Origin of the sequence: Nocardioides sp. Leaf374 (assembly GCF_916862475.1) — a bacterium.
Taxonomy (GTDB): Bacteria; Actinomycetota; Actinomycetes; order Propionibacteriales; family Nocardioidaceae; genus Nocardioides; species Nocardioides kribbensis.
In genome coordinates this window covers 1-57,044 of the sequence record NZ_CAKASO010000026.1, presented here as the reverse complement: position 1 = coordinate 57,044, position 57,044 = coordinate 1, and the positions used below count along the sequence as shown (strand labels likewise).

At 74.5% G+C, this 57,044-nt stretch carries 50 protein-coding genes (1 of these 50 running past the window's edge); 23 read left to right on the top strand and 27 right to left on the bottom strand.

Going from position 1 to position 57,044, the window contains the following annotated elements:
• Positions 1-346, bottom strand: part of the annotated coding region (locus tag LPA27_RS12620; RefSeq protein ID WP_228942658.1) for a serine/threonine-protein kinase (this coding region is incomplete at its 3' end). Its footprint begins 824 nt before the window's first position; 346 of its 1,170 annotated nt are in view.
• A gap of 69 nt (positions 347-415) precedes the next feature.
• Between LPA27_RS12620 and LPA27_RS12615 the strand changes: the two genes are divergently transcribed.
• Both LPA27_RS12615 and LPA27_RS12610 read left to right on the top strand, forming a co-directional pair.
• A complete protein-coding gene (locus LPA27_RS12615; protein WP_228942656.1) occupies positions 416-1,006 on the top strand; it encodes an RNA polymerase sigma factor in 591 nt (196 codons plus the stop codon).
• Positions 1,007-1,223: 217 nt separating this feature from the next.
• A complete protein-coding gene (locus LPA27_RS12610) occupies positions 1,224-2,207 on the top strand; it encodes an NAD-dependent epimerase/dehydratase family protein (RefSeq protein ID WP_228942655.1) in 984 nt (327 codons plus the stop codon).
• Between the two features lie 102 nt (positions 2,208-2,309).
• On the opposite strand, the gene LPA27_RS12605 is transcribed toward LPA27_RS12610, so the two are convergent.
• The 3 genes from LPA27_RS12605 to pdhA are packed head-to-tail and all read right to left on the bottom strand — an operon-like array spanning position 2,310 to position 5,997.
• Positions 2,310-3,860: a dihydrolipoamide acetyltransferase family protein gene (locus LPA27_RS12605; RefSeq protein ID WP_228942654.1), complete on the bottom strand. Its 1,551-nt coding sequence runs from the start codon at positions 3,858-3,860 to the stop codon at positions 2,310-2,312.
• Entirely contained in the window at positions 3,860-4,843 is a 984-nt protein-coding gene (locus tag LPA27_RS12600) for an alpha-ketoacid dehydrogenase subunit beta (protein WP_193661842.1), read from the bottom strand. Before LPA27_RS12600 ends, LPA27_RS12605 begins: the two co-directional genes overlap by 1 nt.
• Positions 4,840-5,997: a pyruvate dehydrogenase (acetyl-transferring) E1 component subunit alpha gene (pdhA, locus tag LPA27_RS12595; RefSeq protein WP_082500409.1), complete on the bottom strand. Its 1,158-nt coding sequence runs from the start codon at positions 5,995-5,997 to the stop codon at positions 4,840-4,842. The genes LPA27_RS12600 and pdhA overlap by 4 nt, the downstream gene beginning before the upstream one ends.
• 173 nt (positions 5,998-6,170) lie before the next feature.
• On the opposite strand from pdhA, the gene LPA27_RS12590 reads away from it, so the two are divergent.
• Both LPA27_RS12590 and LPA27_RS12585 read left to right on the top strand, forming a co-directional pair.
• Positions 6,171-6,659 (top strand): SRPBCC family protein, encoded by a 489-nt coding sequence (locus LPA27_RS12590; RefSeq protein ID WP_193661841.1) that lies wholly within the window; start codon positions 6,171-6,173, stop codon positions 6,657-6,659.
• Positions 6,656-6,868 (top strand): DUF2945 domain-containing protein, encoded by a 213-nt coding sequence (locus LPA27_RS12585; RefSeq protein ID WP_228942653.1) that lies wholly within the window; start codon positions 6,656-6,658, stop codon positions 6,866-6,868. Before LPA27_RS12590 ends, LPA27_RS12585 begins: the two co-directional genes overlap by 4 nt.
• Positions 6,869-6,979: 111 nt before the next feature.
• Here the strand turns inward: LPA27_RS12585 and LPA27_RS12580 are convergent, their stop codons facing one another.
• Positions 6,980-7,954: a cation diffusion facilitator family transporter gene (locus LPA27_RS12580; protein ID WP_228942652.1), complete on the bottom strand. Its 975-nt coding sequence runs from the start codon at positions 7,952-7,954 to the stop codon at positions 6,980-6,982.
• A gap of 61 nt (positions 7,955-8,015) precedes the next feature.
• Between LPA27_RS12580 and LPA27_RS12575 the strand changes: the two genes are divergently transcribed.
• Positions 8,016-8,456, top strand: a complete 441-nt coding sequence (locus LPA27_RS12575) for a DivIVA domain-containing protein (RefSeq protein ID WP_228942651.1) — start codon at positions 8,016-8,018, stop codon at positions 8,454-8,456.
• A 49-nt stretch (positions 8,457-8,505) separates the two neighbouring features.
• On the opposite strand, the gene LPA27_RS12570 is transcribed toward LPA27_RS12575, so the two are convergent.
• Complete coding sequence (locus tag LPA27_RS12570; protein ID WP_228942650.1) at positions 8,506-9,477, bottom strand: glutathione S-transferase C-terminal domain-containing protein; 972 nt, start codon at positions 9,475-9,477, stop codon at positions 8,506-8,508.
• 162 nt (positions 9,478-9,639) lie between these two features.
• On the opposite strand from LPA27_RS12570, the gene LPA27_RS12565 reads away from it, so the two are divergent.
• The gene (locus LPA27_RS12565; protein ID WP_228942649.1) at positions 9,640-11,451 is read left to right on the top strand and encodes an ATP-binding protein; all 1,812 of its coding nucleotides are present in this window, start codon (positions 9,640-9,642) and stop codon (positions 11,449-11,451) included.
• Positions 11,452-11,639: 188 nt separating this feature from the next.
• Here the strand turns inward: LPA27_RS12565 and LPA27_RS12560 are convergent, their stop codons facing one another.
• From LPA27_RS12560 to LPA27_RS12545, 4 genes are all read right to left on the bottom strand, one after another.
• Positions 11,640-12,110: an acyl-CoA thioesterase gene (locus LPA27_RS12560; RefSeq protein WP_228942648.1), complete on the bottom strand. Its 471-nt coding sequence runs from the start codon at positions 12,108-12,110 to the stop codon at positions 11,640-11,642.
• A gap of 38 nt (positions 12,111-12,148) precedes the next feature.
• The gene (hisC, locus tag LPA27_RS12555; RefSeq protein WP_228942647.1) at positions 12,149-13,222 is read right to left on the bottom strand and encodes a histidinol-phosphate transaminase; all 1,074 of its coding nucleotides are present in this window, start codon (positions 13,220-13,222) and stop codon (positions 12,149-12,151) included.
• Between the two features lie 9 nt (positions 13,223-13,231).
• Positions 13,232-13,804, bottom strand: coding sequence for a VanZ family protein (locus LPA27_RS12550; protein ID WP_156697951.1), 573 nt, complete (start codon positions 13,802-13,804; stop codon positions 13,232-13,234).
• A gap of 100 nt (positions 13,805-13,904) precedes the next feature.
• The gene (locus LPA27_RS12545) at positions 13,905-14,813 is read right to left on the bottom strand and encodes a dimethylarginine dimethylaminohydrolase family protein (protein ID WP_228942646.1); all 909 of its coding nucleotides are present in this window, start codon (positions 14,811-14,813) and stop codon (positions 13,905-13,907) included.
• A 103-nt stretch (positions 14,814-14,916) separates the two neighbouring features.
• Here LPA27_RS12545 and LPA27_RS12540 point away from each other — a divergent pair, with 103 nt between their 5' ends.
• The 4 genes from LPA27_RS12540 to LPA27_RS12525 all read left to right on the top strand — a co-directional run bounded on the left by LPA27_RS12540 (position 14,917) and on the right by LPA27_RS12525 (position 17,629).
• Positions 14,917-15,723, top strand: a complete 807-nt coding sequence (locus LPA27_RS12540; RefSeq protein ID WP_228942645.1) for a GntR family transcriptional regulator — start codon at positions 14,917-14,919, stop codon at positions 15,721-15,723.
• A 99-nt stretch (positions 15,724-15,822) separates the two neighbouring features.
• Entirely contained in the window at positions 15,823-16,218 is a 396-nt protein-coding gene (locus LPA27_RS12535) for a phage holin family protein (RefSeq protein WP_056864985.1), read from the top strand.
• Positions 16,215-16,754, top strand: a complete 540-nt coding sequence (locus LPA27_RS12530) for a low molecular weight protein-tyrosine-phosphatase (RefSeq protein WP_228942644.1) — start codon at positions 16,215-16,217, stop codon at positions 16,752-16,754. Before LPA27_RS12535 ends, LPA27_RS12530 begins: the two co-directional genes overlap by 4 nt.
• Complete coding sequence (locus LPA27_RS12525; protein WP_228942643.1) at positions 16,751-17,629, top strand: fructosamine kinase family protein; 879 nt, start codon at positions 16,751-16,753, stop codon at positions 17,627-17,629. Before LPA27_RS12530 ends, LPA27_RS12525 begins: the two co-directional genes overlap by 4 nt.
• A 71-nt stretch (positions 17,630-17,700) precedes the next feature.
• Here LPA27_RS12525 and LPA27_RS12520 read toward each other — a convergent pair whose 3' ends face one another.
• A complete protein-coding gene (locus LPA27_RS12520) occupies positions 17,701-20,199 on the bottom strand; it encodes a PQQ-dependent sugar dehydrogenase (RefSeq protein WP_228942642.1) in 2,499 nt (832 codons plus the stop codon).
• Positions 20,200-20,325: 126 nt separating this feature from the next.
• Between LPA27_RS12520 and LPA27_RS12515 the strand changes: the two genes are divergently transcribed.
• Positions 20,326-21,039, top strand: coding sequence for a response regulator transcription factor (locus LPA27_RS12515; protein WP_056864988.1), 714 nt, complete (start codon positions 20,326-20,328; stop codon positions 21,037-21,039).
• On the top strand, positions 21,036-22,424 hold the full coding sequence (locus tag LPA27_RS12510) for a sensor histidine kinase (protein ID WP_056864989.1): 1,389 nt from the start codon (positions 21,036-21,038) through the stop codon (positions 22,422-22,424). Before LPA27_RS12515 ends, LPA27_RS12510 begins: the two co-directional genes overlap by 4 nt.
• 69 nt (positions 22,425-22,493) lie before the next feature.
• Here LPA27_RS12510 and zwf read toward each other — a convergent pair whose 3' ends face one another.
• The 7 genes from zwf to LPA27_RS12475 all read right to left on the bottom strand — a co-directional run bounded on the left by zwf (position 22,494) and on the right by LPA27_RS12475 (position 32,136).
• The gene (gene zwf / locus LPA27_RS12505) at positions 22,494-23,951 is read right to left on the bottom strand and encodes a glucose-6-phosphate dehydrogenase (protein WP_056864990.1); all 1,458 of its coding nucleotides are present in this window, start codon (positions 23,949-23,951) and stop codon (positions 22,494-22,496) included.
• 32 nt (positions 23,952-23,983) lie between these two features.
• Entirely contained in the window at positions 23,984-25,399 is a 1,416-nt protein-coding gene (locus LPA27_RS19270) for an anthranilate synthase component I family protein (protein ID WP_267477212.1), read from the bottom strand.
• Positions 25,396-25,968, bottom strand: coding sequence for an anthranilate synthase component II (locus tag LPA27_RS12495; RefSeq protein ID WP_056865277.1), 573 nt, complete (start codon positions 25,966-25,968; stop codon positions 25,396-25,398). The genes LPA27_RS19270 and LPA27_RS12495 overlap by 4 nt, the downstream gene beginning before the upstream one ends.
• Positions 25,969-26,187: 219 nt before the next feature.
• Complete coding sequence (locus LPA27_RS12490) at positions 26,188-26,925, bottom strand: peroxiredoxin-like family protein (RefSeq protein ID WP_228942640.1); 738 nt, start codon at positions 26,923-26,925, stop codon at positions 26,188-26,190.
• Between the two features lie 105 nt (positions 26,926-27,030).
• Positions 27,031-28,938: an anthranilate synthase family protein gene (locus LPA27_RS12485; RefSeq protein ID WP_228942639.1), complete on the bottom strand. Its 1,908-nt coding sequence runs from the start codon at positions 28,936-28,938 to the stop codon at positions 27,031-27,033.
• Positions 28,939-29,015: 77 nt separating this feature from the next.
• Positions 29,016-31,217: a HelD family protein gene (locus LPA27_RS12480; protein ID WP_228942638.1), complete on the bottom strand. Its 2,202-nt coding sequence runs from the start codon at positions 31,215-31,217 to the stop codon at positions 29,016-29,018.
• A 139-nt stretch (positions 31,218-31,356) separates the two neighbouring features.
• A complete protein-coding gene (locus LPA27_RS12475; protein ID WP_228942637.1) occupies positions 31,357-32,136 on the bottom strand; it encodes an enoyl-CoA hydratase-related protein in 780 nt (259 codons plus the stop codon).
• A 217-nt stretch (positions 32,137-32,353) separates the two neighbouring features.
• On the opposite strand from LPA27_RS12475, the gene LPA27_RS12470 reads away from it, so the two are divergent.
• The 11 genes from LPA27_RS12470 to LPA27_RS12420 all read left to right on the top strand — a co-directional run bounded on the left by LPA27_RS12470 (position 32,354) and on the right by LPA27_RS12420 (position 45,365).
• On the top strand, positions 32,354-33,958 hold the full coding sequence (locus tag LPA27_RS12470) for a sulfatase (RefSeq protein WP_228942636.1): 1,605 nt from the start codon (positions 32,354-32,356) through the stop codon (positions 33,956-33,958).
• A 65-nt stretch (positions 33,959-34,023) separates the two neighbouring features.
• Positions 34,024-35,610: a molybdopterin-dependent oxidoreductase gene (locus LPA27_RS12465; protein ID WP_228942635.1), complete on the top strand. Its 1,587-nt coding sequence runs from the start codon at positions 34,024-34,026 to the stop codon at positions 35,608-35,610.
• A 244-nt stretch (positions 35,611-35,854) separates the two neighbouring features.
• Entirely contained in the window at positions 35,855-36,535 is a 681-nt protein-coding gene (locus tag LPA27_RS12460; protein ID WP_228942634.1) for a fasciclin domain-containing protein, read from the top strand.
• A gap of 119 nt (positions 36,536-36,654) precedes the next feature.
• Positions 36,655-37,269, top strand: coding sequence for an ECF RNA polymerase sigma factor SigK (gene sigK, locus LPA27_RS12455; RefSeq protein WP_228942633.1), 615 nt, complete (start codon positions 36,655-36,657; stop codon positions 37,267-37,269).
• Positions 37,266-38,003, top strand: coding sequence for an anti-sigma factor (locus LPA27_RS12450; RefSeq protein WP_056905199.1), 738 nt, complete (start codon positions 37,266-37,268; stop codon positions 38,001-38,003). The genes sigK and LPA27_RS12450 overlap by 4 nt, the downstream gene beginning before the upstream one ends.
• Entirely contained in the window at positions 38,000-40,063 is a 2,064-nt protein-coding gene (locus LPA27_RS12445) for an FAD-dependent oxidoreductase (protein ID WP_228942632.1), read from the top strand. The genes LPA27_RS12450 and LPA27_RS12445 overlap by 4 nt, the downstream gene beginning before the upstream one ends.
• A complete protein-coding gene (locus tag LPA27_RS12440; protein WP_228942631.1) occupies positions 40,060-41,406 on the top strand; it encodes an SAM-dependent methyltransferase in 1,347 nt (448 codons plus the stop codon). Before LPA27_RS12445 ends, LPA27_RS12440 begins: the two co-directional genes overlap by 4 nt.
• Positions 41,403-42,713: an SAM-dependent methyltransferase gene (locus LPA27_RS12435; RefSeq protein WP_228942630.1), complete on the top strand. Its 1,311-nt coding sequence runs from the start codon at positions 41,403-41,405 to the stop codon at positions 42,711-42,713. The genes LPA27_RS12440 and LPA27_RS12435 overlap by 4 nt, the downstream gene beginning before the upstream one ends.
• Before the next feature lie 73 nt (positions 42,714-42,786).
• Positions 42,787-43,599: a DUF1295 domain-containing protein gene (locus LPA27_RS12430; protein WP_056865002.1), complete on the top strand. Its 813-nt coding sequence runs from the start codon at positions 42,787-42,789 to the stop codon at positions 43,597-43,599.
• A gap of 241 nt (positions 43,600-43,840) precedes the next feature.
• Positions 43,841-44,113, top strand: coding sequence for a hypothetical protein (locus tag LPA27_RS12425; protein ID WP_228942629.1), 273 nt, complete (start codon positions 43,841-43,843; stop codon positions 44,111-44,113).
• A gap of 94 nt (positions 44,114-44,207) precedes the next feature.
• A complete protein-coding gene (locus tag LPA27_RS12420; RefSeq protein WP_228942628.1) occupies positions 44,208-45,365 on the top strand; it encodes an AI-2E family transporter in 1,158 nt (385 codons plus the stop codon).
• A gap of 254 nt (positions 45,366-45,619) precedes the next feature.
• Here the strand turns inward: LPA27_RS12420 and LPA27_RS12415 are convergent, their stop codons facing one another.
• From LPA27_RS12415 to LPA27_RS12375, 9 genes are all read right to left on the bottom strand, one after another.
• Positions 45,620-46,081 carry a PLD nuclease N-terminal domain-containing protein gene (locus LPA27_RS12415; RefSeq protein WP_228942627.1) on the bottom strand — a complete coding sequence of 154 codons (462 nt, stop codon included), beginning with the start codon at positions 46,079-46,081 and terminating at the stop codon, positions 45,620-45,622.
• Positions 46,082-46,101: 20 nt separating this feature from the next.
• Complete coding sequence (locus LPA27_RS12410) at positions 46,102-47,217, bottom strand: YihY/virulence factor BrkB family protein (protein WP_200919164.1); 1,116 nt, start codon at positions 47,215-47,217, stop codon at positions 46,102-46,104.
• Positions 47,218-47,247: 30 nt separating this feature from the next.
• On the bottom strand, positions 47,248-48,171 hold the full coding sequence (locus tag LPA27_RS12405) for an AEC family transporter (RefSeq protein WP_056905190.1): 924 nt from the start codon (positions 48,169-48,171) through the stop codon (positions 47,248-47,250).
• Between the two features lie 175 nt (positions 48,172-48,346).
• The gene (locus tag LPA27_RS12400; RefSeq protein WP_228942626.1) at positions 48,347-49,531 is read right to left on the bottom strand and encodes an acyl-CoA dehydrogenase family protein; all 1,185 of its coding nucleotides are present in this window, start codon (positions 49,529-49,531) and stop codon (positions 48,347-48,349) included.
• Positions 49,528-51,474 carry an acetyl/propionyl/methylcrotonyl-CoA carboxylase subunit alpha gene (locus tag LPA27_RS12395; protein WP_228942625.1) on the bottom strand — a complete coding sequence of 649 codons (1,947 nt, stop codon included), beginning with the start codon at positions 51,472-51,474 and terminating at the stop codon, positions 49,528-49,530. The genes LPA27_RS12400 and LPA27_RS12395 overlap by 4 nt, the downstream gene beginning before the upstream one ends.
• Positions 51,475-51,537: 63 nt before the next feature.
• On the bottom strand, positions 51,538-53,100 hold the full coding sequence (locus LPA27_RS12390; RefSeq protein ID WP_228942657.1) for an acyl-CoA carboxylase subunit beta: 1,563 nt from the start codon (positions 53,098-53,100) through the stop codon (positions 51,538-51,540).
• Between the two features lie 71 nt (positions 53,101-53,171).
• Complete coding sequence (locus LPA27_RS12385) at positions 53,172-54,359, bottom strand: acyl-CoA dehydrogenase family protein (RefSeq protein ID WP_324251259.1); 1,188 nt, start codon at positions 54,357-54,359, stop codon at positions 53,172-53,174.
• Positions 54,356-56,158, bottom strand: a complete 1,803-nt coding sequence (locus LPA27_RS12380; protein WP_228942624.1) for an acyclic terpene utilization AtuA family protein — start codon at positions 56,156-56,158, stop codon at positions 54,356-54,358. The genes LPA27_RS12385 and LPA27_RS12380 overlap by 4 nt, the downstream gene beginning before the upstream one ends.
• Positions 56,155-57,024, bottom strand: a complete 870-nt coding sequence (locus LPA27_RS12375) for a TIGR03084 family metal-binding protein (protein WP_228942623.1) — start codon at positions 57,022-57,024, stop codon at positions 56,155-56,157. Before LPA27_RS12375 ends, LPA27_RS12380 begins: the two co-directional genes overlap by 4 nt.
• Positions 57,025-57,044 lie beyond the last annotated feature (20 nt).

The window sequence follows — 57,044 nt, the reverse complement described above, 5'->3', positions numbered from 1 at the left end:
CGACCTGGCGGACGACCTCCAGCGCCTGGCGGGCGGTGAGGCCCTCCACCTCGAGGCGGTCGGCGAGGGTGCCCTGGTCGGCGTACGACATGACGAGGTAGGGGCGGCCGTCGTCGAGCTCGCCGGCGTCGTAGACGCGCACGACGTGCGGGGAGTCGACGCGGCGCAGGTAGCGGCCCTCCTCGAGGAACCGGCGGCGCACCTGGAGGTCCTCGGTCCAGTTGTCGGCCAGCACCTTGACCGCCACCGGGGAGTCGAGCTGCTCGTCGTAGGCCAGCCAGACCGTCGCGAAGCCGCCCGAGCCGACGCGTCGACGCACCGCGTAACGACCGAGACGCGAGGGCATGGACACGCGAGCATGATAGGAGCGGTCAGCCCCGGTTGGGGCGCCACCACGAGGGGAAGGAGGTCGGACATGCCCGGCACGCACAGCACCGACACCCCGGGGGCGCTGACCCCCGACGACATCGACGACCTCGCCCGGCGGGCCCAGGGCGGCGACCGCGACGCCCTGGAGGACCTGCTGACAGCGGTGCGGCCCCGCGCGCTCAACGTCTGCCGCGGGGTCCTGCCCTACTCCTCCGACGCCGAGGACGCCTGCCAGGAGGCGCTGATCAACATCGCCGCCAAGATCGGCTCCTGGGGCGGGCGCGGCCGTTTCACCACCTGGATGCACGTGGTGGCCGTCAACAGCGCCCGCAGCACCTACCGCCGGATGAAGAACCAGGCCGTCGCCGCCGACCCGCAGGCCGGCGGTCCGCTCGCCGACCGTCCCGACCCGCGCACCACCAGCGTCATCGCCGGCACCCGCCTCGACCTGCTCGAGGCGATGGAGACCCTCGAGCGCGAGCACCCGCAGTACGTCGAGCCGCTCCTGCTCCGCGACGTCTACGGCCTGCCCTACGACGAGATCGCCCGCCTGCTCTCCCTGCCGCTCGGCACCGTCAAGGCCCAGATCCACCACGGCCGCAAGCTGGCGCGGCCGATGCTCAGCGGCGAGGGCTGAGGGCGCGGCTGCGGGTTTCACCAGCCGGCTGGCGAAACCCGCACTTGTCGGCCCACGCGTGGGCCGACAAGTGCGGGTCCGGGCCGACAGGTGTGACGGGTGGGGCGGACGGTGCGGGGGCCGGGCGGGGACGGCGGCGCTCGGCCCGGGCGACCTGGAGGTCGACCGGGGCAGCGCGGCCCTCGTGCTCGTTGGCCGCGCCTGACAGGCTCACCCCATGCGCATCCTCGTGCTCGGCGGCTCGGTCTTCCTCTCGCGCGCGGTCGCCCAGGAGGCGCTCGAGCGGGGCCACGAGGTCACCTGCGCCTCGCGCGGTCGCAGCGGCACCGTGCCGGAGGGCGCCGAGCACGTCGAGTGGGACCGCTCGACGCGCGTCGTGCCGCCCGCGCTGGCCTCGCAGCGGTGGGACGTCGTGGTCGACGTGGCCCGCACGCCCTCCTGGGTACGCCGCTCGGTGACGACCTGGCCCGAGGCCCACCACGTCTTCGTCTCCACCGTCAACGTCTACTCCGACGACGCCTCCCCCGGCCAGACCCCCTCCCGCGGGGCGCTGCGCCCGGCCCAGCACGCCGACGTCGACCCCACCACCGACCCCGACGCCTACGGCGCCATGAAGGTGGCCTGCGAGGAGATCGTGCTCGCCGGCGCCGCGCGCAGCCTCGTGCTGCGACCCGGGCTGCTGATCGGGCCTGGCGACCCCTCGGGCCGCTTCACCTACTGGCCGGCGCGGCTCGCGGAGGCCGGCGACGGCGAGCCCGTGCTGGCCGGCGGCTCGCCCCGCGACGTCGTGCAGGTGCTCGACGCCCGCGACCTCGCCACGTGGGTCGTCACCGCGGCCGAGCGCCGCCTCACCGGCGCCTACGACGCGGTCGGCCCCACCACCACCGCCGGCGAGCTGCTGGCCGAGGTGGCCGCCGGCGTCGGCGTCACCCCGCGGCTGCGGTGGGTCGCCTCCGACCGGCTCGAGGCGGCCGGCGTGCAGGCGTGGTCGGGCCCCGACTCGCTGCCGCTGTGGCTGCCGCGCCCGGCGTACGACGGGATGCTGGCCCACGACGCCACCCCCAGCCTGGCCGCGGGGCTCGTCGTGCGGCCGGTGGCCGACTCGGCGCGCGACACGCTGGCCTGGCTGCGCGCGACCCCCGGCGCCCCCACCACCGGCCTGACGCGCGAGGCCGAGGCCGTGGTGCTCGCCGCGGGGTGAGGCTCCGCCCGCGGATCGGCCGCGGGGCGCAGGGTGGACGTCATACGAGGCGTGGATGCGCCTCCACCCCACGCATGACGTCCCACCCAGGAGCGGGCGACCTCAGAACAGCAGCGCCGAGGCGGGGTCCTCGAGGATCGAGGCGACGTCGGCGAGGAACTGCGAGCCGGCCTGGCCGTCGACGTGGCGGTGGTCGAAGGACAGCGCCAGCGTCGTCACCTGACGCACGACGATCTCGTCGACCCCGTCGCGGGTGACCACCCACGGCTTCTTGGTGACCGCACCGAAGCAGAGGATGGCCGACTCGCCGGGGTTGATGATCGGGGTGCCGGCGTCGACGCCGAAGACGCCGACGTTGGTGATGGTGAACGTGCCGCCCGCCATCTCCGCCGGCTGGGTGCGGCCCTCGCGCGCGGTGGCGGTGAGCTCGCCCAGCGCCGCGGCGAGCTCGGGCAGCGCCAGGTCGTGGGCGTCCTTCACGTTGGGCACCACCAGGCCGCGGGGGGTGGCGGCGGCGATGCCGAGGTTGACGTAGTGCTTGAGCACGACCTCCTGGGCGGCCTCGTCCCACGTGGAGTTGATGACCGGGGTGCGACGCATCGCGAGCACGCAGGCGCGCGCGAGCACCAGCAGCGGCGAGACCTTGAGCCCGCGCAGGTCGCGGTGGTCCTTGAGCCGCTCGACCAGCTCCATGGTGCGGGTGACGTCGACGGTGACCCACTCGGTGACGTGGGGCGCGGAGAACGCCGAGCCGACCATCGCTCCGGCCATCATCTTGCGCACGCCCTTGACCGGCTCGCGGGTCTCGCGGGCGCCACCGGCCGCGACCGGCCGGGGCGTCGAGGCGGGCGTCGAGGCAGGCGTCGAGGCGGGCGTCGAGGCGGGCATCGTGGCCGGCGTCGGCTCGGGAGCGGCCCCCCGGCCGGCGGCGGCGTGGACGTCGTCGCGAGTGACGGTGCCGCCGGGCCCGGAGGCACGGCAGGCGGCGAGGTCGACCCCGAGGTCCTTGGCCAGCTTGCGCACCGGCGGCTTGGCCAGGGCGCGTACGGCGGCGGGGTCGGTGGCCCGGGTCGGCACGAGCGCGTCGACCGGCTCGGGCGCCGGCGGGGCCGGGGTGGCGGGCACGGCCGGCTCGTCGGAGGCCACGACCTCGTCGGACTCCGCACCGCCCGGCGCGAAGGCGCCCTGGAGCTGCATCTGGGTGTTGGCGCCGGCCTCGGTCGAGGGCGAGGCCGACCCCTTGCGGGCGCGGCGCACGGGGCCGCGCTCGGCCTTGTTGCGCCCGACGAGGCTCTCTCCCTCCCCGCCCCCGGAGGCGGCGGGGTTGGACAGGTCGATGGCCATCTCGGGCTGGGGCGCGGCGGCGGCCGGCCCCGGCGCGGGCTCGCCGGTCGACGCGGGGTCGCCCACGCGGATGATCGGGGTGCCGACGTCGACGGTGACGCCCGCGTCGACCATCAGCGCGAGCACGGTGCCGGCGTAGGGCGAGGGCAGCTCGACGAGCGACTTGGCCGTCTCGATCTCCACGATGATGTCGTTGATCGCGATGACGTCGCCGACCGCGACCTTCCACTCGACGATCTCGGCCTCGGTGAGACCCTCGCCGACGTCGGGGAGGAGGAACTCCTGGGTGGGGGCCTGGGTGGTGGTCATCAGAACTCCATGCTGCGGTCGACGGCGTCGAGGACCCGGTCGAGGTCGGGGAGGAAGTCCTCCTCGATCCGCGAGGCGGGGTAGGGGGTGTCGAAGCCGCCCACCCGCAGCACCGGGGCCTCCAGGGAGTAGAAGCACTGCTCGGTGATGCGGGCCGACAGCTCCGCGCCCAAGCCGAGGTTGACGTGGGCCTCGTGGGCCACGACGGCCCGGCCCGTACGCCGCACCGACTCCAGCACCGGGGCCATGTCGAGGGGCGAGAGCGTGCGCAGGTCGATGACCTCGAGCGAGCGGCCCTCGGTGGCGGCGGCCTCGGCGGCCTTCATCGCCGTCTTGACCATCGGCCCGTAGGCCAGCAGCGTCACGTCGGTGCCGCGCCGCACCACCCGCGAGGTGAACAGCGGCGCGGGGGTGGCGGTGGTGTCGAGGTCGGCCTTGTCGGCGTGGTACTGCCGCTTGGGCTCCAGGAAGATCACCGGGTCGTCGCAGGCGATGGCCTGCTGGATCATCCAGTAGCCGTCGACGGGGTTGGAGCAGGTGACGACCTTGAGCCCGGGGGTGTGGGCGAACTGCGCCTCGGGCGACTCGCTGTGGTGCTCCACGGCGCCGATGCCGCCGCCGTAGGGGATCCGGATGACCATCGGCATCCTGGAGCGGCCCTTGGAGCGGTAGCTCATCTTGGCCACCTGGCACACGATCTGGTCGTAGGCGGGGTAGACGAACCCGTCGAACTGGATCTCCACCACCGGGCGGTAGCCTCGCAGCGCCATGCCGACCGCGGTGCCGACGATGCCCGACTCCGCGAGCGGGGAGTCGATGACGCGGTCCTCGCCGAAGTCCTTCTGCAGGCCGTCGGTGATGCGGAAGACGCCGCCGAGCTTGCCGACGTCCTCGCCCATGAGCAGGACCTTGGGGTCGTCCTCCATCGCGCGACGCAGCCCCATGTTGAGCGACTTGGCCAGCGTGACCTTCTGGGTGCTCATCGGTCGGCTCCTTCGAAGGACTCGAGGTAGGCCGCGAAGCCGTCGCGCTGGGCGGCGAGCTCGTCGGTCATCTCGGCGTAGACGTGGTCGAACATGTCGAGCGGCTGCGGGTCGGGCATCGCCTTGCAGCCCTCGCGCAGGCGCGCGCCCAGGTCGTCGGCCTCGTCCTTGACCCCGGCGATGAAGGCGTCGTCGACCAGGCCGTTGCGGCGCAGGTAGACCTCGACGCGGGCGATCGGGTCCTTGAGCTTCCAGCTCTCCACGTCGTCGGAGAGGCGGTAGCGGGTCGGGTCGTCGGTGGTGGTGTGGGCGCCCATCCGGTAGGTGTAGGCCTCCACGAAGGTCGGGCCCTGCCCGTCGCGGGCGCGCTGGAGGGCGGCCTGGGTGACGGCGTAGGTGGCCAGCACGTCGTTGCCGTCGACGCGCACGCCGGGGAAGCCGAAGCCCAGGGCGCGCTGGTAGAGCGGGATGCGGGTCTGGCGCTCGATCGGCTCCGAGATGGCCCACTGGTTGTTCTGGCAGAAGAACACCACGGGGGCGTTGTAGGAGGCGGCGAAGATGAAGGCCTCGTTGACGTCGCCCTGCGAGGAGGCGCCGTCGCCGAAGTGGGCGATCACCGCGGCGTCGCGCTCGGGGTCGCCGGTGCCGACGACGCCGTCGCGCTGCATGCCCATGGCGTAGCCGGTGGCGTGGAGGGTCTGCGCGCCGATGACGATGGTGTAGAGCCCGAAGTGGTTCTCCTCGGGGTCCCACGCGCCGTGGTCGACGCCGCGGAAGAGCCCGAGCAGCTTGAGGGGGTCCACGCCCTTGCACCACGCGACGCCGTGCTCGCGGTAGGTCGGGAAGACGTGGTCCTGGGTGCGCAGCGCGCGGCCGGCGCCGATCTGCGCGGCCTCCTGGCCCAGCAGCTGGGCCCAGATGCCGAGCTCGCCGTGGCGCTGCAGCGCCGTGGCCTCGGTGTCGATGCGCCGGGTGAGCACCATGTCGCGGTAGAACCCGCGCAGCTGCTCGGCGCTGAAGTCCATGTCGAACTCCGGGTGGTGGACGCGCTCGCCCTCCGGGGTCAGCAGCTGGACCAGCTCGGGGCCGCCGTCGCTCTGGGAGGGTCCGAAGACCTCCACCAGGTCGGGGCCGAACGTCGAGTCAGGGGACACGTGCGCACTCCTTCGCTCTCACCGGCCCGACGGGGTCTCCGAGGCCGTACGGCGTGTCCGAGCGGGCCGCCAGGGGCGGGGTGGTGCCCCTGTGACCCCGGACACATCGTGGTCGGGGACAACGTACCTGCGAGGGTGAGATGGCCGCCAATCACCCGCCGTAGCCTCGGCGCATGGCCTCCTCCGCACGCCCCGTCGTGACCGCCTCGGCCGTCGTCGACGCCCCGCCCGCCGTCGTCTTCGACATCCTGGCCGACCCCCGGCAGCACCCGCTCATCGACGGCTCCGGCACCGTGAGGGGCTCGACCAGCGGGCCCCCGCGGCTGGAGCTGGGCTCGACCTTCGGCATGGACATGCGCATCGGCGCGCCGTACAAGATCCGCAACAAGGTCGTCGAGCTCGAGCCCGACCGGCTGATCGCGTGGCGCCACGTCGGGCTGCACCGGTGGCGCTACGAGCTGGAGGAGCTCCCCGCCGACGCCACCGGCGGCACCGCCCGCACCCGGGTCACCGAGACGTGGGACATCAGCCGCTACCCCGGCCTGGTGCAGGCCGCCTACCACCGCGCCGGCGTGGCCGCGAAGATCCAGCGCGGCATCGAGAAGACCCTGGTCAAGCTGAGCGCGGCCGCCGAGCAGGCGGCCCGGAAGGAGACGACATGAGCATCCGCAAGGGCACCGAGGTCAGCTGGTCGTGGGGCAACGGCACCGCGAGCGGCACCGTCACCGAGGTCCACCACGACACCGTCGAGCGCACCACCGAGGGCTCGACGATCACCCGCCACGGCAGCGACGACGACCCGGCCTACGTCATCGAGCAGGACGACGGCACCGTCGTGCTGAAGCTGCGCTCCGAGGTCGACCGGGCCTGAGGCGCGGCGCCACGCGGGCCCGGTCGTCCCGGGACGGGACGCGGCGGCGCGGTCGCCGAGCCGCGGGCGGGCGCCTCGGTGGCGACGTCGGTGGAGGCGTCAGTGGAGGCGTCAGTGGAGCTCGCCGAGGTCCTCGTGGGCGCCGTGGGAGACCGGCTCGACCTGGAAGGTCGCGTGGCGCACGTCGAAGTGCTCCGCGACGCAGTGGCACAGGTCGTCGAGCACGGCCCCGACGCCGCGCTCGGCCAGTGCCGCGTCGGTGACCGTCACGTGGGCCGAGAGGCTCGGCAGGCCGCTGGTGATGGTCCAGGCGTGGAGGTCGTGCACGTCGACGACGCCGGGCACGTCCTCGATGTGGCGGCTGACCTCGCCCAGGTCGAGGCCGGCCGGGGCCACCTCCAGCAGCACCGCGACGGCGTCGCGGGCCAGCACGAGGGCGCGCGGCAGGATCATCACGGCGATCAGCAGCGAGGCCAGCGGGTCGGCCTGCAGCCAGCCCGTGGTGAGCACGACGACGCCGGCGGCGATGGCCAGCACCGAGCCGAGCAGGTCGGCGAAGACCTCGTTGGCGGCGCCGCGCAGGTTGAGCGAGCCCGACTCCGAGCGGCTGAGCACCAGCATCGACACGGCGTTGGCGAGCAGGCCGACCGCGGCGAAGGCGATCATCGGTCCCGCCTCGACCTCCTGGGGGTCGGCGAGCCGGCTCAGGCCGGCCCAGGCGAGGTAGCCGCAGACCACCAGCAGCACCAGCGCGTTCAGCAGCGCGGCGAGGATCTCCGCGCGGTGCAGGCCGAAGGTGGAGCGGGGGCCCGGGCGGAGCCCGGCGACGTACGACGCCCCGAGCGCGAGCACCACGGCGCCGGCGTCGGTGGCCATGTGGCCGGCGTCGGCGAGCAGCGCCAGCGAGCCGGTGACCACGGCGCCCACGACCTCGAGCACCATGACGCTCGCGGTGACCGCCAGCACCACCCGCAGCCGCCGCCGGTCGGCGGCGCGACCCGCGGCGTGACCGCCCGGGTGCCCGCCCGTCCGCCGGCCCGCGTGCCCGTGCCCGTGCCCGTGCCCGTGCCCGTGTCCGACTCCCACGCGCGCCAGCCTAGGCGGGCCGGGCAGGCATGACCCGACGGCGCCCGGGGTAGGGGCGGCCATGTCCTCCCCCGCCGACCCTCCTCCCCGCACCCCCTCGCCCGAGCCCGACGGTCCTGCCGGTCCTGCCGACCCCGCCGAGCTGGCGCGGCTGGTCGAGACCGCCCGCTTCACCCCCGTGCGGCTGCGCAGCGGCTACGACATGGGCCAGGTCGACGACTTCCTCGCCGACCTGGTGCAGACCCTGCGCTCGGGCGGCGACCCGGTCGCCCCGGCCACCGCCGCCCGCTTCGCCACGGTCAGGCTGCGCGAGGGCTACGAGACCGCGGACGTCGACGCGCTCCTCGACGAGGTCGTGGTGCGCAGCGGCGGCACCCCGCGCGTGCGCCGGGACGCCGACGACCCCCGCCCCGCGGGCAGCCCGGGCCACGGCGCACCGGCCGGCACCGGCTCGGTCGTGCAGGAGCAGCGGGGCCTGCTGGCCCGGCTGTTCCACCGGTAGGCCCCGCCGCGAGCCCACCGCGGGACCCACCGCGAGGGCGGGGCCCCGCTCAGCCCAGGGACTCGCGCCCGTGGGGGGTGTGCCAGACGGCCGGGTCGGGGCCGGCGGGCACGATCCCGGAGGGGTTGATGTCGGTGTGCACGACGTAGTAGTGCGCCTTGATCTGGTCGAAGTCGATGGTCTCGCCGAAGCCCGGGGTCTGGAAGAGGTCGCGGGCGTAGCCCCACAGCGCCGGCATCTCGGTGAGCTTGTTGCGGTTGCACTTGAAGTGGCCGTGGTAGACCGCGTCGAAGCGGGCCAGGGTGGTGAAGAGCCGCACGTCGGCCTCGGTGATGGCCGACCCCATGAGGTAGCGGCGGTCGGTGAGCCGCTCCTCGAGCCAGTCCAGGGCGGTCCACAGCCGCTGGTAGGCCTCGTCGTAGGCCTCCTGGGAGCCGGCGAAGCCGCAGCGGTAGACGCCGTTGTTGACCTCGGTGAAGACGCGCTGCATGACCTCCTCCATCTCCTCGCGGACCTCGGCGGGCCACAGGTCGGGGGCGTCGGCGCGGTGGAAGTCGCGCCACTCGTGGAAGAGGTCGTGGGTGATCCACGGGAAGTCGTTGGTGACCAGCTCACCGCTGGACTCCTCCACCATCGCGGGCACGGTGATGCCGCGCTCGTAGTCGGGGAAGCGCGCGAGGTAGGCCTCCTGGAGCCGCTCGATGCCCAGCACGGGGTCCTTGCCGCCGGGGTCGAGGTCGAAGGTCCAGCTGCGGGCGTCGTGGGTGGGGCCGGGCAGACCGAGGGAGACGACGTCCTCGAGGCCCAGCAGGCCCCGCACGATGATGGCGCGGTTGGCCCACGGGCAGGCCTTGGCGGCGACCAGGCGGTAGCGGCCGGCCTCCACCGGCCACATCCGCCCGCCGTTGGGGCCGTGCTCGGGGGTGCGGGCCTCGCGGGTGATCCGGTCGGACACGTAGGTCGTGTCGCGCCGGAACTCCTTGCCCTTCTCGACGTACGTCGGGGTCTGGTCGTCGCTCATGCCCGCGACGCTAGGCGCCCGTCACCCGCCCCGGCTCACCCACCCGCACACATCACCGCCCCGGTCGCCCTCCGCCCGGCGGGCCTCCCGCTGGTCGAGACCAGTAGCCGTGACGGCGGCGGAGGTGTTGAGTGTCCCCCTGCGCTGTCGATCGGGGGGATCATGGCGACTCAGCCCGCGGAGGGCCCGTCGTGCGTCCCCGCGCGCACCCACCACCCGGACCTGGACGACTGGTCCGACGCGTCCTCGCGCGCGGCGCTGCAGCTGCTGGTGGAGTCGGTGGCGCTGATGGTCGGCTTCGACGTGGCGACCCTCTCGGTGGTCGTCGACGACGACCTGGTCACTGTGGCCTACGCCGGGCCCGAGCAGCACCGCGAGGCCGTGCTGGCCACCGACTCCGTGGCGATCCTCGAGCCCGTCGTCGCCGCGGCCGAGTCCTGGGGCCGCTTCCGCTTCCTGCGCGCCGAGCACCACGACGGGCACCTCGACGGCACCTGGGTGCGCATCGAGACCCCCGTGGCGGGCGACGACACCGATCCGCAGGAGAGGTGGGACCCGTGGGACGTGCTCCTCGCGCTGCTCACCGACGCCGCGGGCCAGGTCGTCGGCGTGCTCTCCCTCGACGGTCCCCTCGACGGCCGCCGCCCCGACGGGGTGCGCCGCGACCTGCTGGAGCGCTACGCCGCCCACGTCGAGCAGGCGCTGCTCAGCGCCCGCGACCGCGAGGAGGTCGGCCAGCGCGCCGCACGCGCCCAGGCCACCCACCACCTGGTGCGCTCCACGCTCGCCCCCGAGCACCAGACCCCTGAGGAGCTGCTCGAGGCCGCCCTTCCGCTGCTCGTGGAGGGCTTCGCCGCCGACGCGGCCTGCGTGCAGCTGCTCGACCCGGCCGTGGCCGTGCCGATCCACTCCCGCGACGGGGAGCCGCTGCGCGCCCCCCGCTCGCTGCGGGTGATCGCGCGAGCACTGGGCCCCGAGCTCGTCGGCCCCCCGCGCGCCCTGGTGCTGCGCGCGGGCGAGCCCACCCGCGCCCTCGCCGCGCACCCCGGCCTCGACGCGCACGGCCAGCGACTGCTGCAGGCCACCTCGATGGGCAGCGCCCTCGCCGTGCCCGTGCTGCGCGGCACGACGTACGCCGGGATCTGCGTGCTCTCCCGCGCGCCGGGCGCGGGGTCGTGGTCACCGGTGGACCAGCAGGCCGCCCTCGTGGTCGGCGGCGACCTCGGCACGGCCCTCGCGGTCGCCCAGGTGCGCCAGCGCGAGCGGGCGCTGCTGCGCGAGCTGCAGGAGGTCGACGAGCGGCGCGCGCAGCTCATCGCCACCCTCACCCACGAGCTGCGCGGGCCCCTCACCGTGGTCTCGGGCAACCTCGAGCTGCTCGGCATGCTCGGCCATCCCGAGCCGGCAGCGACCTTCGAGGCCTCGATCGGGCGCGGCGTTGCCAAGATGCGCGGCGTCGTCGACGACCTGCTCCGGCTGGCCCAGGCCGACGACCGTCAGCGCGCGAGCCTGCGCACCCGGGTCGACCTGGGGGCGCTCGTGCGCGACGTGGTCGGGCTCTACCAGGCCACCGCCGGCGTCGCCGGGGTCGCCCTCGAGGTCGGCCCCGGCGACCCGCAGGCCGCGACGACCGGCGACCCCGTGGAGGTGGAGCGGCTGCTCGACAACGTGCTGACCAACGCGCTGAAGTACACCGACGCCGGCGGGCGCGTGGTCGTCTCCGCCGAGCGCCGCGGCGGCGAGGTCGCGCTCGTCGTGGCCGACGACGGCATCGGCATCTCCCCCGAGGACCAGGCCGGCCTCTTCGAGCCCTTCGTGCGCTCCTCCGACCCCGCCGCCCTGCGCCGCCCGGGCACCGGCCTCGGGCTGAGCATCGTCGCCGGCATCGCCCAGCGCCACGGCGGGCGCGTCGAGGTCGACTCCGCCCTCGGCCGCGGCACCACCGTCACCGTCGTCCTCCCGGGCTGCGACTGAGCGGCCGCGGGGCCGCCCTGCCCGTTGCCGGCGCTCGCCGCCCGCCGCCGCCCCCGCCGCCCCCGCCGCCTGCGTCTTACTGACCATTGAGACCTCTACCTGACCGTCACGACTGTCAGGTAGAGGTCTCAACGGTCGGTAGGACGCGCAGCCGGCCGCCGCCGGCCCGGGGCGGGCGCCGTGGTCGGTCAGGGGCCGGGGCGCTCGCGCAGGGCGACCCGGTCGCCGAGGAAGCGGTCGAGGTCGGCGCGCACCTCGGGCGAGATCGGCCACGAGGCCTGGGCGGCGTGGTCCCAGAAGACCAGCGAGCTCTCGGCGACCACGGCCGGCGGGTGGTCGCGCTCGACCCGCACCTCGGAGGAGATCGTGAACGACGAGCGGCCCACGTGGGCCAGCCAGATGCGCACCAGGAACGGCTGGTACGGCGCGAAGCGCATCTCCGCGTGGTAGTCGACGCGCTGGGAGCCCATCAGCTCCGAGACCCCGCCCGGCACCCGGGCCAGCAGACCGACGCCCGCGGGCAGGCCCAGCGGGGCGAAGCGGAAGAACTGCGTGCGCGCCTCGTCGAGCACCCGGATCGCCTCGACGTTGTCGACGTGCCCGCCCGTGTTGACGTCGCGGTAGCGCGCCTGGATCTCGCCGTCGAACACCTCGCCCATGCCGCGATCCTCCCATCCGCGCGCCGGGCCCTCGGGGCTCACCCGCGCCGGAAGGCCGCGGCCACCTCCAGCAGCCGGTCGTTGCCCTCGACCTCGCCGATCGAGACCCGGGCGCCCGCGCCGGCGAAGGGGCGCACGACGATGCCGGCGGCGTCGCAGGCGGCCGCGAAGTCGGCGGTGCGCTCGCCGAGGGGGAACCACACGAAGTTGCCCTGGGAGTCGGGGATCGACCAGCCCGCCTCCCGCAGCGCGGCGCCCACGCGGTCACGCTCGGCTACGAGGTCGGCGACCCGCTCGAGCAGCGCCTCCTCGGCGTCGAGGGAGGCCAGGGCGGCGGCCTGGGCGACCGAGGAGACGCCGAAGGGCAGGGAGACCGCCCGCAGCGCCGCGGCCACCTCGGCCTGCGCCACGGCGTAGCCGACCCGGAAGCCGGCGAGGCCGTAGGCCTTGGAGAAGGTGCGGAAGAGCACGACGTTGGGGTGGGCGCGGTAGGTCGCGAGACCGTCGACGGCGTCGGGCATCCGCACGAACTCCAGGTAGGCCTCGTCGACGACGACCACGACGTGCGGCGGCACCTGGGCGAGGAAGGCGTCGAGCGCGGTCTGGGTCACCGAGGGGCCGGTGGGGTTGTTGGGCGTGCAGACGATGACGACCTTGGTGCGGTCGGTGACGGCGGCGGCCATCGCGTCGAGGTCGTGCTCGGCGTCGGCGGTCAGCGGCACGGGCACCGAGGTCGCGGCGGCGGAGGTGATCGCGATCGGGTAGGCCTCGAAGGAGCGCCAGGCGTGCACCACGTCGTCGCCGGGGTCGCAGAAGGCCTGGAGGAGCTGGTAGATCAGCGCCACCGAGCCGGTGCCGGCGGCCAGGTCGCCGACCGGCACGCCGAGCTTCTCCGACAGCCCGGCGTAGAGGGCGCTGTTGCCCATGTCGGGGTAGCGGTTGGCCAGGTCGACCGCGGCGTGGGCCGCCTCGATCACCCCGGGCAGCGGCGGGAAGGGGTTCTCGTTGGAGGAGAGCTTGTAGGTCACCAGGTCGTCACGGGGCACCGGCGGCTTGCCGGGCACGTACGCCGGGATCTGGGTGACGGTGGCCCGTGGCCGGGGGGTGCTCATGGGTGCAGGCTAGTGAGGCACGGGCCCGCGCTGCGACCCGCGGGCGCGCCAGGGCCGCAGCACGACGGCGAGCAGCAGCCCGGCCCCGACACCGAGCGCCGCGCCGGTGACGTTGTCGAGGATGTCGGTGACGTCGCAGGCCCGGTCGAGGCGCGCCAGCTCGAGCTGGACCTTCTCGATGGCCGCGCTGTAGCCGGCCAGGAGCGCCAGCCCCAGCGGCACCAGCAGCCAGCCCGCGCGCCAGCGCGCCGCCACCAGGACCAGCAGGGCGCCCGAGGGCACGAAGAGCACCGTGTTGAGCAGGCGCTGGCCGCTCTCGAAGATCCAGAAGCCGTCGGGGGCCGGGCCGCCGATGTCGAAGGAGCAGGTGGCCAGCCGGCTCTCCACCGGCACCACCCCGGGCGCGCCGTTGGCGGGGATGAGGGTGACGCAGGCGATGACCGCCAGCGACCAGACCAGCCCGGCGACCGACCAGGCGTGCAGCGCGCCGCGGCGGCGCAGGGCGAGCGCCAGCAGCACGCAGAGCACGCCGGTGACGGCCGCGCCCGCGAGCATGACGTCGACTCCTCCGACCGGGAACACCCGCCCGAGGCTACCGACGCGGGCCGGGTCACACCGGTGCGCACCCCGGCGCTCCCCCGGCGCTCCCCCGGGGCCGCTCCGCGGTGCGCCCCGGGAGCGCTCAGCGCTGCTCGGCGCCCGCGGCCGGCGCCGGCGCGAGGTCGCGCCCCAGCCGCACGTCGACGGGGTTGGTGAGGCAGCGCACCGAGCCGCCGGCCTTGTGGAACTGCGAGACGTCGACCACGACCACCTCGAAGCCCCACGCCTCCAGCCGTGCCCGCACCCGCTCGGGGCAGGCCGGCATCACCACGGTGCGACCCACGACCACGGAGTTGGCGCAGAAGGTCGTCAGCGCCTCCTCCTCGCTCACCACCAGCGGCTCGGGCACCAGGTCGAGCAGGAGCGCGGCCGACTCGGCGTCGAGGGCGGCCGGGCAGACGATCGCGCGGCGGGCGTCGAGGGGGCAGAAGGCCAGGTCGAGGTGGTACATCCCCGGGTGGGTCGTGCGCAGCCCCCGCACCGTCACGCCGAGGTCGGTGGCCAGGTGCTTGAGGGCCAGCTCGTCGGTGCGGGGGCCGTGGCCCACGACCAGCTCGCCACCGAAGGCGAAGGCGTCGCCGGCTTCGAGGTGGGCGCCCACGCCGTCGCGCCCGACGGAGGAGGTCGTGGCGCCCCGGTCCTCGAACCACCGCTGCGCGGACGCGGTCTCCATGCGGCGCTCGGGGTGGCGCATGTGGGAGAGCACGACGTGGCGCCGCCCGTCGGGGCGTTCGACGGCGAGGCCCAGGTTCATCGCGAAGACCATGTCGGGGGCGTCGGCGCGCTGCGGCACCACGTCGACCCGGGCGCCGAGGCGCTCCAGGGTGCGCACGAGCGCGTGCCACTGCCGCAGGGCGAGCTGCGGGTCGGGCTGGTCGGCGGGGTCCATGAAGGGGTTCATGGCGTAGTCGACGCGGAAGTGGGTCGGCTCGACGGCGACGTAGTGGCGACCCCAGGCGAGCGGGCGGGGACCGGGCGGGGTGGTGTCCATGCGACCTCCGTCACTGAGATTGTCAGACAATCTGACAGGATGAGTGTGCGGCACGCCGGACCGGAGGCGCCACCGACACGCCACCTGCGGCACGATGGGGCCCATGTCCGAGGGCCCCCGACCGCTGCGCGCCGCCGACGGTGCGCCCGGCGGACCGTCGACCCCCCACCCGGACCAGCCGGCCGACCACCCCGCGGACCACGGGGCCGAGCGAGGGGCCGACCTGCCACCGGCCCCGGCTCCCGCCCAGCGCTTCGCGACGCTGCGCCTGGAGCACTCCTCCACCGTCGACCGGGTCGCCGAGGAGCTGCGCCGCGCGGTCTTCGACGGCGAGCTGGAGTCGGGCACGGCGCTGCGCGAGGTCGCGCTCGCCGAGTCGCTCGGGGTGTCGCGCCCCACGGTCCGCGAGGCGCTGACCGTGCTCGTGGCCGAGGGGCTGGCCACCCGCGAGCCCCACCGCGGCGTCAGCGTCGCGCGGCCCGACGTCACCTCCGTGCGCGACGTGTGCCGGGCCCGGCTGGTGCTGGAGGGCGCCGGCGTACGCCGGTGGGGCGAGGCCGGTGACGCCCTGCGCGACGCGGTGCGCACCACCCTGGTCCGCTACACCACCGCGGTGCGCGAGGGCGGGTCCTACCAGGAGCTCAACGAGCGCCACCTGGCCTTCCACGTCGCTCTCGTGGGGCTCACCGGGTCGCCGCGCCTGGTGGCGATGGCCGAGAACCTCGTCATCGAGCTCAAGCTGGCCTTGGCCCAGGTCGACCGCATCAAGCGCAACGCCCACGACCAGGCCGACTCCCACGCCGCCCTGCTCATGCTGCTGGAGCGCGACCGCGTCGAGGAGGCCCACGCCTTCCTGGTGCGCCACCTGGCCGACGCCGAGGTCGCCATCGTCGAGGCCCTCGACCTCTAGCCGGGCACCGGCCACGGCGGGCGACCCCGCAGGCGAGCCCTCGAGCGACCCCGGCCACGGCCGCGCCCCAGGGCCCGGCGGCCTGTCAGACTGGCCGGCGTGCGCTTCCTCCTCTGGCTGGTCACCCACGCCGTCTCGCTCGCCGCCGCCGCGTGGCTCGTCGACGGCATCCGCTTCACCGGGCCGCGCTCGGGGATGGCCGAGGTGGAGGAGAAGATCCTCCCGCTGCTGCTGGTGGCGCTGATCCTGGGCGTGGTGTCGTCGTTCGTGAAGCCGGTGCTGCAGGTGCTCTCGATCCCCTTCATCATCGTCACGCTCGGGCTCTTCCTGCTGGTCATCAACGCCGCGATGCTCCTGCTCACCGGCTGGGTGGCCGAGCAGCTCGACATCGGCTTCCGGGTCACCGGCTTCTGGCCCGCCGTGCTCGGCGCCATCGTCATCACGGTCACCACCTGGATCGTCGACGGCGTCCTGGGCGCGGAGGAGCGCCGGTGAGCCCCGCCCTGCCCCCGGCCCTGCCGCCCGCCCGCACCCCGGGCGCGTACTCCGTCGCCCTGGTCTGCCTGGGCAACATCTGCCGCTCGCCCATGGCCGACGTCGTGCTCGCCCAGCGCGTCGACGACGCCGGGCTCGCCGCCCGCGTCACCGTGGCCAGCAGCGGCACCGGGGGCTGGCACGTCGGCCAGCCCATGGACCTGCGCGCCGCCTCGAGCCTGCTCGCCGAGGGCTACGACCCCAGCCCGCACCGCGCCCGGCAGTTCGACGCCGGCTGGCTGGAGCGCCACGACCTCGTCCTGGCCATGGACTCCCAGAACCTCGCCGACATCGGCGGCCGCTCCGAGCGGGTCCGGCTCTACCGCGACTTCGACCCCGTGCCGGTCGGCGACGACGGCCCCGACCGGGAGGTGCCCGACCCGTACTACGGTGGGGACGCCGGCTTCGAGGAGGTGCTCGCCATGGTGGAGCGCACGTCGGTCGCCCTGGTGGCGGCCCTGCAGCGCGACCCCGCGCTCGCCCCGGGGCCGCGATGACCCGCCAGCCCCTGCTGGCCCGACGTGCCGAGGAGCTCCTCGGCGCGGCCGTCGCCGCGACCTCCCCGGTCGCCGGCGGCGACATCTCCACCGCGACCCGGCTGCGGCTCTCCGACGGCTCGGTCGCACTGATGAAGACCCTCCCCCACGCCCCCGAGGGCTTCTTCGAGGCCGAGGCCGCCGGACTGCGCTGGCTGGCCGAGGCCGCCGGCACCCAGGGCACCCAGGGCGGCATCGCCGTGCCCGATCTGCTGGCCGCCGACCACGACTGCGTCATCCTGCGCTGGGTCGAGCCCGGCAAGGCCACCGCCGACGGCGCCGCCGACTTCGGCCGCGCGCTCGCCCGCACCCACGCGGCCGGAGCACCCACCCACGGCGGCGAGCGCGACGGCTTCATCGGCCGGCTGCCGCTGCCCAACCGGCCGGCGCCGTCGTGGGCGGAGTTCTACGCCGTGCGCCGGGTGCTGCCCTACCTCAAGCTCGCCCGCGACCGCGGCGCCGTCACCGCCGCGCAGGCCGCCCGCGTGGAGGCCGTCGTGCCCCGCCTGACCGGCCTGGTGCCCGAGGAGCCGCCCGCGCGGCTGCACGGCGACCTGTGGAACGGCAACGTGCTGTGGGGCGCCGACGGCCGCTCCTACCTCGTCGACCCCGCCGCCCACGGCGGCCACCGCGAGGTCGACCTGGCCATGCTGGCGCTCTTCGGGCTGCCCCACCTGCCGCGCGCGCTCGACGCCTACGACGAGGTCGCCCCGCTGGCCGACGGCTGGCAGGACCGGGTGGGCCTGCACCAGCTCTTCCCCCTGCTCGTGCACGCCTGCCTCTTCGGCGGGGGCTACGGCGCCCGCGCGGCCGACGTGGCCGCCCGCTACGCCTGAGGGGTCCTCGCCGCCGTCGGGCCGCCGTCAGGCCACCGGCGTGCTGCCATCGGGCCGCCGTCGGGCCGTGGTCAGCCGCGGGCGCGGCGGTAGAGCGCGCGCAGCGTCGGCGTACGGTCGCCGCGGTCGGGCACGACGAGGGCGTGCACCCGCGCGGAGCCGTCGGACCAGCGCCGGAAGACCCAGCGCCGTGCGTCGACGCGCTGCACCCGCGGCGCGGCGAGCGTGACCGTGGAGCCGGTGATGAAGGTGCGGACCTGCCCGGCGCGGACGCGCTCGCCCGCGACCGACAGCGAGGCGCCGCGCGCGTTGGAGCCGAAGCGGACCCGCTGCGGGTCGGGCTCCAGCGTGAGCTCCCGGGTGGTGGCGAGGCCGCGGGAGTCGGTGGCGGCGACGGTGATCGCCAGCGAGGAGGGGTACTCGTGGTCGGGGGCGGTGAAGGTCGTGGTCGAGGTGTAGCTGACGACCTCCACGGGGTGGGTGTGGCAGATCGAGGGACAGTGCTTGATGCTCAGCCCGATCTGCCAGGCTCCGGGGTCGACCTCGCCGTCCTCGGCGTCGGTGGCGCTCGCCGAGACCGTGATCTGCTGGCCCACCGACCAGCGCAGGTCGGCGGTCGGCTCCGCGAGCGTCACCTCGGGCGGGGTGTCGCCGGGGAAGAGGGTGAGGGCCGCGCGGTCCGCGGCACCGGCGTCGGCGACCCGCACCGCGACGGGGGCGTTGCGGGCCTCGCTCCACGTCTGCTCGACCCGCGGCCCGGTGGCGTCGTCGTAGTCGCCGTCGGCGTCGAGGTCCCACGCGTAGGTCAGGGCGTCGCCGTCGGCGTCGGTGGAGCCGCTCGCGTCGAGCACCGTGGTCAGCGGGAGCGGCCCCCAGGTGCGGTCGGCGCGCAGGTCGGCGACGGGCGGCTGGTTGCCGGGGTGGTGGCTGATGCGGTGCACCGCGCCGCCCGAGGCGGTGGGGTAGCCGAGGTCGTCGATGCCCAGGTCGAGGTAGAACAGGTCGCCCCCGGGCCCGGTCACCAGCCCGATCGGGCTGGCCGCGCCCTCCACCAGCGGCACGACCCGGTCGGGGTCGGGCAGGCCGTCCGCGCCCGCGGGCATCGCCCAAATGCAGCGGCGGGAGTAGTCGGAGAAGACCAGCGCCCCGCGCAGCCAGGCGGGGTAGTCGCTGTCCTGGGCCACGAAGTCGAGCCCCGAGACCGACGCCGAGCCCGTGGGGCAGGCCTCGCCCGCGGCGACGTGCTGCCCGCGGGTTGCGTAGCGGAAGAACGGCTCGGCCGCCGCGAGCGGGGTGCCGGCGTCGGCGTACAGGTCCTCGCACATCCGCACGTCGAGCACGTCGAAGGCGGGGTTGCGCTCAGCGCCCTCGTAGCAGGGCCAGCCGAAGTTGCGCACGCCCGCGGTCGGGTCGGCGATCCGGTTGATCTCCTCGAAGCGCGAGCCGCCCACGTCGCCGACCCAGACCTCGTCGGTGCCGGGGCGGAAGGTGAAGCGGAAGGGGTTGCGCAGGCCGTGGGCGACCATGCGCGCGGCGTTGGCGTCGCCGGAGTCGACCAGGGCGTTGTCGGGGGCGCCCAGGCCGGTGGTCGGGTCGAGGCGCACCACGGTGCCGTCGAGGCCGAGGGGGTCGCCGTAGGTGCGGATGTCCTGGCTGCGCAGCGAGCCGCCCTGGGCCTCGCGGGGGTGGTCGGGGTCGAAGGGGTCGCGGCACGGGTTGCCGCCGCCCTGGCCGTAGTCGTCGAAGGTGAAGCTGGCGCCCTCGCCGATGCTGGCGTAGAGGTAGCCGTCGGGGCCGAAGGCCACCGAGCCGGTGGCGTGGCTGGGGTACTGCAGGCAGCCGTCCTCGACGAGCACCTCCTCCTCGCCGACCATCCGGTCGCCCTCGGCGGTCAGCCGCGAGACCCGGGCGCCGACGGTGCAGCCGACGCCGACGGGGTCCGCGCACTCGTCGTAGTAGGCCCCCGGCCGGCCCCACCGCGGCGCCGGCGCGGGATCGCCGGGCAGGTGGTCGTAGGCGTAGAGCACGTAGACCGAGGGGTCCTCGGGGAAGTCGGGCGCCAGCGTCATCCCGAGCAGGCCGCGGTCCCAGTAGTTCATGACGGTGGCGTTGAGGTCGGCGAAGACCTCCCCGGTGGGGTCGTCGAGGGAGTCGAAGACCTTCACCACACCGGGCTTCTCGGCCACGAAGACCCGGCCGTCGTCGGCGAAGTCGATCGCCGTCGGCTCGTCGAGCCGCGACATGACCACCGTGTCGCGGAAGCGGTCGGGCAGCTGCGGCGCCCGACGCGCCGCGGGCTGCTCCGTCGTACGCCGCTGCGCCGCGCCCGCCGCCGGCGCGAAGGGGGACCCCGCCGCGGGGGCCGGCACCGCAGCGCCCGGGGCACCCGCGGCGGGGGCGTGGACCTCGTGGGCTGCGGCGCCCGGGGAGCCGGCCGCGGCGGGCAGCACCGCGGTCGGCAGCGCCAGCAGCAGGGCCGCGGCGAGCAGGCGGGTGCGCGGGCGCGCGGTGCAGGAGCGGTGCGACATCTGGAATTCCCCCCGGAAGGCCCGGCCGATGACGCCGGGCACAGCGGCAGGGTAAAGGACCCCGGCCGTCCTGGCGACGCCCTCGCGCCGACCGCACCGTGCGGGGTGCGCGGCCGACGGGCGGCGCGCTCTCAGCGCCGGCTCAGGCGCTGCTGGCAGCATGGGGCCGTGAACGCCGCCGCCCCGTCAGCCCCCAAGCCCCGCGCCCTGGTCGTCGACGACGACCGCGCGGTGCGCGAGTCGCTGCGCCGGTCGCTGCAGTTCAACGGCTACGACGTGGCGGTGGCCACCGACGGCGCCGAGGCGCTCGCGGTCATCGGCGCGACCTCGCCCGACGTCGTGGTGATGGACGTGATGATGCCCCGCCTCGACGGCATCGAGACGACGCGGGCGCTGCGCCAGGCCGGCAACGACGTGCCGATCCTCGTGCTCACCGCCCGCGACGCCGTCGGCGACCGGGTGGAGGGCCTCGACGCGGGCGCCGACGACTACCTCACCAAGCCCTTCGCCCTCCAGGAGCTGCTGGCGCGGCTGCGGGCGCTGCTGCGCCGCGCCGTGCCGCCCGAGGGCGACGCCGACGACGAGGTGCTCTCCTTCGCCGACCTGTCGATGAACGTCGCCACCCGCGAGGTCGTGCGTGCCGGGCGCCAGATCGAGCTGACCCGCACCGAGTTCACGCTGCTGGAGATGTTCCTGCGCCGCCCGCGCCGGGTGCTGGAGCGCTCGTTCATCCTCGAGGAGGTCTGGGGCTACGACTTCCCGACCACCGCCAACTCGCTCGAGGTCTACGTCGGCTACCTGCGCCGCAAGACCGAGGCCGAGGGCGAGGCCCGCCTGCTGCACACCGTGCGCGGCGTCGGCTACGTCCTCAAGGAGTCATGACCGAGGCGCCGGCGCCCGCGCGCTGGCGCTACCGCCGCTCGCTGGCCTCCCGGGTCACCCTGCTCACCACGATGGCGGTGGGCCTGGCCGTCGCCTTCGTGGCCCTCGGCGCCTACGCCACCGCGCGCATCCAGCTCCAGGACACCCTCGACGACTCGCTGCTCTCGCGCGCCGAGGGCGCCGCCGACTCCCCGGCGCTGCAGCGGCTCACCGTGGAGGGCCGCTTCCCGGCCTGGGCGCTGGGCGCCGCCGACGTGCGCATCGCCTTCATCTCCGTCTACTCCGGCGAGGCCACCTCGGTCGACGAGGGGCCGCCCTTCAACGTGGGGGCGCCGGAGTTCGCGGTGGCCGACGGCGCGAGCGACTACGCCATCCGCACCATCACCGCCGGCGACATCCGCTACCGCGTCGTCACCGTGCCCGCCCAGACCGACGGGCAGGCGCTCGTGCTCGCGCAGTCGCTGGAGCCGCAGGAGCAGGTGCTGCGCAAGCTCGGCGTGGTCACGCTGCTCTTCGGCCTGGCCGGCGTCATCGCCGCCGCCGTCGCGGGCATGGCCGTCGCCCGCAGCGGCCTGCGCCCGGTGCGGCGCCTCACCGGCGCGGTGGAGGAGATCGCGCGCACCGAGCGGCTCGACCCGATCCGCGTCGAGGGCGACGACGAGATCGCCCGGCTGGCCACGTCGTTCAACCAGATGCTGGTCGCCCTCGAGGCCTCCCGTGACCGCCAGCGCCGCCTCGTCGCCGACGCCGGGCACGAGCTGCGCACCCCGCTGACCTCGCTGCGCACCAACATCGAGCTGCTCGGCCAGTCCGACGCCGACCCCGACGGCGGCTTCCTGCCGCCCGAGGCCCGCGCCGAGCTGCTCGACGACGTCGCCGCGCAGATCGAGGAGCTCACCACGCTCATCGGCGACCTGGTCGAGCTGGCCCGCGACGACCCGATGGCCCACGTCGTGGAGCCCGTCGAGCTCACCGAGGTCCTCGAGCAGGCCCTCGCCCGCGTGCGCCGCCGCGCGCCCGGCATCGACTTCGAGGTCGCCGCCAGCCCCTGGACCGTCGAGGGCGAGTCGGGCGCGATCGAGCGGGCGATGACCAACCTGCTCGACAACGCCGCCAAGTGGAGCCCGCCCGCGGGCACCATCCACGTCAGCCTGGCCGAGGGCGTGCTCGTCGTCGACGACGAGGGCCCCGGCATCCCCGAGGCCGACCTGGCCAAGGTCTTCGAGCGCTTCTGGCGCTCCGAGGAGTCCCGCGCCATGCCCGGCTCGGGCCTCGGGCTGTCGATCGTGCACCAGACCGCCGAGCGCCACTCCGGCTCGGTGCGCGCCGAGCGCTCGCCGTACGGCGGGGCCCGCCTCGTGCTGCAGCTGCCCGGGCGGCCCTGACCGTCGGCGCCGGGCGGCCCGCGCGACGCGCGGCGGGCCCGGCGACCCCGGGCGAGCGCGCCCGGGGCCCTAGGGGTTGGTCGTCGTCGTGGTGTGGGAGGTGTCGCGCCAGGAGCGCTCGAAGGGCAGGCGCCAGGCATGGGGCGCGATGAGCTGGTGGATGGCGTTGGGGCCCCACGAGCCCGGCTGGTAGCTGCGCACGGGCGCCGGGTGGTCGAGCAGCGGCATCGACTTGGCCCACAGCTCCTCGATGCCGGCGGCGGTGGTGAAGAGGGTGTGGTCGCCGCGCATCGCGTCGTGGATCAGCCGCTCGTAGGCCTCGAGCACCGAGCCCGCGGCGCTGGTGTCGTGGGTGGCGAACTGCATCGACATCTTGTCCAGCGTCATGCCCGGGCCAGGGCGCTTGCCGTAGAACGACAGCGACATCCGCGACTGGTCGGCCAGGTCGAAGGTGAGGTGGTCGGGGCCCTGGGTGCCGACGTTCGAGCCCTTCGGGAACATCGTCAGCGGGGGCTCCTTGAAGGCGATGGAGATGATCCGCGCCCCCTCGGCCAGCTTCTTGCCGGTGCGCAGGAAGAACGGCACGCCGGCCCAGCGCCAGTTGTCGATCTCGACCTTGAGCGCCACGAAGGTCTCGGTGTCGGAGTCGTCGGCGACGACGTCCTTGCCGCGGTAGCCGGCGTACTGGCCGCGCACGACGTTCTGCGGCTCGATGGGGCGCATCGAGCGGAAGACCTTGAGCTTCTCGTCGCTGATCGGGCCGGGCGCCAGCGAGGTCGGCGGCTCCATGGCCATGAAGGCCAGCACCTGCATGAGGTGGGTGACGACCATGTCGCGGTAGGCGCCGGTGGTCTCGTAGAACTTCGTGCGCCCCTCGAGGCCGAGGGTCTCGGGCACGTCGATCTGCACGTGGTCGATGAAGTTGCGGTTCCAGATCGGCTCGAAGAGGCCGTTGGCGAAGCGGAAGGCCAGGATGTTCTGCGCGGCCTCCTTGCCCAGGAAGTGGTCGATGCGGAAGACCTGGCTCTCGTCGAAGACCTGGTGCACCTCGTGGTTGAGCCGCTGCGCCGACTCCAGGTCGGTGCCGAAGGGCTTCTCCATGATGATCCGCGAGCGCTCGACCAGGCCGGCGTCCTGGAGCTGGTGGATGACGTCGAGGGCGGCCTTCGGCGGCACCGAGAGGTAGTGCAGGCGCCGCTTGTCGGCGGTCTCGCCGGGCAGCTCGGCCTCGACGCGCTCGACCTCCTGGGCCAGCGCGTGCGGCCCCGACGACTGCGGCACGTAGCTGAGCATCGCGCCGAAGGGCGCCCAGCGGGCGTCGTCGATGTCGCCCTTCCCGAACTCCTCGCAGCCGTCGCGGGCGATCTTCGCGAACTGCTCGGTGCCGATGTCCTCCAGCGACGTGCCGACGATCTTCGCGTCGCGCAGCAGGCCGGCCTCGAAGAGGCGCAGCAGACCGGGCAGCAGCTTGCGGCGGGCGAGGTCACCGGTCGCCCCGAACAGCACGACGACGTGCGGCTTCTCCATGCGGTCGAGGCTATCGAGCGGGTGTTTCGCGGTCATGACACCCCATCGAACTCCTGCCCCAGCACCCGGAGCAAGCGCTCGGCCTTGACCTGCGTCTCCGCCCACTCCGAGTCGACGTCGGAGTGCACCGTCACCCCGCCCCCGGTGCCGAGGCGGTAGCGGCCGTCGCCGGTGGTCGTCAGGGAGCGGATGACCACGCCGAGGTCGGCCCGGCCGTCGGCCGCGACCCAGCCGAAGGCCCCGGCGTAGGCGCCGCGCGCGGTGGCCTCGACCTCCTCGACCACCTGCATCGTGCGCAGCTTGGGCGCCCCGGTCATCGAGCCCGCCGGGAAGAGCGCCCGCAGCGCCTCCACGGTGCCGACGCCCTCGCGCAGCCGCCCCCGCACCGTGGTGACGAGCTGGTGCACCGAGGCATAGGACTCCACCGCCATCAGCTGCGGCACCTCCACCGTGCCGGGCTCGCAGACCATCGACAGGTCGTTGCGCAGCAGGTCGGTGACCATGAGGTTCTCGGCGCGGAAGCGCGGCTCGGAGGCCAGCTGCGCGCGCAGCCGCTCGTCCTCGGCCGGGTCGGGCGAGCGCGGCGTCGTGCCCTTGATCGGCTTGGTCTCGATCACCCCGTCGGCGCGCACCACCGCGTAGCGCTCCGGGCTGCTGCTCAGCAGCCAGCCCCGCGCCCCGTCGACGTCGTGCTGGCAGAAGCCGGCGTACGGCGCCGGGTTGAGCGCCCGCAGCCGCAGGTAGGCCGCCACCGGGTCGAGGTCGCTGGTCGCCTCAAGGCGGTGGGTGAGGTTGACCTCGTAGGTGTTGCCCGCGTGCAGGTGCTCCTGCACGCGGTCGAAGGCCGCGCGGTAGGCCGGGGTGGGGCCGCCGCGGGTTTCACCGGCCGGCTGGCGAAACCCGCACCTGTCGGCCCACGCGTCGGCCGACAGGTGCGGGTCCGGGCCGACAGGTGTGACGGGTGGGGCGGATGGGGCCGGCGCGGAGGCGGTCGGTACGGCGGCAGGGGTGGCGGCGGCCGGTACGGCGGGGGGCTCGGGGTGGTCGAAGAGGCGCAGGTGGCTCGGGCGCATCAGCACCGCGTCGGGCACGTCGATCGACGGGCGCGCGGGGAGGTCGGGGCGGCTGGCGTACCCCAGGTAGCCGAACCACTGGTCGGCGCGGCCGGCGGCACGGGCGGCGGCGAGCTCGGCCTCGAGCACGGCGAAGACGTCGTCGCCGACCACCTCGGCGCGGCCGTCGACATGGCGCACCACCTCGCGGCGGGCCGCGGAGTAGGACAGCGACACGTCGCCCGGCTCCAGCCAGCCCACCAGCGACCGGCGCCCCGACCACTCGCGCGCGCCGCCGCCGTCGAGCCAGAAGCAGCGCGGGTGGGTGGCCGCGACGTCGGCGAAGTAGGCCGCCGGGTCGCCGGCGCGCGCCCCGCCCCCGCCCCCGCGGCTCACGCCAGCCCCAGGAAGGTCGCCACGATCGCCTCACCGTGCTCGGAGAGCACCGACTCGGGGTGGAACTGCACGCCCGCGAGCGGCAGGTCGCGGTGCTCGACGGCCATCACCAGGCCCGACTCCTCGTCGACGGCGGTGGCGCGCAGGCAGGCGGGCAGCTCCACGGCGGCCAGCGAGTGGTAGCGCACCGCGGCGAAGGGCGAGGGCAGCCCGGCGAGCACGCCCGTGCCGTCGTGGGCCACCCGGGCGAGCACGCCGTGGCCGGGCGCGACCCGCTCGACGCGCCCGCCGTACGCCGCGACCAGCCCCTGCATGCCCAGGCACACCCCGAGCACCGGGCGGCTGGCCGCCAGCAGCACCTCGCGACCCACCGCGAAGTCCGCGGCGACGGCGGGGTGGCCGGGGCCCGGCGAGAGCACGACGTGGCTGTGGGCGAGCACGTCGGCGGCGGAGACCTCGTCGTGCTGCACCACCCGCGGCAGCGCGCCGGTGACGGCGGCAACGAGGTGCACGAGGTTCCACGTGTAGGAGTCGTGGTGGTCGACCACGACGACGTCCACCTCGGCCACGGCCGCCAACCTAGGTCATCGAGCCGCAGCCGGCCCGGGCGGCGGCCCCGCCGCCGCCCCTCGCCGCCCCTCGCCGGCCCGGCCCGATCCGCCCGGCCCGATCCGCCCGGCCCGATCCGCCCGGCCCGATCCGCCCAGCGCGATCCGCCCAGCGCGATCCGCCCAGCCCGATCCGCCCGGCCCGACCGGACGGAGGCGGGCCGGGAGGGACGGCGCGCCTCAGCCCAGGGCGCGCACCGCGGCGAGCACCTCCGCGGGCTCGGTGCGCTCGGTGTAGTCGGGCCGCACGTCGACGAAGCGCACGACGCCGTGGGCGTCGGCGACGACCACGGTCGGGCGGGGCAGCGTCCAGTCGCCGTCGGCGTTGATGGTCGTGAAGTCGTTGCCGAACGCGAGCTGGGCCTCCTGCACCTCCGGATCGAGGTCGAAGGTGAGCCCGAGCATGCGCGCGTAGCCGTTGCCGACGTCGCTGAGCACCGGGAAGGTCAGCGCGGCCGCCTCGGCGGCGCTCAACGACCCGTCGGGGCCCTGTGGGCTGATCGCGACGAGCCGCACCCCGCGCTCGGTCAGCTCGGGGAGCAGCTCGCGCTGGTAGGCGCGCAGCGCGACGTCGCAGTAGGGGCACCAGGCGCCGCGGTAGAAGACCAGCACGGCCGGGCCCTCGCCGGGCACGGCCACCGGGCGGCCGGCGTGGTCGGTGAGGTGCGACTGCGGCAGCCGGTCGCCGACGCGGATCTGGGCCGGCGGCTCGGGGGCGTCGGCCAGCCGTCGCTGCTCGGCGGCGAAGACGTCGAAGAGGTCGGGCGGGGCGATGCCGCGCACGTGGGCGACGGTCGCGGCCAGGCGGCCGGCCAGGTCGGCGGGGCCGTCGTCCGGACCCGTGGCTGCCTGGTCGGTTGCCTGGTCGGTTGCCTGGTCTGGCCGGTCGGCTGCCTGGTCGGTGGTGGTCGAGGTCATGTCGGCGCTCCGTTCTGGGACGAGGCCCCGCGGACGCGCTGGCGGGCGGGCGCGAGCGGTTCGGGGCTGGACCCAAAACTGTACCAACTAACTCAACTTAGTTGCCTAAGCGTCGTCCAGCAGCAGCTCGACGACCAGCTCGTGCAGCAGGTCGTAGCCGTGCTCGGTGAGGATCGACTCGGCGTGGAACTGGATGCCCCGGTAGTGCGGCCCGCGCAGCAGGTGCACGTCGCCGCTGGCCTCGTCGGTCTCGACGCTGACCCCCGCGGGCAGCCCGGACTCGCCGACGCGGCCCACGAAGGTGTTGTAGAAGCCGACCCGCTCGGTGCGACCCGCGATCGAGACCGGCGACTGCGTGCCCTGGAAGACGATGTCCTTGAAGGCCAGGTCGAGCCCCAGGGTGTGGCAGAGCGCCTGGTGGCCCAGGCAGACCGACAGGAAGGGCCGCTTCGCGGCCAGCAGCTCGGCGACCGCGGCGCGCAGGTTGGCCATCTTGGGGTCGGTGTCGTCGCGGGGGTCGCCGGGCCCGGGCCCGACAATCACCAGGTCGTAGCCGTCGAGCACGCCGGGGCGGTAGTCCTCGTGGCGCACCACCTCGCTGGTCATGCCGAGCACGCGCAGCACGTGGCGCAGCATGTTGACGAAGTCGTCCTCGCCGTCGAGCACGACCGCGCTCAGGCCGCGCAGCCGCGGGTCGGGCGGCGAGCCGCCCTGGTCGGTGAGCCAGAAGCGTGAGAGCCGCTGGTTGCGGGCGTTGAGCGCGAGCAGCACGTCCTCGTCGTTGACCAGCTCCGCGACGTTGGTCGTCGGCACCGGCGCCGCGGGCACCAGCCCGAAGGCGCTGAGGATGCCCCCGGCCTTGGCGTGGGTCTCGGCCACCTCGTACGCCGGGTCGGAGTCGCGCACCAGCGTCGCCCCGGCGGTGACCTTGAGCGAGCCGTCGAGGCCGACGTCGGCGCTGCGGATGACGATGGGGCTGTCGACGACCGGCCCGCCGACCGCGTCGCGGCCCAGCACGGCCAGGGCGGCGCCGTAGTAGCCCCGGCCCTCGGTCTCGTACTTCTTGATCAGCCGGCACGCGTTCTCCACCGGCGACCCGGTGACGGTGGCGGCGTACATCGTGTCGCGCAGGACCTCGCGCGGGTCCTTGGTGGTGCGCCCGGCGAGGAGGTACTCGGTGTGCACCAGGCGGCTCATCGGCTTGAGGAAGGGCCCCAGCACCTGCCCGCCCTCGGTGCACAGGTCGCACATCATCTTCAGCTCCTCGTCGACGACCATGAAGAGCTCGTAGACCTCCTTCTCGTCGGCGAGGAAGTCGAGGAGCTGCTGCTTGGTGTCACCGCCGGCGGGGATGCGGAAGGTGCCGCTGATGGGGTTCATCCGCACGTCGCCGCCGTGGATGCTCACGTGGCGCTCCGGGCTGGCGCCGATGAGGTAGCGGTCGCCGGTGAAGAAGACGTAGGTCCAGTAGGCGCCGCGCTCGCGCTCGAGCAGCCGCTTGAAGACCGTGAGCGCAGTCGCCGCGCTCCAGTCGGCGACCTGCGCGCGGTAGTGGCGCCCGATGACGAGGTTGGCGCCCTCGCCCTGGCCGATCTCCTCGTCGATGATGGTCTCGACCAGGCGGCCGTAGGTCTCGTCGTCGGTCTCGAAGCCGCCACGGTCGGTGAACTCCACGCCGGTGTCGTCGATGGCCTCGACCACCTCGGCCACCGAGAACTCCTGCTCGGTCTCCACGTCGACGACCACCAGCGGGGTGGCGTCGTCGTGGGCCTCGAAGCCGCGCTCGGCGACCTGGCGGAAGGGCACGGCCAGCAGCCGGTCGGCGATGTGGCCCTCGGTCGGCACGCCCTCCTCCAGGGGTACGTCGAGCAGCGACTCGACCACGCTGCGCCGACCGCCCACCAGGCCGACCGTGTCGCGGTCGCCCGCCCGCGTGGAGCGCCGGATGATCGCCCACGCCTCGTGCTCCTGGAGCGCGTCGATCGCGGCCCGGGCGGCGGAGGGGGTGCTCATGGCGAGGAGCCTAGTGCGGCCGCCGCCGTCGCCCGGCCGGGTGGCCCGGCGGTGGATGCCGGGCCGCCCGGCCCGGGTCAGCCGACGGTGGTGAGCAGCTGCGTGGCGCGGGTGAGGACGACGTAGAGCGTCGCGCGACCCGTCGCCGACTCGTCCTCGATCTCCTGCGGGCGCACGACCACGATGCCGTCGAACTCCAGCCCCTTGGTGTCGAGGCCGGTGAGCACCACCACGCGGTCCTCCCCCGAGGGCGAGGCGCTGGACCCGACCGCGGCGCGGGCGCCGGGGGCGTCCTCGGCGCGCTCGGGCCACGAGGCGAGCCAGCCGTTGACCTCGCTGCGCCGGGCGGCCGGCACCACGATGCCCACGGTGCCGCCGACGCGGCCGGCGATCTCCGCGACCGCCGCGCGGGTGGCCTCCTCCAGGTCGGGCTCACCGGTCAGGACCTGCGGCTCCTCGCCGGTGGAGCGCACGGCGGTGGGCAGGTCGGCGTCGAGGCCGACCCGCTCGGCGTACGCCGCGGCGAAGGCGTAGATCTCCGAGGAGTTGCGGTAGTTGGTGGAGAGGTGGAACTCGTGGACGGCCTTGCCCTCGAGCGCCTCGGCGCGCGCGGCGGCCGACTCCTCGGGCACCGGCCACGACGACTGGGCGGGGTCGCCCACGATCGTCCACGAGGCCGTGCGGCCCCGGCGGCCCACCATGCGCCACTGCATGGGCGTGAGGTCCTGGGCCTCGTCGACCAGCACGTGGGCGAAGGGGTCGTCCTCGATGCGGTGGGTCGGCGCCGACCACGAGCGCCCCGAGGGGGCGAACTCACGGTCGGCGGCGGTGAAGAGCTCCTGCATGTCGCGCCCGCCCTCGAGCAGGCCGGTGTCGTCGAGGTCGCGCTCGTCGTCGGTGCGCGCCGGCACGTCGCCGAGGGCGTAGCGCAGCTCGTCGAGCAGCGGGACGTCCTGCACGCTGAGGGTCTCCTCGCCACCCCACGACTTCAACAGCAGCTGCTGGTCCTCGGCGCTGACCACGCCCTCGCCGACCCGCGCCAGCAGATCGGGGTCGCGCAGCCACCCGAGCACCTCGCGGGCGTCGAGCGGGGGCCACCAGGCCGCGGCGAAGTCGAGGAAGGAGCGGTCGGAGAGCAGGTCGTCGTTGAAGGCCTCGCGGCCCCGCTCGCGCCCGCGCTCGCCGCGCACCTGGCGCCACAGCGCGTCGAGCAGCGCGTTGGCCACGCGCGGCAGCTGGCGGTTGCGCCGCCCCTGCGACATCAGCTGGCGGCGGATGCGCCCCAGCAGACCGCGGTCGAGCACCAGCACGTCGTCGCGGTAGAAGGTGCGGAAGGAGTCGGGGCCGCCGGGCGCCTGCTGGCGCGCGACGCGGCGCAGCAGCTCGGCCATGCGCGCGGAGCCCTTGACGTCGGCCACGGCCGGCTCGTCGTGGCGGCCGGCCTTGACGCCGTCGACGACCTCACCGAGCGAGCGCAGCGCCACGGCGGTCTCGCCGAGGCTGGGCAGCACCCGCTCGATGTAGCGCATGAAGACGCCGCTCGGCCCGACGATGAGCACGCCGCCGGACTCGTAGCGTCGCCGGTCGTTGTAGAGCAGGTACGCCGCGCGGTGCAGCGCCACCACCGTCTTGCCCACCCCCGGGCCGCCGGAGATCGCGACGACGCCCTTGCCGGGCGCGCGGATCGCCTTGTCCTGCTCGGCCTGGATGGTGGCGACGATGGAGTGCATGGTGCGGTCGCGGGCGCGGGAGAGCTGGGCCATCAGGGCGCCCTCGCCGATGATCGGCAGGTCGGCGCCGGTCTCCTCGAGCCGCTGGGCGTCGAGCAGCTCGTCCTCGACGCCGGTCACCCGCGGTCCCGCGCAGCGCAGCACGCGGCGGCGGATCACCTGGTGCGGCTCGGCCGCCGTGGCCTGGTAGAACACCGCGGCCGCGGGCGCGCGCCAGTCGATGAGCAGCGAGTCGCGCTCGGCGTCGCGCAGGCCGATGCGACCGACGTAGCGCGGGGCGGGGTCGAGGTCGGGGTCCATGTCGAGTCGACCGAAGACGACGCCCTCGTGGGCGGCGTCGAGCTGGGCGATGCGCTTGGCGGCCTGGAAGACCATCGCGTCGCGCTCGACCAGCCCGCCCTCGTGGCCCAGCCGACCGCGGTCGTGGCCCTCCCGGGCCAGCTCGCGCGCGCTGCGCGCCGACTCGGCCAGCTGGAGGTAGACCCTGTCGACGAACGCCTGCTCGGCTGCGACCTGCTGCTCGGCCTGCGCGTCCACGTCCTGACTCACTGCACTCCTCGACCTGCCCGTGCCACCCCCTGGTGGCAAGCACCTGACTTTACCCGTCGGCGGGCCCCGGCGGCACCGGCGGACCGTCGTTCGGCCAGGGACGTGCACCACACCCCGCCGCGGCGGGGCCCCGCGCCCGCTACTTCCGGCCGCGGGAGAGGAAGGCGGTCATCGCCGCCTTGGCCTCCTCGGAGCCGAAGAGGGAGGCCGAGAGGGCGGCGAGGTCGTCGCCGCGGGCCTCCACGTCGGCCAGCAGGGTGCGGTTGAGCAGGCGCTTGGTCTCGCGCAGGCCCTGGGCCGACCCGCTGGCGAAGGAGGCGCAGACCTCGGCCACGGCGGCGTCGAGCTCCTCGGCCGCCACCACGCGGGTCACCAGTCCCGACGCCTCGGCCGCCTCGGCGTCGAAGACCTCGCCGCCGAGCGCCGCCAGCGCCGCGGAGCGGGAGGTCATCCGGGGCAGCACGGTCAGGGAGATCGCGGCGGGGGCCAGACCGAGCTTGACCTCGGTGAGCGCGAAGGTCGCCTCCCGGGCGCAGACCGCGACGTCGGCGGCGGCCACGATGCCGGTGCCGCCGGCGCGCACCGGGCCCTGGGCGCGCACCACGACCGGGGTCGGGTGGGCCAGGATCCGGCGCTGCAGCTCGACGATGGTGCGTGCGCCCTCCTCCATCGATCCCGACGCCGCCTCCGACAGGTCGGCGCCGGAGCAGAAGACCCGCCCGGTGGCCGCCACGACCACGGCGCGCACGTCGGGGTCGGCCGCCGCGCGGTCGAGGCCGTCGAGGAAGCCGGCCACCAGGCGACGCGAGAGCGCGTTGCGGTTGGCCGGGGAGTCGAGGGTCACGGTGGCGACCGCGCCCTCGACGGCGTACCGGACGACGGGCTGGTCGGGCTGGTCCGACGTCTGCTCCTGTGACATGGACGACATCCTGCCTCAGGCGGGCACGGTCCGGCGGTCGGGGATCCGGGCCCCGCCCCGGCCTCGGCTATCGTCGCCCGGGCCGGGGCAGCGACCGGTCACCGCTCGACCCACGGTCGTGCCCGCAGCACCCCGAGCCCGACCCGAGCCCGACCTGAGCCCCACCCGCGCACCGCCGCGCACGCCCAGCGCCCCCGAGACCTCCTGGACAACTGACGTGACACCGTTCCGCGCGATGATCGCGCTGACCGTCGTGCTCTCGTCGCTCGCGGTGGGCCTCGAGGTCAGGGACCACCAGGGCGCCTCGTCGTCGGCGCTCTCGCCGACGTCGTCGCAGCCGGTCATCGCCGCGGCCGAGGAGCCCGCCGACCCGGTCGGGCGCGACCTGCGCACGGCGCCCGAGGACGACCGGCCCAACATCGTCCTGGTCATCACCGACGACCAGCGCTACGACGAGATGCAGTTCCTCCCGCGCACCGAGCGGCTGCTCGGCGAGGCCGGGCTCACCGCGACCGAGGCGATCACCCCGCACCCGCTGTGCTGCCCGGCCCGCGCGGAGATGCTCACCGGCCAGCTGGCCCAGAACAACGGCGTGCACACCAACTTCGCGCCCCAGGGCGGCTACGACCGTCTCGACACGCGCCACACCATCGCCACCTGGCTGCAGGACGCCGGCTACAACACCGCCTTCCTCGGCAAGCACCTCAACGGCTACTCCCAGACCGACGGGCGCGACCCGGGCTGGAACATCTTCAACGCCAGCAGCCACGGGTTCTCCGACTACGTCGACTTCCACCAGTACGACAACGGCCGGCGCGTGCGCGTGCCGGGCTACTACACCGACTATGTCTCGCAGCGCACCGTCGACTACGCCCACGAGCTGAGCCGCGCCGACGCGCCCTTCTTCCTGTGGGTCAGCCACTTCGCCCCCCACGCGGCCCGCAAGACCCCCGACTGCCTGGCCGGGGAGACCTGCACGCTGCGCCCCCCGCTCCTCAGCCCGGCGCAGAACCTCCAGCGCGCCGTGCGCGGACGCACGACGACCGACGACCAGGCCCGGGAGTTCGCCGAGGGCATCGCGGCCAAGCCGTCGTACAACGAGCGCGACGTCTCCGACAAGCAGCACCTGGTGCGCTCCAAGCCGCGGGTCCCGGCCGACCAGGTCACCGACTTCGCCCTGGGGCGCGCGGCCGCGCTCGACGGCGTGGACCGCTCGGTGGACCGCCTGGTCGCGCAGCTGGCCGAGGACGGCGAGCTCGACAACACCTACCTCGTCTTCGTCACCGACAACGGCTACCAGCTCGGCGAGCACCGCTTCTGGGGCAAGATCCTGCCCTACGAGGAGAACCTGCGGACCCCGCTGCTCGTGCGCGGCCCCGGGGTCGAGGCCGGCACCCGCACCGACCGTCCGATGACCCTCGTCGACCTCGCCCCCACCTTCCTCGACATCGCCGGCGCCCGCGCCGACCTGACCCTCGACGGCGTCTCGATGCTCGACCTGTGGCAGGGCGAGAAGGGCGAGGACCCCCACCGAGGCGGGCTGCTGATCCAGGCCGGGGCCTACAAGTCCGAGACCGGCAAGCGCGGCTGGCTCTACCGCGGCGTGCGCACCGAGCGCTACACCTACGCCCGCTTCTTCGACGGCTTCGTCGAGCTCTACGACCGCGAGCGCGACCCCTACGAGATCGACTCGGTCGCCGAGGACCCGGCGTACGCCGCGCTGCGCGCCGAGCTCGACCGCCGCACGAGGCTGCTCCAGGACTGCGCCGGCCCGCAGGAGTGCAACCGCGACTTCGGGCCGCTCCCCGCGCCCGCGGGGTGACCCGGCTCGCGTCCCCCACCGGCGCGCGACGACATCCGCGGGCCCGCCCGCTCCGAACACCTGCCATGAGCTCCTCCCTGCGCACGCGTGTCGGCCCGACCGCCCTCTGGGGCATGTTCGGGGTCCTGGCCACCCTCGTCGGCATGGCCGCCGGCCACCTCCTGGCCTCCCTGACCACGCCTGCCGCCTCGCCGGTACTGGCCGTCGGCTCCCGTGTCATCGACGCCACCCCGACGCCGATGAAGGAGTGGGCGATCCGGCAGTTCGGCAGTGCCGACAAGCCGATCCTCATCGGGTCGGTCATGGTCGTCGTGCTGCTGCTCTCCGCGGTCGCGGGGCTGCTGGCCCGCAGGCGCTTCGTCTACGGCGCCGTGATGCTGGTCGTGCTGGTGGCCGTGGCCGCCTTCGCCGCCCTCACCTCCACCGGCGCGAAGGTCAGCGACGTCGTGCCGAGCCTGGTCGCCGCCGTCGCCGGCGTCGCCGCCCTCGGCTGGCTGCACCGCGCCGCGACCCGCGGCTCCCGCTCCGCCGACGCCGAGCCGGTGCCCGGCGCGACCGTGCGCTCCGACGACCCGGCCCCCCGCGGCGCCTCGCGACGCGGCGTGCTGGTGGCGACCGGGGTGCTCGCCCTGGCCGCGGCCGTCATGGGCGGCGCCGGCCGCTTCATCACCGGTCTGCGCACCCGCCCCGAGGACATCGAGCTGCCCACGGCCGCCGACCCCGCGCCCGCGCTGCCGACCGACCTGTCGGAGAAGTACCCCGGCATCTCCTCGCTGCGCACCTCCAACGCCGACTTCTACCGCGTCGACACCCGCCTCGACACCCCGATCCTCTCGGCCGACGACTGGACGCTGACCATCGACGGCGACGTCGACCAGGAGGTCACCCTCACCTTCGACGACCTCCTCGGCATGGAGCTCATCGAGCGCGACATCACCATGACCTGCGTGTCCAACAGCGTCGGCGGCAAGTTCGTCGGCGCCGCCACCTGGCTCGGCGTGCGCCTCACCGACGTGCTGGAGCGGGCCGGCATCGAGGGCACCAAGGCAGACCAGATCCTCGCCACCGACTTCGACGGCATGACCATCTCCACGCCGCTCGAGGTCGCCGTCGACGGGCGCGACACGATGCTGGTCGTCGGCATGAACGGCGAGCCCCTGCCCCGCGAGCACGGCTTCCCCGTGCGGATGATCACCCCGGGCCTCTACGGCTTCGTCGGCTCCTGCAAGTGGCTCACCCGCCTCACCCTCACCACCTACGACGACGCGCAGGCCTACTGGACCGAGCGCGACTGGGACACCGACGCCCCGATCAAGATCTCCACGCGCATCGACACCCCCAACGCCCTCGACCAGCTCGACAAGGGCGAGAACATCGTCGGCGGCGTCGCCTGGGCCCAGCAGAAGGGCGGTGTGGCCAAGGTGCAGGTGCAGGTCGACGGCGGCGGCTGGCAGGACGCCGAGCTCGGCCCCGAGGTCAACAACGACTACTGGCGCCAGTGGTTCTACCGCTGGGACGCCCAGGACGAGGGCCAGCACACCATCTCCGCGCGCTGCGTCGACGGCGACGGCAACGTGCAGACCGCGGCCCAGGCCCAGCCCTTCCCCGGCGGCTCCAGCGGCATCCACTCGCTGCTCGTCAGCGTCGCCTGAGCCCCGCCCGATCCGTCGCTGCGACCTCCCACCCGCACGCCCCCGCACCGCCACGCCGGCGGCGCGGGGGCGTGCGTCGTACGACAGGCGCGCGCGGCGCGGAGCCATGGGGGCGGCGCACCCTAGCCCCGATCCCACCCTTCTGGGCTAGACGTCCCGAAACTTCCCCCTCCACCACCAATCCACCCCCGGCACAGGACCGAACTACCCGCGTCCAGTCACAAGACGGAAGGCATGAACTCCCATGAAGAACACCACGTTCCGCCGCACCAGCGCCGCCGCTGTTGCCACCCTGGCCCTCTCGCTCTCGCTGGTCGCCTGCGGCGACGAGGCCGACGAGGCCGCTGACACCGCCTCCGACGCCACCTCGGCCGCCGGCGACGCCGCTTCGGACGCCACCGAGGAGGCCTCGGAGTCCCCCTCGGAGGACGCCGCCGGTGAGGGCGCCGAGGCCCAGACCTTCGGCGAGGCCTGCTCGGCCGTCCCGACCTCGGGCCCCGGCTCGTTCGACGGCATGGTCCAGGACCCGGTCGCCACCGCCGCGAGCAACAACCCGCTGCTCTCCACCCTGGTCGAGGCCGTCACCGCCGCCGACCTCGTGGGCACCCTGAACGACCTCCCGGCCGCGACCGTGTTCGCGCCCACCAACGACGCGTTCGCCGCGATCCCGAAGAAGGACCTCAAGGCCGTCCTGGCCGACAAGGAGCTCCTCTCCTCGATCCTGACCTACCACGTCATCGGTGAGCAGCTCGACCCCGAGGCCGTCGTGGGCGAGCAGGAGTCCGTGCAGGGTGGCACCGTCGAGGTCGAGGGCGACACCGAGGGCATGACCGTCAACGGCGCCAACGTGCTGTGCGGCAACATCCCCACCGCCAACGCCACGGTCTACGTCATCGACCAGGTCCTGATGCCCCCGGCCAACTGATCCTCGCGATCAGCACGGCACGGCAGCACCAGCACCACCGCTCCCCCGGGAGCACCGCGTGACCTGCTCGACCAGCACCGGGCTGGCGACGGAAACCTCAGCACGAGAGAATGACTGACGTGGACGAAGCCAGGCCAGCAGTCGCGGGGGTCCCCTCTTCGGAGGGGGCCCCGGCGGCCCACGCCGCCCCCGACCTCTCCGACCTCCTCAAGCAGTCGGCGCGAGGTGACCAGGCGGCGTTCGCGCGTCTCTACGACGCCACCTCCTCCCGGGTCTTCGGCCTGGCCGTCCGGGTCGTCCGCGACCCGGCGCAGGCCGAGGAGGTGACGCAGGAGGCCTTCCTGGAGATCTGGAAGACCGCCACCCGCTTCGACCCCGACCGGGGCAGCCCGCTCTCGTGGCTGCTCACGATCACCCACCGCAAGGCCGTCGACCGGGTCCGCTCGGCCGAGGCCTCCAGCCGGCGGGACGAGAAGTACCACCACCAGAACCAGCCGGTCGACCACGACTCGACCGCCGAGGCCGCACACGCCTCGCTCGAGGCTCGGCGCGTGCGCGGAGCACTCGCCAGCCTCACAGCCGTCCAGCGCGAAGCCGTGGAGCTGGCGTACTTCGGGGGCTACACACACACGGAAGTGGCGAAGCTGCTCGACCTCCCGGTCGGCACCGCCAAGACCCGCATCCGGGACGGACTGATCCGGTTGCGCGACACGATGGGAGTCGGGGGTTCATGAGCGACAGCCACGCGCTCTCGGGCGCCTACGCCCTCGACGCCCTCGACGACCTCGAGCGCGCCGAGTTCGAGCGCCACCTTGCCACCTGCCCGGCCTGCCGCGACGAGGTCGACGGCCTCGCCGAGGCGGCCTCGATGATGACCGAGATGAGCCTCACCGCGCCTCCTCCGGAGCTGCGCGACCGGGTGCTCTCCGGCATCGCCACCGTGCGGCCGATGCCGCCCGTGGTGGGCGAGGTCCGGGCCGAGGTGACGTCCCTGGCCGACCGGCGCGACCGCCGTCGATTTCGCGGGCTTCTGGCCGCCGCGGCCGCGGCGGTAGTCGTCGCCGGCACCGGCGGCGTCGTGTGGACCGCCGCCCAGGACGACACCTCCACCTACACCGCCGCCGAGGCCGTGCAGAACGCCGACGACGCGCAGCGCTTCCGCGTGCAGCTCGCCGAGGGTGTCGACCCGGACGCCGAGGCCACCGTCATCCGCTCCGAGGACCTCAACCGCGCCATCGTCACCACCGTCGACATGCCGCCGGCCCCCGAGGGCTACGTCTACGAGCTGTGGCTGCTGCGTGACGGTCAGTACGTCGCGGCGGGCCCGATGGCCACCGACTCCGACGAGACCGTCTTCAGCGGCCAGGCCGCCGACGCCACCGGCGCGGCCATCTCGATCGAGGAGGCCGGCACCCAGCCGGTCGAGCCCAGCGACGCCGTCGTCGGCACCGTCGAGTTCCAGGCATGACCCCCCGGCCCACCCGGCCGGAGCGGATCGCGGTCGTGGGGTCCGGCGTGGCCGGCCTGACGGCGGCGTACGTCGCCTCGCGCACGGCCCACGTCACGCTCTACGAGGCCGACGAGCGCCTCGGCGGCCACGCCGACACCCACGACGTGCTCGACCCCGCCACGGGTCGCACCCTGGGGATCGACACCGGCTTCATCGTGCACAACCGGCGCACCTACCCGGTGCTGCTACGGCTGCTCGCCGAGCTCGGCGTCGCCACGCAGGAGTCGGAGATGTCGATGTCGATCCGCGACGACGACACCGGCCTGGAGTGGGCCGGTGCGCTCGGGCGCCGCGGCGTCTTCCCGCGCCGTGACAACCTCACGCGACCGGCCTACCTGCGGATGCTCACCGAGATCCCCCGCTTCCACCGCCGCGCCAAGGCGCTGCTGGCGGCCCCCGACACCGGCGTCGACCAGCCGCTGCGCGACTTCCTGGCCGAGGGCGGCTTCTCGGCGTACTTCACCCGCCACTTCATGGAGCCGCTCGTGGCGGCCGTGTGGTCGTGCGACCCGGAGGTCGCCCTCGACTACCCCGCGCGCTACCTCTTCACCTTCCTGCAGCACCACGGCATGCTCTCGATCTTCGGCTCGCCGACGTGGCGCACCGTGAGCGGTGGCAGCCGGGAGTACGTGCGGCGGGTCGGCGAGCGCATCCAGGAGGTGCGGCTCGGCGCCAAGGTGACCTCGGTGCTCGAGACCCCCTCCGGCGTGGAGGTCACCGACGGCAACGGCGAGGTCGCCACCTACGACGCCGTCGTCGTGGCCACCCACCCGGGCCAGGCCCTCGCGCTGCTGGCCGAGCCGACGCCCGCGCAGCGCGAGCTGCTGGGCGCCATGCCGTACTCCCCCAACACCGCGCTGCTGCACACCGACCTGTCGCTGATGCCCACCACGCACAACGCCTGGGCGTCGTGGAACTTCCAGCGCCCCGCCGCCGACGCGCCCCGCCCCGACGGCAGCCCCGGCGTGGTCGTGACCTACGACCTCACCCGGCTCCAGCGCCTCGACACCGACACCCACTACCTCGTGACCCTCGGCGGCGAGCACCTCGTCGACCCCGCCAGCGTCATCGAGCGCATGGAGTACGAGCACCCGCTCTACAACCCCACCTCGGTCGCGGCCCAGCAGCGCCTGCGCGAGCTCGACTCCGCGCGGCTCACCTTCGCCGGGGCCTACCACGGCTGGGGCTTCCACGAGGACGGCGCGCGCTCGGGTCTGGCCGCCGTCGAGCGGCTCGGGCTGGAGTGGCCCGCCGAGCCCGACGCGCAGCCGCGCGTCGAGACGCCGGTCGTCTACGACACCACGATCCGCCACACCCGCCGCCGGCCCTTCGCCCGGTCCTTCACCCACGCCTCCCACACCTGGCTGGTCGACCTCGACGAGCTGCCCGACCACGGTCGGCGCGCGGTGGCGCTGGGCAGCTTCGAGGCCCGCGACCACCTCGGCTCCCCCGGGCGCAGCATCCGGGAGAACCTCGAGGCGTTCCTCGCCGGCGAGGGCGTCACGCTGCCCTCGGCCGCCGAGGGCGGGCGGGTACTGATGGCGGCGCAGCCGCGCGCCTTCGGCTACTGCTTCAACCCGATCAGCGTCTTCTGGTGCCTCGACCGGTCCGGGCGGCGGGTCGCCACGGTGGTCGAGGTGCACAACACCTACGGCGACCGCCACGCCTACCTCGTCGACCCCGACGAGCAGGGCCGCGCCCGCACCGACAAGGCGATGTACGTCTCGCCCTTCCACGGCACCGACGGCCACTACGAGCTGGCCGTGCCGGTGCCCGACGAGCGGCTGCGCATCGCCGTCACCCTGCACAGCGACGACGGCGCCGTCTTCAGCGCCGCCCTCGACGGCCGGCGCTCGGGCACGGCCCCGTGGCGCGCCGCCCCGGCGGCTCTGAGAGGCTCCGTGCTGATCCGGGCCCACGGGGTCTGGCTGTGGCTGCGCCGCCTGCCGATACGACCCCGGCCGGCGCACGTCCAGCAGCACGTCCAGTCCCCCGCCCACGAAGGAGACCAGCGGTGACCGTCACCCGCCCCACGCCCGACGGCAGCGGCCCGCAGCCGCCGGCCCGCACCGCCCACCCGGCCACCCAGCGCTGGGGCGACCTCGACGTCGTCCCCACCGGGCCCCGCGTGCAGGTCTCCGCCCGGATCGCGCGGCGCCTCTTCACCGCGGCGGTCAACCGGCTCGCCGTCACGGTCGTCATCACGGAGGCCGACGGCCGCCGCACCACCCTCGGCAAGGGCGGCCCGGTGGCCACCGTGTCGCGGGCCGAGGAGTTCTTCGCCCGCCTCGGGCGCGACCAGCTGATCGGCTTCGGCGAGGCCTACCTCGTCGGCGCGTGGGACGCCGAGGACCTCGGCGGCTTCCTCACCGTGCTGGCCGAGCAGATGAGCGACCTCGTGCCGCGCCCGCTGCAGAAGCTGCGCGCCGTCGTCGCCAAGCGCCCGCCGCGCGCGCAGGTCAGCTCGAAGAAGAACTCCCGCGACAACATCGCGCACCACTACGACCTCTCCAACGACCTCTTCGAGCTCTTCCTCGACGAGTCGATGAGCTACTCCTCCGCCCTCTTCGACACCGACCGGCTCGACCGCGGCGACCACCACTCGGCCACCCCGCCCGGCGCGCCCACGGCCGAGGAGCTCCACCCCGCCCAGGTGCGCAAGATCGAGCGTCTCCTCGACGCCACCGGCGTCGGCGAGGGCAGCCGCGTGCTCGAGATCGGCTCGGGCTGGGGAGAGCTCGCGATGCGCGCCGCCCAGCGCGGCGCCGACGTCCTCACCATCACCCTCTCCACCGAGCAGCAGGCGCTGGCCCGGGAGCGGATCGCCGCCGCCGGCATGTCGGAGCGCGCCCGGGTCGAGCTGTGCGACTACCGCGCGGTGACCGGCGAGTTCGACGCCGTCGTGTCGGTGGAGATGATCGAGGCGGTCGGCCACCAGTACTGGACCACCTACTTCCAGACCATCGACAAGGTCCTGGCCCCCGGCGGCAAGGTCGGCATCCAGGCCATCACGATGCCCCACGACCGGATGCTCGCCACCCGCAACACGTGGACCTGGATCCACAAGTACATCTTCCCCGGCGGCTTCCTGCCCTCGGTGGAGGTCATCGACGAGGTGACCCGAGAGCAGACCTCGCTGCGCCTCACCGACCGGCTCTCCTTCGGCAGCCACTACGCCGAGACGCTGCGACTGTGGGACGAGGCCTTCCTCGGCGACTCCGAGGCCGTGCTGGCCCTCGGCTTCGACGACACCTTCCTGCGCATGTGGCACTTCTACCTCGAGTACTCCCGCGCGGGCTTCGCCTCGGGCTACCTCGACGTCAACCAGGTCGTCCTGACCCGACCCGAGGAGCAGGCGTGAGCGCCTCCACCACCGACCGTCCCTCCACCGCCCCCACCGCCGCGGGCGGCGTCGCCGCGCAGCTCGCCGAGGCGCTGCGCCCCTTCGTGGGCGGGGACCTGCCCGTGCGGCTGCGCGCGTGGGACGGCTCCGAGGCCGGCCCCGCCGACGCTCCGCTGGTGGAGATCCGCACCCCCGACGCCGTGCGCCGCCTGCTGTGGCGTCCCGGCGAGCTCGGCGCCGCCCAGGCCTACGTGACCGGTGAGATCGAGGTCCACGGCGACCTCGACGCCGCGCTCACCCATGCCTTCGCGGTGGCGAAGGAGCGCAACCTCTCCGGCGGCGGGCGCCCCTCGGCCGCGGCGATGAAGCAGGCGCTGCGCACCGCCAAGGACCTCGGCGTGCTCGGCCTGCCCCCGGCCCACCCCGCCTCGCAGGCCCGCATCCGCGGCCGGCTGCACTCCAAGCTGCGCGACATCCGCTCGATCAGCCACCACTACGACCTCTCGAACGAGTTCTACTCGCTGATCCTCGAGCCCAGCATGGCCTACTCCTCGGGCTACCACTCCTCCCCCGAGCAGCCGCTCGAGGAGGCCCAGGCGGCCAAGCTGTCGCTGGTGTGCCGCAAGCTCGGCCTCGAGCCCGGCATGCGCCTGCTCGACGTCGGCTGCGGCTGGGGCTCGCTGTCGCTGCACGCCGCCGAGCACTTCGGCGCGACGGTCGTCGGCGTGACCATCGCTGCGGAGCAGAAGAAGTTCATCGACGCCCGCATCGCCGAGCGCGGCCTCCAGGACCGCGTCGAGATCCGGCTCCAGGACTACCGCGACGCCGTGCCCCCGGCCGGCCAGGAGTACGACGCGGTGTCCTCCATCGAGATGGGCGAGCACGTCGGGCAGTCCAACTACCCGACCTACGCCGGCGTCCTCCACGACGCCGTCAAGCCCGGTGGCCGCGTGCTCATCCAGCAGATGTCGCGCACCGGCCGCTGGCCCGGCGGTGGGCCCTTCATCGAGTCCTTCATCGCCCCCGACATGTACATGCGCCCCGTCGGCGAGACCGTCGCCTTCCTCGAGCGCGGCGGGCTCGAGGTGCGCGACGTGCACGCGATGCGCGAGCACTACGTGCACACCGTCGCCGGCTGGCTCGAGCGCTTCGAGGCCAACATCGACCGGCTCACCGAGCTCGTCGGCGAGGAGGTCGTGCGCGTGTGGCGGCTCTACCTCGTCGGCGGCGCCATGGCCTTCCGCGACGGACGCATGGGCGTCGACCAGATCCTCATGGTGCGCCCCGGCGCCGCCCACACCCTGCCCTGGGTGCGCGACTTCTGAGACCGGGCCACCCGGCCCACACCCGGGCCGCTGGGGTGGGGCGGGGTCGGCGTACGACGGGTTGACTGGGGTCATGACTCTCGTGCTCGTCCTCGCCGCCTGCCTGCTGGCGGTCGCGGTCGTGATGACCCTGACCGCCCTGCGGGCCCGCCAGCTCGGCGTCGTGGCCGTCGTCGACGTCGCCTGGGGCCTCGGCTTCGTGGTCGTCGCGGTGATCGCGGCCCTGCTCGGCTCGCTCTCCGACGAGGCCGACGCCCGTCGCTGGCTGGTGCTCGCCATGGTCGCCCTGTGGGGCGGGCGCCTGGCGTGGCACGTGCGCAGCCGCGCCCTGGGCGACCACCAGGGCAAGGAGGACCCGCGCTACGCCGAGATGCTCGGCGGCAGCCTCCAGGACGTCGGCATGCGGGCCGCCGTGCGCCGCGTCTTCCTCGTGCAGGGCGGGGCGCAGTGGTTCGTGTCGCTGCCCGTGCAGGTCGGCGCCGTGCTGGCCGTCGAGTGGTGGCCTGTGGTGTGGATCGGGCTGCTGGTGTGGGCCGTGGGCCTGACCTTCGAGGCCGTCGGCGACCGTCAGCTCAAGGCCTACAAGGCCCAGCCCAAGGAGTCGCGCCCGCAGGTGATGGACCAGGGGCTGTGGGCCTGGACCCGCCACCCGAACTACTTCGGCGACGCGATGGTCTGGTGGGGCCTGTGGCTCACCGCCGGTCTCGCCTCCGGCTGGCTGCCCGGCCTGCTCACCGTGGCCTGCCCGGCCGTGATGACCTTCTTCCTGCGCAACGTCACCGGCGCCAAGCTGCTGGAGAAGAAGATGATGGAGCGCGACGGATTCCCCGAGTACGCCGAGCGCGTCTCGATGTTCTTCCCCACGCCCCCCAAGAAGCGCCGCTGACACCACCCAGCCCCCCGGTGGTCGAGGAGCGAGCGCCAGCGAGCGTCTCGACACCACCCAGCCCCCCGGTGGTTGAGGAGCGAGCGCCAGCGAGCGTCTCGAAACCACCCAGCCCCTCGGTGGTCGAGGAGCGAGCCCTGCCGGGCGTCGCGACACCACCCAGCGTCACACGCCCCCGCCCCCGGTGCGGCGGCACCAGCGCTGTCGGTGGCGCCGCGTAGGTTGGTGACGTGAACAGCCGATGAGCAAGATGGATGCCCTGCGAGCCATGCGCGAGGCGCGCTACGAGGAGGCCGCCGCCCGCGCGGCCAAGCCGGGAGCAGCGCCGGCGCGGCCCGCCGTACGCCGCTCGGCGCCCGCGGCCGCCGCCGCCGCCAAGCGGCCCGCGAAGGCCGCTGCCGCGACGCCGGTGGAGCCGGGCGCGGAGCCCGGCCTGTGCGGCCACCGCAACATGGGCGGCCGCACCTGCACCCGCGAGCTCGGCCACGCCGCGAAGAGCCACCGCTACTCCTGAGCCGTCGGCGGCCCGGGTCGGCCGTCGGGCCGTGACGTCAGCCCCACCCCACGCGAGGAGGCCCGGCACGTGCACCGTCGGGTAGAGAGGGGTCATGCCGATCTTCCGCCGCCGTGAGGCGCCGACCCCCTCCCCCGAGCCCCGGCGCTCACCGACGCGCACGGGCGGCGGCTACCACCCTGCGCCACCGGCGACGCCGATCGCGACGACGCTGGCCGAGGCGGGGCGCTGGAGCCTGCGGATCCTGCTGGTGACGGCGGTGGTCGTGGGAGCGCTGTGGGTCGTCGGCCGGATGTGGGTGGTCGTGCTGCCGGCGCTCCTGGGCCTGCTGCTGAGCACCGCCCTGTGGCCGCTGGCCCGGCGCCTGCGCCGGGTGGTGCCGGCCGCCGCCGCGGCAGGCGCGGCGGTGGTGACCGGGCTGCTCGTGCTCGGCGGCCTGGTGGCCGCGGTGACCTACCTCGTGCTCGACGAGGTCGACTCGCTGAGCGAGCAGTTCTCCCAGGGGGTCGAGGACATCGAGGCGTGGCTCGCGGGCCCGCCGCTCGACCTCGGCGACGACGAGGTGGGCGACCTGGTCGGCCAGGCGGTCGACCAGGTGCAGGACAGCGCCCAGGACATCGCCGCCTGGACGCTGACCGGGGTCTCGACCGCCAGCTCCTGGGCGCTCACCGCGCTGCTGGCGCTCGTGCTGTGCTTCTTCTTCCTCAAGGACGGCCCGCGGTTCCTGCCGTGGCTCGAGCACTGGCTGTCCCCGGGCCCGGCGGCCCACGCCGCCGAGGTCTCGCGCCGCTCCTGGACGGTGCTGGGCGGCTTCGTGCGCGCGCAGGCCGCCGTGGGCCTGGTCGACGCGATCGGGATCGGGATCGGGCTGCTCGTGCTGGGCGTGCCGCTCGCGCTGCCGCTGGCGGTCATCACCTTCCTGGCCGCCTTCGTGCCGGTCGTGGGCGCCGTGGTCGCCGGCGCGCTCGCCGCGGTCGTCGCGCTCGCCACCCAGGGGCTGACCACCGCGCTGATCGTGGTCGGGCTCGTGCTGGTGGTGCAGCAGCTCGAGGGCAACGTGCTCCAGCCGCTGCTCATGGGCAAGACGTTGTCACTCCACCCCGCGATGACCATCGTCGTGGTCACCCTCGGCAGCACGCTGGCCGGCATCACCGGAGCCTTCCTCGCCGTGCCCGTGCTCGCCGTGCTCACCACCACCGCCCGCTACGCCCGCGAGCTCGGCGTCGCCGCCCGCGAGCGGGCCACCACCTAGCCGCGGCGCACCCGGACGTCATACGACACGTGGATGCGCATCCACCACTCGCATGACCTCCCCCGCCGGCCTGCTCACCGACCCCGCGCACCGCACCCGGACGTCATACGACACGTGGATGCGCATCCACCACTCGCATGACGTCCCCCGCCGGCCTGCTCACCGACCCCGCGCGCCGTACCCGGACGTCATGCGACATGTGGATGCGCATCCACCACTCGCATGACGTCCCCCGCCTGTACGCCGCAGCTGGCTCAGCCGCCCGCGGGAGCGCCGGGCTCGTCGGCGGAGCCCGACCGGCCCTGCTCACGGGCCTCGCGGGCCGCGCGCAGCCGCTGCCGCTCGGCCTCCTCGCGGGCCGCCTCCTCGCGGCGGGCCCGCTCGTGGCGGCGCCGCTGCTCCTCGGCGCGAGCGTGCACCTGACGCAGGAACTCGTCGTCGCGCCCGGCGTCGCCCGCGGCCATGCGGCCGGGCCGCTCGTACTCGGGGAAGCCGGGCGCCGCCCCCTGCGACCGGGTCAGCGGCCGCGCCCCCCGGTCGCGACCGAGCGCCAGCCAGGCGATCGAGCCGACGAACGGGAACAGCAGCACCAGCACGATCCAGGCCGCCTTGGGCAGGTGCTTGACCCGTTGCGGCGGGGTGCCGATGGCGTCGACCAGGCAGTAGACCCACAGGGCGAAGCCGAGGACGCCGGCGACGAGCTCGAGCTTGATCACGCGGGTGATCCTGGCCGCTCTCAGCGCACCCTGTCCACGGATTCACCGGACTGCGCCGTGCCGCCCTGCTCCGTGCCGCCCTGCTCGGCCACCGGCCCCACCGGGGGCGCGGGCGGGCGCGACTCGAGGCGCCCGGGCGTCGGCAGGGTGATCTCGCCGGTGGCGGGGTCGGTGAAGGAGACCTCGACGTTCTCGAAGCCCTTGTGCCGCTGCGCGCGGGCGTAGCCGGCGTAGGCGCGACGGTCGGCGTCGGTGAGCTCGACGTTGTCGGTGAAGGGGGTGAGCAGCGCGCGCGGCCACAGCCGCCGGGCGAGCACGACGTTGATCTCCATGGCCAGCACGCCCATGACCGCGGCGATGTAGATGATGCCGATGAGCCCGAGGACGAGGCCGAAGGTCGCGTTCATCTGGCTGGTCTCGCCGAGCACGCGGGTGGCGTAGACCGTGCCGATGACCTGGAGCAGCTGCCACATCACGGCGAGCGCCAGGGCGCCGGGCACGGCGGCGCGCAGACCGTGCTGACGCGCGGAGGCGAGCCGGAAGACGAAGGTCAGCACGGCGCCGACGCCGAGCACGGTGGCCAGCCGGATCAGCCAGGTGATCGTGCCGTCGAGGCGCGGGCCGAAGACCTCGGTCTGGCTGCCGAGGGCCGAGACCACCGACACCGCGAGCACCGAGAGCCCGGCGGTGATGAGCAGCAGCAGGCTCTTGAGCCGCAGGAGCAGCGGGTTGGGGCGGGAGTTGCGCGGCACCGACCAGGCGATGTTCATGGCGTTCTGCAGCGCCTGGCCCAGGCCGAGCGAGCCGTAGAGCGCCGCGACGCCACCGACGACGACCGCGGTGGTCGAGCCCTGGAGCCCCTCGGGCCGGCCCAGCTGCTCCCCGATGATCGGGAACTGGCTCAGCGCCGAGTCGAGCACCTGGGTCTGCAGCTCGGGGTTGCCCTGGAGCAGGAAGCCGAGGATCGAGGAGGCCAGCAGCAGCAGCGGGAAGATCGCGATGAAGGCGTAGTAGGTGATGATCGCGGCCAGGTAGTTGCCCTGGTCGTCGAAGTGCTTGTAGACGATCGCCAGCGGGATCCCCACCGGCGGGAAGCGTCGCTGGAACCGGTCGGCTCCGTCCACGGCTCGTCCCACGGCGCTCACGCTATGCGATCGGGGCGCCGGCTAGGCGATCAGCGCGGTGATCAGGACGACCGCGGGCACGGAGGCCAGCGTGCTCACGAAGATGGCGTCGCGCGCCAGCAGCTCCGCGCGCCCGTAGCGGCTGGCGATGACGAAGACGTTCTGCGCCGTGGGCAGCGCGGAGAGCACGGTGACCGCGAGCAGCGCGTCGGCCTCCAGGCCCAGCGCCCAGCGGCCCACGGCGTAGGCCGCGAGCGGCTGCGCGACGAGCTTGAGCCCCACGGCCAGGCCCAGCTCGGAGGCCGGCACGCCCCGCCCCGGCAGCGGGCCGAGCCGCAGCGCCACGCCGTAGGCGATGAGCATCGCCGGCACCGCCATGCCCCCGACCAGGTCGAGGGGGTCGTGCACCGCGGCCGGCAGCCGTACGCCGCTCAGCGCCAGCGCGACCCCGGCGGCCGAGGCGATCGTGAGCGGGTTGGTGGCCGGGCGCGAGAGCACCTTGCGCAGGCTCAGCCGCGTCGGCGCGACCGCCACGTCGAGCAGGGTGAGGGCCAGCGGCTGGAGCACCAGCAGCTGCATGAGCAGGATCGGGGCGACCAGGGCGACGTCGCCCAGCACGTAGGCCGCGATCGGCACCCCGAGGTTGCCGGCGTTGACGTAGCCCGCCGCCATCGCCCCGACCGTCGCGCCGCCCAGGTCGAGCGGGCCGCGCAGTCGGCTGAGGCCGAGGTGCAGCAGCACCACGACGAGCACCGCCGCGGCGCTGGCGACCAGGGTGGTGGAGAAGACCTCGGCGGGGTCGCTGTCCTCGAGCACGGTGAGCAGCAGCGCCGGGCTGGCGACGTAGAAGGCCAGCGTCGACAGCGTGCGCTGGCCCGCCAGGTCGATGACCCGCAGGTGGGCCAGCAGGATCCCCAGCGCGATGAGCACGCCGATCGTCGCGAACCCCGAGAACACCCCTGCCACGCCGCGACCCTAGGCCCGTGACCGCCGCCACCCGCGCGGCGGGGCGGACGGGGCGGGCCGACGCGCGCCGGCTGTCACGCCGAGTCGCCCCCTCTGCCGCCCCCTCTGCCGCCCCGTCGTGACGGGGCGACAGGTCGGGTGACCCGGCGTGACAGCTGCGGCGGGGGCAGCCCGCTCAGTAGGACTTCGGCAGCCCCAGGGAGTGCATCGAGACGAAGTTGAGGATCATCTCGCGGCTCACGGGGGCGATCCGGCCGACGCGGGTGGCGACGAGGAGGCCGGCCATGCCGTACTCCTGGCTGGCGCCGTTGCCGCCGTGGGTCTGCACGGCGCGGTCGACGACGTCGCAGGCGGCCTCGGCGGCGGCGTACTTGGCCATGTTGGCGGCCTCGCCCGCGGCCATCTCGTCGCCGGCGTCGAAGAGCGCGGCGGCCTTCTGGTTCATCAGCCGGGCCAGCTCGATCTCGATGTGGCTCTGCGCGAGCGGGTGCGCGATGGCCTGGTGGGCCCCGATCGGCACGTCGAAGACCACGCGCTCCTTGGCGTAGGCGGTGGCCTTCTCCAGGGCGAAGCGGGCCAGGCCGAGGGAGAAGGCGGCGGCCATGATCCGCTCGGGGTTGAGCCCGGCGAAGAGCTGCGCGAGGCCGCCGTTCTCGTCGCCCACCAGCGCGTCGGCGGGCAGCTTGACGTCGTCGATGAACACCTGGAACTGGTTCTCCGGGGAGACGATCTCCATCGGGATCGCCCGGGCCTCGAAGCCCTCGGCGTCGGTCGGCACGACGAAGAGGCACGGCTTGAGCCGGCCGGTGCGGGCGTCCTCGGTGCGGGCCACGACCAGCACGTTCTGCGCCTCGTCGATGCCCGAGATCCAGATCTTGCGGCCGTTGAGCACCCAGCCGTCGCCGTCGCGGCGCGCGGTGGTGGTGATGTTGTGGGTGTTGGTGCCGGCGTCGGGCTCGGTGATGGCGAAGGCCATGGTGCCGGTGCCGTCGCACAGCCCGGGCAGCCAGCGCTGCTTCTGCTCCTCGGTGCCGTAGCGGCTGATGATCGTGCCGCAGATCGCGGGGCTGACCACCATGAGCAGCAGCGGGCAGCCCTGGGCGGCGAGCTCCTCGCAGACCGCGGCGATGTCGCCGATGCCGCCGCCCCCGCCGCCGTACTGCTCGGGGATGTTGATGCCGAGGTAGCCGTTCTTGCCGATCTCGAGCCACAGGTCGGTGGTCTTTCCGCCGGAGCGGGCCTTCTCGGTGAAGTACTCCCGCCCGTACTTCGCGGCGAGCCGGGCGACCTGGGTGCGCAGCTCGCGGCGCTCCTCGGTCTCGGTGAAAGCGGTGGTGGTGGGCTGGACCTGCGTGGTCATGCGACCTCTCCTTCGACGACGGCGAGAACCTCTCCGGCGGCGACCTGCGCGCCGGGCTGGACGGTGATCCGGGCGAGCGTGCCGTCGGCGGGCGCACTCACGGTGTGCTGCATCTTCATGGCCTCGAGCACCAGCACGGGCTGGCCCGCGACGACGGCCTGACCCTCCTCGACGGCGACGCTGACGACGGTGCCGGGCATGGGGGCCAGCAGGGAGCCGGCCGCGACCTGCTCGGCGGGGTCGACGAACCGCGGCACCCGCACCAGCCGGGCGTGACCTCCCGGCCCGTCGACGTCGACGACCTCGCGACCGCTCGGGCCCGACACCGCCACGGCGTACGACGAGCGCAGCCCGTCGCGCTCCAGGACCACCTCGGTCGGCCCGGCCGCGACGACGGTGCAGCCCTCCACGGTGTAGCCGTCGCGCCCGCCCCACCACTCCACGACGACCGGCTCGCCGGCGTGGTCGAGCTCGGTGCGCTGCGGCTGGCTCACGACGCTGCGCCAGGCCACCGGGATGCGGCCCTGCACCCGCCGGGCGGCGCGGGCCTGCTCGGCCAGCGCCAGCGCGGCGGCGACGGGCGCCCCCGGGTCGGCGGCGGGGGCGAGCGCCGGGTGGTCGGTGAGGAAGGCCGTGCTGAGGTCTCCCGCCACGAAGTCGGGTGAGCGCAGCACCTGCACGAGCAGGTCGCGGTTGGTCACCACGCCGTGCACCCGGGTGCGGGCCAGGGTGTCGGCCAGCCGGCGCACGGCCTGCTCGCGGGTCGGCGCCCAGGCGATCACCTTGGCCAGCATCGCGTCGTAGTGGGTGGACACCTCGCTGCCGCCGGCGAAGCCGGCGTCGAGGCGCACGCCGGGGCGGTTGAGCAGGTCGAAGCGGGCGTCGACGCCGGGCACCTCGAGCACGCTCAGCGGTCCGCTCTGCGGCTGGTAGTCGGCGGCGGGGTCCTCGGCGTAGAGGCGCACCTCGACGGCGTGGCCGTAGGTCTCGCCGATGGCGCGGGGGTCGGGCACGCCGCCCTCGGCCACGGTGAGCTGGAGGTCGACCAGGTCGACGCCGTGGACCAGCTCGGTGACCGGGTGCTCGACCTGGAGGCGGGTGTTCATCTCCAGGAAGAAGAAGCGCTCCGTGGCGGGGTCGTAGAGGAACTCCACGGTGCCGGCGCCGCGGTAGTCGATCGCGGCGGCGGCCGCACGGGCGGCCTCGTGCAGGGCACCGCGCACGGCGTCGGGCAGGCCCGGCGCCGGCGACTCCTCGACCACCTTCTGGTGGCGCCGCTGCACCGAGCAGTCGCGCTCGCCGAGCACGAGGACGCCGTCGCGGTGGCCCACGACCTGCACCTCGACGTGGCGCCCGCGCTCGACGTAGGGCTCCATGAAGACCGTGCCGTCGCCGAAGGCCGACTGCGCCTCGGCCCGGGCCCGCTCGACCTCGCCGGGCAGGTCGGCCAGGTCGCGCACGACCCGCATGCCGCGCCCGCCGCCGCCCGCGGAGGCCTTGACCAGCAGCGGCAGGTCGGCGTCGGCGGCGTCGTCGACGGAGTGGTTGCGCAGCACCGGCACCCCGGCGGCCTCCATCAGCCGCTTCGACTCGATCTTGGAGCCCATCTGCTCGATGGAGGAGGGGTCGGGCCCGACCCAGGTGAGGCCGGCGTCGAGGACGGCGCGGGCGAAGTCGGCGCTCTCGGAGAGGAAGCCGTAGCCGGGGTGCACGGCGTCGGCGCCGCTGGCGCGCGCCGCCTCCAGCAGCAGGTCGACGCGCAGGTAGGTCTCCGCGGGCGTGGAGCCCGGCAGCCGTACGGCGACGTCGGCCTCCCCGACGTAGGGCAGCGCCGCGTCGGCGTCGGAGTGCACCGCGACCGTCGAGACGCCCAGGCGGCGGCAGGTGGCGAAGACGCGGCTGGCGATCTCGGCGCGGTTGGCGACGAGGAGACGGGTGATCACGGGAGGCCTCTCGGGGACGGTGCTGCGGGCACGGCGGTCGGCACGGGGCGGGTCACGGGCGCCTCACATCCGGAAGACGCCGAAGCGGTCGGTGCCGCGGAAGGCGCTGCTGTCGATGACCGAGAGGCAGATGCCCAGGACCGTGCGGGTGTCGCGCGGGTCGATGACGCCGTCGTCGTAGAGCATCCCGGAGAGGAAGTAGGGCAGCGACTGCTCCTCGATCTGGGCCTCCACCACCTGCTTGACGCCGGCGAAGCCGTCGGCGTCGAAGGTCTGCCCGCGCGACTCCGCCGACTGGCGGGCCACGATCTCCATGACGCCGGCGAGCTGGGCGGGGCCCATCACCGCCGACTTGGCCGAGGGCCAGGTGAAGAGGAAGCGAGGGTCGTAGGCGCGACCGTTCATGCCGTAGTTGCCGGCACCGTAGGAGGCGCCCATGATCACCGTCAGGTGCGGCACGGTGGAGTTGGAGATGGCGTTGATCATCATCGCGCCGTGCTTGATGATGCCGCCCTGCTCGTACTCCTTGCCGACCATGTAGCCGGTGGTGTTGTGCAGGAAGAGCAGCGGGGTGTCGGTCTGGTTGGCCAGCTGCACGAATTGCGTGGCCTTTTGCGCCTCCTCGCTGAAGAGCACGCCCTGGGCGTTGGCGAGGATGCCGACCGGGTGGCCGTGGATGCTGGCCCAGCCGGTGACCAGCGACGTGCCGTAGAGCGGCTTGAACTCGTCGAAGGCCACGCCGTTGGTCGCGCCGACGCCGTCGACGACGCGCGCGATCACCTCGCGGGGGTCGAAGGGCTCCTTGAGGTCGCTGGGGATCAGGTCGAGCAGACCGTCGGGGTCGTGGTCGGGCTCGGCGTACGCCGGGTCCGCGGCGGCCCCGGAGCCGCCGGCCTTGCGCCAGTTCAGCCGGGCCACGATGCGCCGGCCGATGCGGATCGCGTCGCGCTCGTCCTCGGCGAGGTAGTCGGCCAGGCCGGAGGTGCGCGCGTGCATCTCCGCGCCGCCCAGCGACTCGTCGTCGGACTCCTCGCCGGTGGCCATCTTCACCAGCGGCGGACCGCCCAGGAAGACCTTGGCCTGCTCGCGCACCATCACGGTGTAGTCGCTCATGCCGGGCACGTAGGCGCCACCCGCGGTGGAGTTGCCGAAGACCAGCGCCACCGTGGGCAGCTTCATCGCCGAGCTGCGGGTGATGTCGCGGAAGGTCCTGCCGCCCGGGATGAAGATCTCCTTCTGGGTCGGCAGGTCGGCGCCGCCGGACTCCACGAGGGCGATCGTGGGCAGGCCGTTCTCCTCGGCGATCTGGTGGGCCCGGAAGGCCTTCTTGACCGTCCAGGGGTTGCTGGCGCCGCCCTTCACGGTGGGGTCGTTGGCGGTGATCATGCACTCGACGCCCTCGACCACCCCGATGCCGGTGACCATGCTGGCGCCGACGGCGAAGTCGGAGCCCCAGCCCGCCAGCGGGCTGAGCTCGAGGAAGGCCGAGCCCTCGTCGACCAGCAGCTCGATGCGCTCGCGGGGCAGCAGCTTGCCGCGGGCGTGGTGGCGTGCGACGTACTTCTCCCCGCCGCCGGCGACCGCCTTGGCGTGCTCGGCGGCCAGGGCCTCGAGCTTGGCCAGCATGGCCTCGCGGTGGGTGGGCCGGGCGTCGGACGGCGTCGTGCTCACACCGTTGCTCGCCTCGGGGGCCGCGCTCATCGGGCGTAGCCCAGCAGCTTGGCGGCCAGGTCGGTGAGCACCTCGGTGGCACCACCGCCGATGGGCAGGATGCGGGCGTCGCGGTAGTGGCGCTCGACCTCGCTGCCGTGCATGTAGCCCGCGCCGCCGTGGAGCTGGACGGCCTCGTGGCACACCGCGGTGGCGGCGTCGCAGGCGGTCTGCTTGGCCAGGCAGGCCTCGGCGATGACACTCTCGCCGGCGACGTGGCGGCGCACGACCTCGTGGGTGTAGGCGCGGGCCACCTCGACCTGGCGGTGCATCTCGACGAGCTTGTGGCGCACGACCTGGTTGGCCACCAGCGGCTTGCCGAAGGTCTCGCGCTCGCGGCACCACGCGGCGGTGAGGGCCAGCGAGCGGGCGGCGATGCCGTAGGCGTGCACGGCCAGGGCGATCCGCTCGACCACGAACTGCTCGGCGATGAGGTAGAAGCCGGCGTTCTCCTCCCCCACCAGGTGCGACACCGGCACGCGCACGTCGACGTAGGACAGCTCGGCGGTGTCGGAGCAGTGCCAGCCCATCTTGGCCAGCGAGCGGTCGACGGTGAGGCCCGGCGTGCCCTTCTCCACCACGAGCAGGCTGAGGCCGGCGTGGCCCTCGCCGCCGGTGCGCACCGCGGTGGTGACGAAGTCGCCGCGCACCGCGGAGGTGATGAAGGTCTTGGCGCCGTTGACGACGTAGTGGTCGCCGTCGCGGCGTGCGGTGGTGCGGATGCCGGCGACGTCGGAGCCGCCGCCGGGCTCGGTGACGCCGAGGGAGCCGATGAGCTCGCCGGCCAGGGTGGGCCGCACGAAGCGGTCGACCAGGTCGGGCGAGCCGTGGGCGGCGATGTGGGGCAGCGCGATGCCGCCGGTGAACAGCGCCGACATCAGCCCGCTGGAGGCGCCGGCGGCGAACATCGCCTCCTGCAGCGCCACCGAGTGCTCCAGGTCGCCGCCCTGGCCGCCGACCTCCTCGGCGAAGGAGACGCCGAGCAGGCCCTGCCGGGCCGCGGCGCGGTGCAGCGCGCGCGGCACCTCGCCGGCGTCCTCCCAGGCCTGCAGGTGGGGCGCCACCTCGCGGCGCACGAACTCCGCCGCGGTCTCGCGCAGCGCCTGCAGCTCCTCGGCGCGCGTCGCGCCCCGGTCGGTCGCGGGGTCGGCGGCGGGGTCGGTCAGCGTGGTCACAGCAGTCCCTCCTGGACGTGGACGGAGCGGGAGCGGACCCACTCCCCGAGGCCCTTGGCCTGCGGGTCGAAGCGGGTGGAGGCGGCGACGCCGCGGCCGAGCAGGCCGTGGATGACGACGTTGACGGCGCCGAGGTGGGGCAGCAGGTGGATCTCGACGGCGTCGGGCGCCAGGTCGGCGGCCTCCGGCACCAGCTCGCGGACCTTGCGCGGGCTCATCACCTTGGCCAGCCAGGTCACCCGGGCGTCGTAGCGCGGGGAGCCGTCGCGGGCGACCCACAGCCCGATGTTGGCGTCGCCGCCCTTGTCGCCCGAGCGGGCGTGCACGAAGCTGCCCAGCGGCATCCGACGGTTGAGGGTGTCGGCCGGGGCGGGGTAGGGCGAGGGGCGACGGCCCGCGTCGTGGTCGGCCTCGGAGAAGTCGACCGGGTCGGGCACGACCTCGCGGCGGCCGTCGGCGTGCACGACCGTGTGGGCGACCGCGGCGCGCTCGACGTACGCCGGTCGGTAGACGCCGTAGGGGGTGGGCTGCGGCGGGGGGCCGGTCAGGGTGAAGCCGGCGTACGACGCGAGCGCCAGCTCGACCGCGGGGCCGGTGAACGCCTTGGCGCACGGGCCTGCCGCGGGGTCCATGACGGTGCAGCGCAGCAGCACCGAGGCGGCCTCCTCGGTGGGGGCGTTGGGCTGCGGCTGGGCGAGCTGCGACCAGGTCACGCTCTGCGCGCTCAGCCGCGGCTCGAGCTGCGCGCGCACCCAGGCGGCCTTGGCCTCGGTGTCGAGGCCGGTGAGCACCAGCTCGATGCTGTTGCGCCAGCCGCCGAGCTCGTTGACGCAGACCTTGAGCCGCTCGGGCGGGGCCTGGCCGGTGACCCCGGAGACCGCGACCCGGTCGGGGCCGACCTGCTCGAGACGCACGGAGTCGAGGTGGGTGGTGACGTCGGGTCCGAGGTAGCGGGTGGACTGGATCTCGTAGACCAGCTGGGCGGTGACGGTGTCGCAGGTGACCGCGCCGCCGGTGCCGTCGGGCTTGGTGATCACCGAGCCGCCGTCGGCGGCGAGCTCGGCGACGGGGAAGCCGAGCGGCACCGCGGGGTCCATGCCCGCCTCGAGCAGGGCGCGGAAGCCGCTGAAGTTGCCGCCGGTGGCCTGCGTGCCGCACTCGAGCACGTGACCGGCGACCACGGCACCGGCGAGCGCGTCGTGGTCGGTCGGGGCCCAGCCGAAGTGGGCGACCGCGGGGCCGAGCACGAGGGAGGCGTCGGTGACACGGCCGGTGACCACGACGTCGGCGCCCTCGCGCAGGGCGGCGGCGATGCCGAAGCCGCCGAGGTAGGCGTTGGCGGTGAGCGCGTCGTGCCAGCCGTGCTCGCGGGCCTCCGCCCGCAGGTCGTCGCCCTCGACGTGGGCGACCGCGGGGTCCAGGCCCAGGCCGCGGGCGACCTCGCGGACCTTCTCGGCCAGGCCGGCGGGGTTGAGGCCGCCGGCGTTGGCGACGATCCGCACCCCGCGCTCCAGGGCGAGGCCCAGGCTCTCCTCGAGCTGGCGCACGAAGGTGCGCGCGTAGCCCAGCGCCGGGTCCTTCATCGTGTCCTTGCCGAGGATGAGCATGGTCAGCTCGGCGAGGTAGTCACCGGTGAGCACGTCGAGGTGGCGGCCCCGGGTGGTGCCCTCGACCATCTCGCGCATCGCGCTGAGGCGGTCGCCGTAGAAGCCGGAGCAGTTGCCGACCAGCAGGGTGCCGGGCGTGCCGGGGGCCGCAGTGGTGGCGGGGGTGGCGCCGGGGGCCGGGTCGGAGGTCATCGCTTCTCGCGTCCCTCGCCCGCGGGGCCGGCGAAGGCCTGGGCGATGTCGAGCCAGTGGTCGGCCTCGGCGCCCTCGGCGACCAGGGCGGTGTCGCCGCGGTGCACCCGCTGGGTGACGAGCAGGCAGAAGTCGAGGGCCGGCCCGGTGACCCGCTGCGCGGCGTCGTCGGGGCCCCAGGCCCAGGTCTCGCCCGAGGGCGAGGTCAGCTCGACGCGCACCGCCTCGGTGGGAGCGGGCTCGCCGTGCACGGAGTGGGCGAAGCCGCGGGTGCGCACGCCGAGGTGGGCGACGTGGCGGATCCGGTCGCTGGGCGGCGGGGTGGTGCCGAGCGCCTCGTGGACGTCCTGGGCGTGGGCCCAGGTCTCCATGAAGCGCGCCGTGCCCATCGAGGTCGGCGACATCGGCGGGCCGAACCACGGCATCCGCTGCCCTGCCGGCACCGCGCGCAGCGCCTCGGCCAGCCCCGCGCGGGCGGCGTCCCACCGCGCGAGCAGCTCGGCCGGCGGGAGGGCGGCCAGGGCGAGGGCGGCCTCGTCGACGAAGCGGTCGGGGTCGCCGAGCGCGCCGGTGACGACCTCGTCCCACGCCGCCTTCCCCTCGGGGGTGCCGGCCCGGGCCGAGAGGGCGGCGACCTCGTCGGTCCACAGCAGGTGGCCGACCTGGGTGGCCACGCTCCAGCCGGGCGCCGGGGTGGGCGTGGCCCAGCCGGCGGCGTCGAGGTCGGCCACCGTCGCGCGCAGCAGGTCGCCCTCGGCGCGCAGGTCCGCGAGGAGCGCGTCGAGGAGGCCGCCGGCGGGCTGGGCGGGCGGCGGAGCCACCGCACCGGCCGACGAGGCGGGCGGGCTGTCCGGGGTGCTGGTCATCGGGGCTCCTGCGGGTCGGC

Bases quoted from the DNA above. Each gene is read 5' to 3' on its own strand.
- LPA27_RS12590 (WP_193661841.1), top strand. From the start codon at position 6,171: ATGGCCTCCTCCGCACGCCCCGTCGTGACCGCCTCGGCCGTCGTCGAC.
- LPA27_RS12485 (WP_228942639.1), bottom strand. From the start codon at position 28,938: ATGAGCACCCCCTCCGCCGCCCGGGCCGCGATCGACGCGCTCCAGGAG.
- LPA27_RS12540 (WP_228942645.1), top strand. From the start codon at position 14,917: ATGTCCGAGGGCCCCCGACCGCTGCGCGCCGCCGACGGTGCGCCCGGC.
- LPA27_RS12425 (WP_228942629.1), top strand. From the start codon at position 43,841: ATGAGCAAGATGGATGCCCTGCGAGCCATGCGCGAGGCGCGCTACGAG.
- LPA27_RS12600 (WP_193661842.1), bottom strand. From the start codon at position 4,843: ATGAGCACCCAGAAGGTCACGCTGGCCAAGTCGCTCAACATGGGGCTG.
- LPA27_RS12565 (WP_228942649.1), top strand. From the start codon at position 9,640: ATGGCGACTCAGCCCGCGGAGGGCCCGTCGTGCGTCCCCGCGCGCACC.
- LPA27_RS12490 (WP_228942640.1), bottom strand. From the start codon at position 26,925: ATGACCTCGACCACCACCGACCAGGCAGCCGACCGGCCAGACCAGGCA.
- LPA27_RS12510 (WP_056864989.1), top strand. From the start codon at position 21,036: ATGACCGAGGCGCCGGCGCCCGCGCGCTGGCGCTACCGCCGCTCGCTG.
- LPA27_RS12465 (WP_228942635.1), top strand. From the start codon at position 34,024: ATGAGCTCCTCCCTGCGCACGCGTGTCGGCCCGACCGCCCTCTGGGGC.
- LPA27_RS12475 (WP_228942637.1), bottom strand. From the start codon at position 32,136: ATGTCACAGGAGCAGACGTCGGACCAGCCCGACCAGCCCGTCGTCCGG.
- hisC (WP_228942647.1), bottom strand. From the start codon at position 13,222: ATGAGCACCCCCCGGCCACGGGCCACCGTCACCCAGATCCCGGCGTAC.
- LPA27_RS12560 (WP_228942648.1), bottom strand. From the start codon at position 12,110: ATGGGCGAGGTGTTCGACGGCGAGATCCAGGCGCGCTACCGCGACGTC.
- zwf (WP_056864990.1), bottom strand. From the start codon at position 23,951: ATGGAGAAGCCGCACGTCGTCGTGCTGTTCGGGGCGACCGGTGACCTC.
- LPA27_RS12525 (WP_228942643.1), top strand. From the start codon at position 16,751: ATGACCCGCCAGCCCCTGCTGGCCCGACGTGCCGAGGAGCTCCTCGGC.
- LPA27_RS12605 (WP_228942654.1), bottom strand. From the start codon at position 3,860: ATGACCACCACCCAGGCCCCCACCCAGGAGTTCCTCCTCCCCGACGTC.
- LPA27_RS12575 (WP_228942651.1), top strand. From the start codon at position 8,016: ATGTCCTCCCCCGCCGACCCTCCTCCCCGCACCCCCTCGCCCGAGCCC.
- LPA27_RS12430 (WP_056865002.1), top strand. From the start codon at position 42,787: ATGACTCTCGTGCTCGTCCTCGCCGCCTGCCTGCTGGCGGTCGCGGTC.
- LPA27_RS12445 (WP_228942632.1), top strand. From the start codon at position 38,000: ATGACCCCCCGGCCCACCCGGCCGGAGCGGATCGCGGTCGTGGGGTCC.
- LPA27_RS12375 (WP_228942623.1), bottom strand. From the start codon at position 57,024: ATGACCAGCACCCCGGACAGCCCGCCCGCCTCGTCGGCCGGTGCGGTG.
- LPA27_RS12460 (WP_228942634.1), top strand. From the start codon at position 35,855: ATGAAGAACACCACGTTCCGCCGCACCAGCGCCGCCGCTGTTGCCACC.
- LPA27_RS12545 (WP_228942646.1), bottom strand. From the start codon at position 14,813: ATGGACACCACCCCGCCCGGTCCCCGCCCGCTCGCCTGGGGTCGCCAC.
- LPA27_RS12390 (WP_228942657.1), bottom strand. From the start codon at position 53,100: ATGCTGGCCAAGCTCGAGGCCCTGGCCGCCGAGCACGCCAAGGCGGTC.
- LPA27_RS12450 (WP_056905199.1), top strand. From the start codon at position 37,266: ATGAGCGACAGCCACGCGCTCTCGGGCGCCTACGCCCTCGACGCCCTC.
- LPA27_RS12420 (WP_228942628.1), top strand. From the start codon at position 44,208: ATGCCGATCTTCCGCCGCCGTGAGGCGCCGACCCCCTCCCCCGAGCCC.
- LPA27_RS12615 (WP_228942656.1), top strand. From the start codon at position 416: ATGCCCGGCACGCACAGCACCGACACCCCGGGGGCGCTGACCCCCGAC.
- LPA27_RS12570 (WP_228942650.1), bottom strand. From the start codon at position 9,477: ATGAGCGACGACCAGACCCCGACGTACGTCGAGAAGGGCAAGGAGTTC.
- LPA27_RS12585 (WP_228942653.1), top strand. From the start codon at position 6,656: ATGAGCATCCGCAAGGGCACCGAGGTCAGCTGGTCGTGGGGCAACGGC.
- LPA27_RS12380 (WP_228942624.1), bottom strand. From the start codon at position 56,158: ATGACCTCCGACCCGGCCCCCGGCGCCACCCCCGCCACCACTGCGGCC.
- LPA27_RS12400 (WP_228942626.1), bottom strand. From the start codon at position 49,531: ATGACCACGCAGGTCCAGCCCACCACCACCGCTTTCACCGAGACCGAG.
- LPA27_RS12610 (WP_228942655.1), top strand. From the start codon at position 1,224: ATGCGCATCCTCGTGCTCGGCGGCTCGGTCTTCCTCTCGCGCGCGGTC.